General features: G+C 54.5%; 46 protein-coding genes, 1 pseudogene and 1 other annotated feature (2 of these 48 running past the window's edge). Of the genes and pseudogenes, 42 read left to right on the top strand and 5 right to left on the bottom strand.

The window, feature by feature from the left end:
* Together PEH01S_RS02925 and PEH01S_RS02920 are read right to left on the bottom strand one after the other, a co-directional pair.
* Positions 1 to 89: the 5' end (the start) of a MerR family transcriptional regulator gene (locus PEH01S_RS02925; protein WP_025848106.1), read on the bottom strand. 313 nt of this gene lie to the left of the window's left edge; the window shows 89 of its 402 coding nt (coding positions 1-89); its start codon is at positions 87 to 89; the stop codon falls past the left edge of the window.
* Between the two features lie 134 nt (positions 90 to 223).
* Positions 224 to 592, bottom strand: a complete 369-nt coding sequence (locus PEH01S_RS02920) for a DoxX family protein (RefSeq protein WP_025848107.1) — start codon at positions 590 to 592, stop codon at positions 224 to 226.
* Positions 593 to 805: 213 nt separating this feature from the next.
* Between PEH01S_RS02920 and PEH01S_RS02915 the strand changes: the two genes are divergently transcribed.
* The 20 genes from PEH01S_RS02915 (at position 806) to PEH01S_RS02820 (ending at position 28,181) form a co-directional block, all read left to right on the top strand.
* Positions 806 to 1,177, top strand: coding sequence for a winged helix-turn-helix transcriptional regulator (locus PEH01S_RS02915; protein WP_025848108.1), 372 nt, complete (start codon positions 806 to 808; stop codon positions 1,175 to 1,177).
* A 251-nt stretch (positions 1,178 to 1,428) separates the two neighbouring features.
* The gene (locus tag PEH01S_RS02910; RefSeq protein WP_127483885.1) at positions 1,429 to 2,247 is read left to right on the top strand and encodes an electron transfer flavoprotein subunit beta/FixA family protein; all 819 of its coding nucleotides are present in this window, start codon (positions 1,429 to 1,431) and stop codon (positions 2,245 to 2,247) included.
* Positions 2,244 to 3,506, top strand: a complete 1,263-nt coding sequence (locus PEH01S_RS02905) for an electron transfer flavoprotein subunit alpha (protein ID WP_127483884.1) — start codon at positions 2,244 to 2,246, stop codon at positions 3,504 to 3,506. The genes PEH01S_RS02910 and PEH01S_RS02905 overlap by 4 nt, the downstream gene beginning before the upstream one ends.
* A 57-nt stretch (positions 3,507 to 3,563) precedes the next feature.
* Complete coding sequence (locus tag PEH01S_RS02900) at positions 3,564 to 3,797, top strand: phosphopantetheine-binding protein (RefSeq protein WP_025848114.1); 234 nt, start codon at positions 3,564 to 3,566, stop codon at positions 3,795 to 3,797.
* A gap of 14 nt (positions 3,798 to 3,811) precedes the next feature.
* Positions 3,812 to 5,341: a class I adenylate-forming enzyme family protein gene (locus PEH01S_RS02895; protein WP_164827650.1), complete on the top strand. Its 1,530-nt coding sequence runs from the start codon at positions 3,812 to 3,814 to the stop codon at positions 5,339 to 5,341.
* Between the two features lie 21 nt (positions 5,342 to 5,362).
* On the top strand, positions 5,363 to 6,364 hold the full coding sequence (locus tag PEH01S_RS02890; RefSeq protein WP_127483882.1) for an adenine nucleotide alpha hydrolase family protein: 1,002 nt from the start codon (positions 5,363 to 5,365) through the stop codon (positions 6,362 to 6,364).
* A 36-nt stretch (positions 6,365 to 6,400) separates the two neighbouring features.
* Positions 6,401 to 8,227 carry a KamA family radical SAM protein gene (locus PEH01S_RS02885; protein ID WP_127483881.1) on the top strand — a complete coding sequence of 609 codons (1,827 nt, stop codon included), beginning with the start codon at positions 6,401 to 6,403 and terminating at the stop codon, positions 8,225 to 8,227.
* A 40-nt stretch (positions 8,228 to 8,267) separates the two neighbouring features.
* Positions 8,268 to 10,043 carry an asparagine synthase (glutamine-hydrolyzing) gene (gene asnB, locus PEH01S_RS02880; protein ID WP_127483880.1) on the top strand — a complete coding sequence of 592 codons (1,776 nt, stop codon included), beginning with the start codon at positions 8,268 to 8,270 and terminating at the stop codon, positions 10,041 to 10,043.
* Between the two features lie 4 nt (positions 10,044 to 10,047).
* Entirely contained in the window at positions 10,048 to 11,208 is a 1,161-nt protein-coding gene (locus PEH01S_RS02875; protein ID WP_025848122.1) for an acyl-CoA dehydrogenase family protein, read from the top strand.
* 27 nt (positions 11,209 to 11,235) lie between these two features.
* Positions 11,236 to 14,454 (top strand): non-ribosomal peptide synthetase, encoded by a 3,219-nt coding sequence (locus PEH01S_RS02870; RefSeq protein WP_164827648.1) that lies wholly within the window; start codon positions 11,236 to 11,238, stop codon positions 14,452 to 14,454.
* 29 nt (positions 14,455 to 14,483) lie between these two features.
* Positions 14,484 to 19,310, top strand: coding sequence for a non-ribosomal peptide synthetase (locus PEH01S_RS02865; protein WP_127483878.1), 4,827 nt, complete (start codon positions 14,484 to 14,486; stop codon positions 19,308 to 19,310).
* An 88-nt stretch (positions 19,311 to 19,398) separates the two neighbouring features.
* Positions 19,399 to 20,295: a thioesterase domain-containing protein gene (locus tag PEH01S_RS02860; protein WP_164827646.1), complete on the top strand. Its 897-nt coding sequence runs from the start codon at positions 19,399 to 19,401 to the stop codon at positions 20,293 to 20,295.
* A 13-nt stretch (positions 20,296 to 20,308) separates the two neighbouring features.
* Positions 20,309 to 21,421, top strand: coding sequence for a 2-hydroxyacyl-CoA dehydratase subunit D (locus PEH01S_RS02855; RefSeq protein WP_127483876.1), 1,113 nt, complete (start codon positions 20,309 to 20,311; stop codon positions 21,419 to 21,421).
* Positions 21,422 to 21,438: 17 nt separating this feature from the next.
* Positions 21,439 to 22,668 (top strand): 2-hydroxyacyl-CoA dehydratase family protein, encoded by a 1,230-nt coding sequence (locus PEH01S_RS02850; protein WP_127483875.1) that lies wholly within the window; start codon positions 21,439 to 21,441, stop codon positions 22,666 to 22,668.
* Between the two features lie 36 nt (positions 22,669 to 22,704).
* Complete coding sequence (locus tag PEH01S_RS02845; RefSeq protein WP_025848130.1) at positions 22,705 to 23,472, top strand: acyl-CoA dehydratase activase; 768 nt, start codon at positions 22,705 to 22,707, stop codon at positions 23,470 to 23,472.
* Between the two features lie 52 nt (positions 23,473 to 23,524).
* Positions 23,525 to 24,934, top strand: a complete 1,410-nt coding sequence (locus tag PEH01S_RS02840; protein ID WP_246062776.1) for an MATE family efflux transporter — start codon at positions 23,525 to 23,527, stop codon at positions 24,932 to 24,934.
* 56 nt (positions 24,935 to 24,990) lie between these two features.
* The gene (locus PEH01S_RS02835; RefSeq protein ID WP_127483873.1) at positions 24,991 to 25,713 is read left to right on the top strand and encodes a class I SAM-dependent methyltransferase; all 723 of its coding nucleotides are present in this window, start codon (positions 24,991 to 24,993) and stop codon (positions 25,711 to 25,713) included.
* 392 nt (positions 25,714 to 26,105) lie between these two features.
* On the top strand, positions 26,106 to 26,552 hold the full coding sequence (locus tag PEH01S_RS02830) for a nuclear transport factor 2 family protein (protein WP_025848136.1): 447 nt from the start codon (positions 26,106 to 26,108) through the stop codon (positions 26,550 to 26,552).
* A 28-nt stretch (positions 26,553 to 26,580) separates the two neighbouring features.
* Positions 26,581 to 27,441 carry an NmrA family NAD(P)-binding protein gene (locus tag PEH01S_RS02825; protein ID WP_025848137.1) on the top strand — a complete coding sequence of 287 codons (861 nt, stop codon included), beginning with the start codon at positions 26,581 to 26,583 and terminating at the stop codon, positions 27,439 to 27,441.
* Positions 27,442 to 27,626: 185 nt separating this feature from the next.
* Positions 27,627 to 28,181 (top strand): GNAT family N-acetyltransferase, encoded by a 555-nt coding sequence (locus tag PEH01S_RS02820; protein WP_127483872.1) that lies wholly within the window; start codon positions 27,627 to 27,629, stop codon positions 28,179 to 28,181.
* Positions 28,182 to 28,298: 117 nt separating this feature from the next.
* Here the strand turns inward: PEH01S_RS02820 and PEH01S_RS02815 are convergent, their stop codons facing one another.
* Complete coding sequence (locus tag PEH01S_RS02815) at positions 28,299 to 29,243, bottom strand: aminoglycoside phosphotransferase family protein (RefSeq protein WP_127483871.1); 945 nt, start codon at positions 29,241 to 29,243, stop codon at positions 28,299 to 28,301.
* 313 nt (positions 29,244 to 29,556) lie between these two features.
* On the opposite strand from PEH01S_RS02815, the gene PEH01S_RS02810 reads away from it, so the two are divergent.
* From PEH01S_RS02810 to PEH01S_RS02760, 11 genes and pseudogenes are all read left to right on the top strand, one after another.
* Complete coding sequence (locus tag PEH01S_RS02810; protein WP_127483870.1) at positions 29,557 to 29,916, top strand: hypothetical protein; 360 nt, start codon at positions 29,557 to 29,559, stop codon at positions 29,914 to 29,916.
* A gap of 485 nt (positions 29,917 to 30,401) precedes the next feature.
* Positions 30,402 to 31,637, top strand: coding sequence for an MFS transporter (locus PEH01S_RS02805; protein ID WP_407669409.1), 1,236 nt, complete (start codon positions 30,402 to 30,404; stop codon positions 31,635 to 31,637).
* Between the two features lie 246 nt (positions 31,638 to 31,883).
* Positions 31,884 to 32,186, top strand: coding sequence for a DUF2249 domain-containing protein (locus PEH01S_RS02800; RefSeq protein WP_025848145.1), 303 nt, complete (start codon positions 31,884 to 31,886; stop codon positions 32,184 to 32,186).
* Positions 32,183 to 32,407, top strand: coding sequence for a DUF2249 domain-containing protein (locus tag PEH01S_RS02795; protein WP_127483868.1), 225 nt, complete (start codon positions 32,183 to 32,185; stop codon positions 32,405 to 32,407). The genes PEH01S_RS02800 and PEH01S_RS02795 overlap by 4 nt, the downstream gene beginning before the upstream one ends.
* A 36-nt stretch (positions 32,408 to 32,443) precedes the next feature.
* Positions 32,444 to 33,676: a hypothetical protein gene (locus PEH01S_RS02790; RefSeq protein ID WP_127483867.1), complete on the top strand. Its 1,233-nt coding sequence runs from the start codon at positions 32,444 to 32,446 to the stop codon at positions 33,674 to 33,676.
* 43 nt (positions 33,677 to 33,719) lie between these two features.
* Entirely contained in the window at positions 33,720 to 34,028 is a 309-nt protein-coding gene (locus PEH01S_RS02785) for a metal-sulfur cluster assembly factor (RefSeq protein WP_025848150.1), read from the top strand.
* Between the two features lie 59 nt (positions 34,029 to 34,087).
* On the top strand, positions 34,088 to 34,429 hold the full coding sequence (locus tag PEH01S_RS02780) for a cupin domain-containing protein (protein WP_025848152.1): 342 nt from the start codon (positions 34,088 to 34,090) through the stop codon (positions 34,427 to 34,429).
* 680 nt (positions 34,430 to 35,109) lie between these two features.
* Positions 35,110 to 36,490: pseudogene (locus PEH01S_RS02775) on the top strand (amino acid permease).
* 257 nt (positions 36,491 to 36,747) lie between these two features.
* A complete protein-coding gene (locus tag PEH01S_RS02770; protein ID WP_127483866.1) occupies positions 36,748 to 37,809 on the top strand; it encodes a suppressor of fused domain protein in 1,062 nt (353 codons plus the stop codon).
* A 177-nt stretch (positions 37,810 to 37,986) separates the two neighbouring features.
* Positions 37,987 to 40,236, top strand: coding sequence for an ATP-binding cassette domain-containing protein (locus PEH01S_RS02765; RefSeq protein ID WP_127483865.1), 2,250 nt, complete (start codon positions 37,987 to 37,989; stop codon positions 40,234 to 40,236).
* A 19-nt stretch (positions 40,237 to 40,255) separates the two neighbouring features.
* The gene (locus tag PEH01S_RS02760) at positions 40,256 to 41,137 is read left to right on the top strand and encodes a helix-turn-helix transcriptional regulator (protein WP_127483864.1); all 882 of its coding nucleotides are present in this window, start codon (positions 40,256 to 40,258) and stop codon (positions 41,135 to 41,137) included.
* Positions 41,138 to 41,296: 159 nt separating this feature from the next.
* Here the strand turns inward: PEH01S_RS02760 and PEH01S_RS02755 are convergent, their stop codons facing one another.
* Positions 41,297 to 42,238 carry an AraC family transcriptional regulator gene (locus PEH01S_RS02755; protein ID WP_127483917.1) on the bottom strand — a complete coding sequence of 314 codons (942 nt, stop codon included), beginning with the start codon at positions 42,236 to 42,238 and terminating at the stop codon, positions 41,297 to 41,299.
* Between the two features lie 195 nt (positions 42,239 to 42,433).
* Here PEH01S_RS02755 and PEH01S_RS02750 point away from each other — a divergent pair, with 195 nt between their 5' ends.
* From PEH01S_RS02750 to PEH01S_RS02715, 8 genes are all read left to right on the top strand, one after another.
* Positions 42,434 to 43,171 (top strand): SDR family oxidoreductase, encoded by a 738-nt coding sequence (locus tag PEH01S_RS02750; RefSeq protein WP_025848164.1) that lies wholly within the window; start codon positions 42,434 to 42,436, stop codon positions 43,169 to 43,171.
* A 278-nt stretch (positions 43,172 to 43,449) separates the two neighbouring features.
* Entirely contained in the window at positions 43,450 to 44,925 is a 1,476-nt protein-coding gene (locus PEH01S_RS02745; protein WP_127483863.1) for a protein adenylyltransferase SelO, read from the top strand.
* Between the two features lie 101 nt (positions 44,926 to 45,026).
* Positions 45,027 to 45,287: a binding site (T-box leader), on the top strand.
* 54 nt (positions 45,288 to 45,341) lie between these two features.
* Positions 45,342 to 47,237, top strand: a complete 1,896-nt coding sequence (locus PEH01S_RS02740; protein WP_127483862.1) for an arginine--tRNA ligase — start codon at positions 45,342 to 45,344, stop codon at positions 47,235 to 47,237.
* 290 nt (positions 47,238 to 47,527) lie between these two features.
* Entirely contained in the window at positions 47,528 to 48,259 is a 732-nt protein-coding gene (locus PEH01S_RS02735; RefSeq protein ID WP_127483861.1) for a YwiC-like family protein, read from the top strand.
* A 22-nt stretch (positions 48,260 to 48,281) separates the two neighbouring features.
* Positions 48,282 to 49,676, top strand: coding sequence for a radical SAM/SPASM domain-containing protein (locus tag PEH01S_RS02730; RefSeq protein WP_164827660.1), 1,395 nt, complete (start codon positions 48,282 to 48,284; stop codon positions 49,674 to 49,676).
* A 232-nt stretch (positions 49,677 to 49,908) separates the two neighbouring features.
* Positions 49,909 to 50,625, top strand: a complete 717-nt coding sequence (ric, locus tag PEH01S_RS02725; protein WP_127483860.1) for an iron-sulfur cluster repair di-iron protein — start codon at positions 49,909 to 49,911, stop codon at positions 50,623 to 50,625.
* 40 nt (positions 50,626 to 50,665) lie between these two features.
* Entirely contained in the window at positions 50,666 to 50,965 is a 300-nt protein-coding gene (locus PEH01S_RS02720) for a YciI family protein (protein ID WP_127483859.1), read from the top strand.
* 298 nt (positions 50,966 to 51,263) lie between these two features.
* Entirely contained in the window at positions 51,264 to 52,766 is a 1,503-nt protein-coding gene (locus PEH01S_RS02715) for an MFS transporter (RefSeq protein ID WP_127483858.1), read from the top strand.
* 64 nt (positions 52,767 to 52,830) lie between these two features.
* Here the strand turns inward: PEH01S_RS02715 and PEH01S_RS02710 are convergent, their stop codons facing one another.
* Positions 52,831 to 53,196, bottom strand: coding sequence for a group I truncated hemoglobin (locus tag PEH01S_RS02710; RefSeq protein WP_127483857.1), 366 nt, complete (start codon positions 53,194 to 53,196; stop codon positions 52,831 to 52,833).
* 136 nt (positions 53,197 to 53,332) lie between these two features.
* Between PEH01S_RS02710 and PEH01S_RS02705 the strand changes: the two genes are divergently transcribed.
* The 3 genes from PEH01S_RS02705 to PEH01S_RS02695 form a co-directional block, all read left to right on the top strand.
* A complete protein-coding gene (locus tag PEH01S_RS02705) occupies positions 53,333 to 54,418 on the top strand; it encodes a TIGR04053 family radical SAM/SPASM domain-containing protein (protein ID WP_127483915.1) in 1,086 nt (361 codons plus the stop codon).
* Positions 54,419 to 54,546: 128 nt separating this feature from the next.
* The gene (locus PEH01S_RS02700; RefSeq protein WP_127483856.1) at positions 54,547 to 55,587 is read left to right on the top strand and encodes a hypothetical protein; all 1,041 of its coding nucleotides are present in this window, start codon (positions 54,547 to 54,549) and stop codon (positions 55,585 to 55,587) included.
* A protein-coding gene (locus PEH01S_RS02695; protein ID WP_025848181.1) for a molybdopterin oxidoreductase family protein crosses the window boundary here: on the top strand, positions 55,574 to 57,671 show its 5' portion. Its footprint extends 80 nt past the window's final position; only the first 2,098 of its 2,178 coding nucleotides appear in the window; the start codon lies at positions 55,574 to 55,576; its stop codon lies off the right edge, out of view. Before PEH01S_RS02700 ends, PEH01S_RS02695 begins: the two co-directional genes overlap by 14 nt.

The raw sequence follows: 57,671 nt of genomic DNA, 5'->3' as shown, positions 1-57,671 counted from the left end.
TCGCTTTCATAGTATCGAAGTGCGGCGGGTGGACGGAACGAAGTTGAAGCCGAAATTGATTCGGTGTCGTGCGATTTCTCAACGAACAAAGACGAGTCAGCTTAATAAAGCAGCGGCAATCTAGAACGTAATTTTCCAGTCCAAGGCTGCCGCTGCTTTCGATTTTCGAGTCATTCTAGATTTAAGGCCAATATGAACCATAGTCACGTCCGTGTTTATCGAATTACGATAGCATCCACTTTAAACGGCCAATCGCAACAAATAGGGCAAACGCTAAGAAAATGATATTCACGACAATTTCTCCATACTCGCCGCGCATCATATGGAATACGGCACCGAAAAGCACGATGGCAGCAAGTCCGGCCGCGGCAAGCGGCGCCAAAACAGGGACGATTTTTGTAGCTTGAGGCAAAATTAAACCTATTGCTCCAAGCAATTCCACTAATCCAATAAAGAAAACAAGATCTTTGGGAACATCGCTTACCCATGTCCAGGACGTTTTTGCTGCTTCATACTGAAACGCCTTCAACCAACCAGAATAAACAAATCCTAATGCTAATATCCCTTGTGCGATCCATAACACGACATTCATGAATTACGCCAACTCCTTATCAATTTCATCTATTGCTATCCCAACCTAACGAACGATAATCCATACTGCTTTTTCTTTAATCGCCTCCTCTTGTGTCTATTGAGCTCTAGCTGCATAATAATCTATAGCAATCGCTTCAGGAAGTAGTTACTTAAAATAAACGTAGTATACAAAAAGAAACCTAAGGCCAGCAAAGAAGGGGAGGGTATAATCATGTCTACCTTTTGTAAATTCGAGACGGCGTTGGAGATCCTTGTCGGGAAATGGAAGCCAGTTATTCTGCTTCGCCTTTTTTCAAACGGAACCATGAGATTTAGCGAGCTTCAAAAAGCGATACCGGAGATAACCAAAAAAATGCTGACCCAACAATTACGGGAGTTGGAGTATCACGATATTGTTCATCGTGAGATCTATCGCCAAATTCCCCCCAAGGTGGAATACTCCATCACAGAATACGGTAAAGGGATGGAACCCATTTTGCAGGCGTTAAATGATTGGGGAGTAGCTCATATCGAACATTTAAATGAGTTATACGGTCCGAATCATTCCGTAGAACCGCACACAAATGATGCAATGGATGAATAGAATACGCGAACGGGTAACGTTAGTTGAATAAAGGAGCGGTAGTCTGGAACTTTATTTTCGTGTTCCGAGCTGCCGCTTTCCCTTTTCTCGAGGGTCAGTCTAAAACTTGCCGCCTTGAACAGTCAGGCGATTTCGTTTCGTTTGCAGAATGTTAACAAAGTTTGTGAAAACGATCACTACCAAAAATACCCAAAGTATATATAATATGTATCAAGGGCCCAGATATTGAGGTATTCGGAAGGAGGCTTTCGGTGAACATTGTAGTCTGCGTCAAACAAGTGATGCTGCACGATATGGCGGACGAAAGCAAAGAAACGGGCGGTACAAGCCGGGAAGCGAGCCAGCTCGTCAACAACGCGAACGATTATTATGCCGTGGAAGAAGCGCTGAAATTGAAGGACCGGTACGGTGGGACCGTAACGTGCCTGTCGATGGGACCGGAAAAATGCCACGAGCAGCTTCGCGACATCGCCGCTTTGGGCGTCGATCGGATCGTCCTGTTGTCGGGCCGGGAATTTGCCGGGGCGGATACATTGGCCACTTCGTATACGCTGGCGGCAGGGATTCGCAAATTGGGCGGCTTCCAACTCGTGTTGACCGGCGAGCAGTCGCTGGACGGGGAAACCGGCCAAGTCGGCCCGAGTCTGGCAGAGCAGCTCGGCATCGTGCATGTGGCGAACGTAAGCGAAATCTGCTCCGCGCATGACGACCGGGGAATGGTGGTCAAACGGGAGCTGGAGGACCGCGAAATCACGATCAAGCTGCCTTTGCCGGCGCTGCTGTGCATCCGCAAGCATATCAACCAACCGCGGATTCCTTCGGTTGTGGGCCTGATGAAGGCCAAGACAGCGAAGATCCCGGTTTGGGGCCCTGACGATTTGGGGATTGAGCAGGGACGGGTCGGTCTGGGCGGATCGCCTACCCGAGTCGTCGGCGTATACCACCCGGCCGGAAAGGAGAGGACGGCCAACGGGGAAATCATCCGCTATGCGGATGACCAACAATGCGCAGCCCATATTTTGTCCAAAATCGGGGCCTGCGACGACAAAAGAACGGGAGTTTTCACATGAGCCAAATTCGCATTCTTCCATCGAATTGCATCGGATGCGGAACCTGTGTGCAGCTTTGTCCCTTTGAAGCGTTGAGCTTGGTGGATGCCCAGGCGTATGTCGATCACGACCGGTGCGTCGTTTGCGGCTCCTGCGTGCCGGTATGCCCGGCGGATGCCATCGTCGACGATTCCATGCCGGATGGCTTTAGGCCCGGAGATTCCATGGACGACTGGTCTATGCCCGACGAACCGGGCATCAAGAGTAACGAAGCGTCGTTTAGCGGCATTTGCGTCTACGCGGAGCATGCCGACGGAGCGCTTGTTCCTTCGGTGGCGGAGGTGATCGGGGCTGCGAGGCAATTGACCGAAGGAACGGGACTGCCGGTATCGGCTGTTCTTATCGGCAGCGAAGTCGGCCATTTGACCGGCGAGCTGCTCGAGCTTGGCGTCGATGAGGTATGGCTGGTCGACAGCCCGAAGCTGCGGCTCTATGCGGAGGATGCGGAAGCGCGCTGCATGAGCGAGCTGCTTGCCGAGCTGAAGCCGGCCATCGTGCTCGGAAGCGGTACCCGGCGCGGCCGTTCGATCTTCCCGAGAGTCGCCGCACGGCTAAATACCGGGTTGTGCGCCGACTGTATCAGCCTATCGCTCGACATGGAAACGGGCAATCTGGTTGTCACGAGACCGGCTTACGGCGGAAGCATCGTCGCGAAAATTATCATTCCGCACCAAAGACCGCAAATGGCGACGATCAAGGAGCACGTATTCCGGCCGGCGTCGAAAGTAAGCGTGCCCAACGGCATCGTGAGGGATATGAGCTCGCAGATTCGCGTATCCAAGTCCGTGCTGGAAATTTTGGAAGTCGTGAAAGGAAGAGCGGACCCCGCCAATCTGCTGCAGGCCGATACGATCGTTGCGGTGGGGCGGGGGATCAAGAAGGCGGAGAACCTTCCGCTCATCTACGAATTCGCGGAAGCGATCGGGGCCAGTGTGGGCGCTACCCGGGCCGCCGTGGATCTGGGCTGGATTCACCCTTCCCATCAAATTGGCCAAACCGGAAGCATCGTCAAGCCCCGCGTCTATTTTGCCTGCGGGATTTCCGGGGCGCTCCAGCATACGGTGGGGATGGAGGAGGCCGAAACGATCATTGCGATCAATTCCGATCCGAATGCGCCCATATTCGATCTGGCCACCTACGGGATTGTAGGCGATCTGTTCGAAGTGATCCCGGCTTTTATCGAGACGCTGAAAGCGGAGAAGCAGCAGATGATGATGTAACCAAGCAGAGGGATTGTCCCATGATGGAAAATGGAAAAGTGCGGGAGGCGCAAACCGATGACGGTACGAGAACAAATTTCCGATTATATTCGCGAGCTAACCCATGAGCCTGTAACCGACCCTTCGCTGAATCTGTTCGAAGCAGGCTTGCTGACCTCGCTGGACGTGCTGGATTTGATTTCTTTTTTGGAAGAAACGTTTCGGGTGAGCATTTCCGAGGATGACGTGAACATGGAGAGCCTCGGAACGATGAACGGTGTCGTGTCGCTGGTCGAGCGGTTAAGGTCATGAAGGCGGGGAGCCGTATGCTGATTCCCGACATGTTGTTCAAGGCTGCGGCAGACGATCCGCACAAGGAAGCGTTCATCGAGAAGCACAGGCGGATGACCTTTCGCGAGGTTGACGAGGCCTCGACCCGGCTCGCGCAATTTTTGCTCTCCCAAGGCATTCGCAAAGGAGACCGGCTGGGCATTTTTTCGGCCAAATGCCTCGAAGAAATCGTCGTCATCCTGGCGGCAATGAAGATGGGGACGATCTTCGTCCATATCAATCCCCATTTCAAAAGCGAGCAGCTTCGCCATATCGCCATGGATTGCGGGATGCGGGCGCTGTTCGTTCATGACAGCCGGATCGGCGTGTTGAATCAAGCCGGTCTGGAGGAAAGTACCATCGAGTTGATCGTAAGATTATCTCAGGCGAAGGCGCAGCACAGCGACCGGTCGGAATATGAACATGATTATGCGCTGGAAGACATTTTGCAGTGTGCGGATTTCGCGGGCAGCCTTCAGGCGGCCGTGCAGGACGACGATCCGGCGGCGATTCTGTATACCTCCGGTTCCACCGGAAAGCCGAAGGGCATTGTGGTGACGCACCGGATTTTTAGCGAGGCGACGGTTACGTCCGCACAGGTTTTGGAAAACCGGGCGGCCGACCGGCTGATCAGCGTGACCCCGTTTTCGTTCGACGGCGCGCTCAGTCAATTGTTCACCATGCTGTATGCAGGCGGAACCTTGGTTTTGCAGGAATCTCTTTTCCCTCATGATATCGTGGAAACGATGCTTCGCGAGCAGATTACCGGCCTCCACGGCGTACCGTCGCTTTGGAGGATGCTCCTCCAAAAACATTCTCCATTGGCGAAGCACCAATACCCTCACCTCAGATACATCTCGGTTATCGGCGAACCTTTTCCCCATGATGAGCTAATGAAATTAAAGGCTCTGCTGAAGCAGACGAAATTTTACATGATGTACGGCATGACGGAGGCGTTTCGTTCCACCTGCCTGCTTCCCGAGGATTTTGAGCGCAAAATCCCGTCGGTGGGCAAGCCTTTGCCCGGCGTGGACATTACCGTCGAAGACGAGGACGGCCGCTTGTGCGGTCCGGGCGAGACCGGCGAAATCGTGCACCGGGGCGCGTTCGTGTCTCCGGGCTACTGGAACGACCCGGCGAAGACAAGCGAAATGTTCCGGGACGGGGCGCTGTATACCGGCGATCTCGGGAAGCTGGACGAGGAAGGCTACCTGTATTTTGTCGGACGCAAAGACAAGATGCTGAAAGCGCAAGGCTTCCGGTTCAGTCCGGAGGAGGTGGAGGAGCGCTTGTGTCAGATGCCCGGCGTCATTGAGGCTGCGGTGATCGGCAGGCACGATCCGGACAAGGTCAGCAGCTTGAAGGCTCTAGTGGTCATGGAAGAGGGGCTTGCTTTGACGGAAAAGGATGTCATCCGTTACTGTAAATCCGTTCTGCCCTATTACATGATTCCAGACACCGTCGAATTTCGCCAGCCGCTGCCCAAGACCGCCAATCTCAAAATCAACCGGTCCGAATTAAGCTAATTCAGAAAGGGGAACCCAACCGTGAAACGGTGCACCTTATGCGTGATGCCCGAAACCTACCCCGGAATCGCGTTCGATTCCGAAGGTGTCTGCTCCTTCTGCCGCAAGGAGAACGGGAAACATCTCGTTCCGTCGCTCCCCAAGCTTCAGGCGAAGCTGGATGAAATCATCCGCGAATGCAAAGCGCAGAACCGGAAGTACGATGCGCTGGTCGCCTACAGCGGGGGCAAGGACAGCACGTTCCTGATTCATACATTAAAGGAAAAGTACGGGCTTCGCATGCTGGCTGTGACGCTCGACAACGGCTTCATGTCGGAATATTCGTTTGTGAACATGCGCAAGGTGCTGAACCGCTTGAATGTGGATCATACGATTGTCCGGCCCCGGTACGACCTGATGAAGCACATTTTTCTGCAAAGCTCTGCGCCCGAAGTTTACCCCACTCATCTGACGCAATATGGAAGCGGCATCTGCATCTCGTGCATCCGCATCGTCACGAACATGTGTTTGCGGGTCGCCATCGAAAAAGGAATTCCGATGGTCATGCTGGGCAACAGCCCGGGGCAGCTGATCCAATCCGAGAACGAAATCCTGTTTCAGGACAACAAAATTCCGTACGAGCTGCGCAAAAATTTGTTCAAGCCGCTTGCGGAGCGCGTGGGGGACGAGGTATATACGTATCTCATGCTGGATAAGGACGAGTACAAAACGAACCCGTTTCCTTATACGATCAACGCCTTCCCGATCATCGGGTACCGGGAGGACGAAATTTACCGTACGATCCGGGAGCTTGGATGGACCAAGCCGGAGGACGTCGATCCGAATTCGACGAATTGCCGGTTGAATTCGCTGGGGATCGTGAAGCACAAGCAGTACCATCGTTTTCATCCGTACGATTTTGAAATGAGCTTGCTGGTGCGGCAGGGCATCATTACCCGGGAAGAGGCGCTGAAGCGCGTCGAGGACCCGGAGGAAAAAGCGCTGCGGCTCGCCGAGCAGGTGGAGGAGCAATTGCTGAGCTAAGCGTGGCCAATTCACGTTATGGGGCGGAGGCTGCATATGGCTACTCATGAGAAAATTTCCGAGCTGCTGGACGCCAATCCGGATATTTTGCGATTGCTCGTCGCCAGCGAGACGTTATCCGACGCCCGCAGCCGGATGTTCGGCTACTTGAATCAGTGCGAGGACAAGGTGCGGCGAGCGGACTGCCCGCTGCATCCGCTGGAAAAGAAAAACACCCGGGACTGCATCACGGTATTCAAAAGCATTATTTCGGAAAGCAACGAGCACAAAACGAAGCACAGCTGCTTGGATACCCTATGGAAGCTGGCGGCCGAGCATTGGCGGCGGCAGGAGTGGCCCGAGGTGACGGACGCGTTTCTTGTGGAAATGAAGCATTTGTTCAAGGGGGTGATCGGTCTTTCGGGCATTTATTCGAAATCGGGCATTTGCAAGCGCGAGGTTCCCGCCTTCATGCATCTGGAAGGGCGCGAGGCGGCCGTCGTCCGATCGGAGCTGCTTAACATGAAAGCGGACCAGTATGCAGGATTCATCCGCAAGAACGGTTATAAAACCGGGCTGGACGATGAGGTCATCCGGCGCAGGCAGGAGCATCGGCAGCGGATTTTGCAGGCGTTGGGAGCGACGGAGCAGGACTGGGCAGATTACCGCTGGCAGTTCAAGCACCGCTTCCGCGATGCCGGCAAGATCGGCGAAATCATCGAGCTGTCCGCCGAAGAGAAGGCGTGCATCGATGCGGCGATGGCGCAAGGAATTCCTTGCGAGATCACACCGTTTTACCTGTCTTTGATGGAACCCGATTCCAAGGCGGATCGCCATCGGCACGACCGGAGTTTGCGGGCACAGGTCATTCCGAACCGGATCTATCTGGACAAAATGCTGGAAGCCAGGCTGCTGCCGAAGGAAGAGCTGGATTTCATGCACGAGATGGATACCTCGCCTACCGATTTTGTGACGAGAAGATATTCGCAGATTGCGATCGTCAAGCCTTACCTATGGTGTCCGCAAATCTGCATCTACTGCCAAAGAAACTGGGAGCTGGCGGAGGATTCCTGCGGCAAAGCCGATCCGGCGATTCATAATTTGGCGGAAGCGTACGAATGGTTCCGGGCGAACCCGGGCATTAGCGAGGTGCTGATTACAGGCGGGGACCCGCTGGCCGTCAGCAACGACAAAATCGCATCGATTTTGCAGACCTTCACGGAAATGAAGCACATCAAACGCATCCGCATCGGCACGCGGACGCTCGTCACGGCGCCCATGCGCTTCGACGAGGAGCTGCTGGCGATTCTGCGGACGTACCACCGGCCTCCCGAGCAGACGATTACGCTAGTCACCCATGTGCAGCATCCGTATGAAATTTCGCAAGAAATGGCGGAAGCGATGCGGAAAATCAAGTCGCTCGGCATCGACGTGTATAACCAGCAGGTGTTCACCATGCAAAATTGCCGGAAGTTTGAGACCTGCTTTTTGCGGGAATCGCTGAAGGGGATCGGCATATCGCCCTACTATTTGTTCAATCTGAAGGGGAAAGAGGAAACGGCGGACTTCAAGGTGCCCGTGGCCCGGCTGCTTCAGGAGCAGAAGGAGGAGGCGCGGTTAATGCCGGGGCTGGTGCGGACCGACAAACCGGTGTTTAACGTGCCTACGCTCGGGAAGAACGAGCTGAACGCTTGGCAGGACCATGAGATCATTATGATTTTGAACGACGGGAGCCGGATTTACGAATTTTACCCTTGGGAAAAATATATGGCCCCGGTCAATACGTACGTGTACAAGGATACGCCGATTTACGATTTCTTGCGCCGATTGGAAGCCTTGGGGGAAAATCCGGACGATTACAAGACGATCTGGTATTACTTCTGATTTCTGATCCGCCACACGGAACCGAAAGGAGGGAACCCCAATGTGCGGCATTTGCGGAGCGTACCACTATGGGAAGGAATCGCCCGTCTCGGAAGCGGTGCTGAACCGGATGAACGAGGCGCTGGCGCATCGCGGTCCGGACGGCCAGGGCGTGTTCGTCGATACGTTTATCGGGCTTGGGCACCGGCGGCTGTCGGTCATCGATCTTCAAAACGGCAAGCAGCCGATGACGAACGAGGACCATACCGTCTGGGTCACCTACAACGGCGAGATTTACAATTTCCGCGAGCTGAAGCGCGATCTGGAAAACAAAGGCCACCGCTTCGCGACGGATTGCGACACCGAGGTTATCGTGCACAGCTATGAGGAGTACGGACCAGACTGCGTGCGCAGGTTCAACGGCATGTTTGCTTTTGCGATCTGGGACGAGAAGACAGAAACGCTTTTTCTGGCCCGCGACCGGCTGGGGGTCAAGCCGCTCTACTACAGCTTGTCCGATAAAACGCTGCTGTTCGCGTCGGAGGTGAAAGCGATCCTGCAGCATCCGGATATCCGGGCGGAGGCGGAACCGGCGGCCATCCCCGAATATTTATTCTGCACTGCGCTTTTGAACGGACACACGATGTTCAAGCACATTCAATCCGTTCCGCCGGGCCATACGCTGCTGTTCCGCAACAAGACGAAGCGGCTTATTCCGTATTGGGATATTGTTTTGCACCAGACACCGGAAGAGCCCCGGACGTTCGGCGATTTCAAAGAGCACACGCTCGCGCTCCTTCAAGAGTCGGTGCGCATGCGGCTGATGAGCGACGTTCCGTTCGGCTCCCTGCTCAGCGGAGGGCTGGACTCCAGTTTAATTACCGCCCTCGCTGCGGGGCATGCGTCCCACCGGCTGAAAACATTTTCGATGGAATACGGCAAGAACAGCGAGGTGGCGGGGGCCAACTCGGATACGATCTACGCCCGGCTGATGGCGGACGCTTTGCAAACCGACCATAAGGAATTTATTTTCCGGCCGGAGGACTACCACGACATGCTGGAAAAGACGACCTGGCACGTGGAGAAGCCGGTCGACCTGACGACCCCTTCCGTGTACCTGCTTTATCAAAGATTAAAAAGCGACGTCACGGTCGTCCTGTCGGGCGAAGGGTCGGATGAGCTGTTCGGCGGCTATTTCTTTTTCTTGAATCACAAACCGGCAAGCGAGCTGTCGGAATTCCCTTGGGCGCCGTATCTCCAAGAGGTGTCCGGCCTGTTGAATCCCGACGTAGCCAGACAAACCCGGTTCCAGGAAAACGTGTCCACGGCCTTGCGCGACATGACCTCCCGGTTCGAGACCGACGACGAGCTGAACAAAGTGCTGTACTTGTTCATCAAGCTCTATTTGCTGGAAATGCTGGAGAGGCAGGACAAAACGAGCATGGCTTGGGGCATCGAGGCGAGAGTTCCTTTTCTCGACTACCGCATCGTCGACTATGTGGCGAATATTCCTTCGGCCTACAAGCTTAAGGACGGCAAGGAGAAAATCATCCTGAAAGAAATCGCCAGAGAGCTGCTGCCGAGGGAAATCGTCGAGCGGAAGAAACGGCCGTTTCCGTTCCCGGTCGATCCGAAATCGGTCGTCGTCCAGAAAAACATCGCCAACGAGCTGATCCAATCGGGCAATTCCAAAATTTCCGCTTACTTCGACAAACGGGCGGCGAACGATTTTTTCAACAAAAAGAACGGGTATAAGCATATGGACAATCTGGCGATTTTCAGAACGTCGCACGCCTTGATCACGCTTGAATGCTGGCACAAAACGTTTGGAGTGTGAGGATATGGAACTGGAATACGGGGAAGTGCGGAAGGCGGTTTTTGAGACGGCCGAAACGTTCATTAAGCGGAAGGTCCGGCCCATCGCCGGCGAAACGGATGAGCGCGAGCAATTTCCGCTGGACAATATTCGGGAGATGGGGCGCCTCGGCCTGCTGGGCATTCCGTATCCGAAGGAATACGGAGGCTTGGAGCTGGACTATGCAACGTATACCGGCTTCGTGAAGGAGCTGGCCAAGGCCTGTGCCTCCACCGCTATGACCGTCGTCGCGCACACCAGCTTAACCTGCAACCCGGTCAACGCCTTCGGCACGGAGGAGCAGAAAACGAGCTATTTGCAGCCCATGCTCTCCGGGGACAAAATCGGCGCCTTTGCGCTCACGGAGCCCGGCAGCGGCTCGGATATGTCGTCGATGCAGACGAAGGCGGTCGAAGCGGACGATCATTATGTGCTCGACGGCGCGAAAATTTTTGTGACGAACGGCAATTATGCGGATTATTACATCGTGCCCGCCAAGACGGCGCCGGAGAAGAAGCTGCTGGGCATCAGCGTATTTTTGCTGGAAAAAGGGATGAAGGGCCTGTCCACCTCCGGCAAAAAAGAGCGGAAGCTCGGGATGCGGAGCTCGGATACGGGCGAGCTGATCCTGGACGGCGTCAAGGTTCCGAAGACCAGCCTCATCGGGCGCAAAAATTTCGGTCTGGACATTCTGCACCAGACGCTGGTTAGCGCCAGGCTGGGGATGGCGGCGATCGCTATCGGCATCGCGGAGGAAGCCAAGCGGCACTGTATCGGTTACGTCAAGCAAAGAAAGCAGTTCGATCAATATCTGTACCATTTTCAGTCGGTGAAAAATATGCTGGCCGATATGGAGATGCATATCAATGCCGCCGATCTGCTGCTGCAAAAGGCGGCCCGGATGAAAGACAGCGGGGAGAAATACGCGAAGGAGGCGTCGGAGGCCAAGCTGTTCGCCTCGGAGACGGCGACCCGGGTAACGAAGGATGCGATCCAGCTGTTTGGCGGATACGGCTATTCCAGAGACCTGCCGCTCGAGCGCTTTTTCCGGGATGCGAAGCTGACGGAGATCGGAGACGGAACGTCGGAAATTCAGCGGTTGATCATTGCGGACGAACTCATCAAGCGAGGAAGCCGAAGCTCTTAAGGAAACCTAGACGAAAGGATGAATCTCATGACGAAACGGGCAAAACGGAAGTACCCGGCGATCGCGCGTCAAAGCGGGCAGCGGACCTATCCGCTCTCCTTCCAGCAGGAGCGGGTGCTGTATCTCTCCGAGCTGCTGCCGGGCAGCACGCTGTGGAACAAAATTTCCTGCAAGCGGGTAACGGGCGACATCGATCCCGAGGCCTTGCGTCAAGCGGTAGGCGACTTGATCGGCCGGCATACGGCGCTGCGGACGAGAGTGAGCTATGAGAACGGCGTTCCGGTTCAAACGTTTGATCAGACGCTGGAAGCGATTTTCCAACGGATCGACGGTTCGTCGGAGGAGGCGGAACTGCGGGATGAAGCGGCGCTGCGGAAGCTGGCTGAAGTGTGCAGGGACCCCATTGAAGTGAGCCGCGATCCGCTGTTCCAAGTGGTCGTCGTGCCGACGGGCGGCGCGGGTGCAGGCGAATGTCTCGTCATTTTGAAGCTGCATCATATCATTTCCGACGAGACGACGTTCCAGCTCCTCTGGCGCGATTTGAAAGCATTCTACAACGCGCGCATGGGCGTGACCGGCGGAGAAGAGCTCAAGCCGCTCGCGGTCGATTACGCGGATTACGTGCGCTGGCAGCGGGCGGCCTTCGACGAGGCGCATACGCAGGAGCAGGAGGCTTATTGGCTCGGACAGTTTCAAGGCGATCTGCCGGTGCTCGATCTGCCGACGGATTATTCGGAGCCGGCGCAGCTCAGCTTCCGCGGAGCGCTTGAAATCCGGGCGCTGCCGGCCGATCTGGTGAAAAAGCTGCGGTCGCTTTGCGTGCGGCATAAGGTAATTCCTTTCTCGGCGTTGCTGTGCGCTTATTACGTGCTATTGCAGAAGTGCTCCCGCCAGCACGATGTCGTGGTCGGGACGGTATTTTCGGGAAGGCATTACAGCTCCAGTCTGGCCCAGGCCGTCGGCTTCTTCGTCAATACCGTGGCGATCCGGATGGAGGTGGATGGGGAAGCGACCTTTGAGGAGCTGCTGAAGCGCGTGCACGACAAAGTCGACGAAGCGTACTATATGCAGGACTATCCGTTCGAACGGCTGATCCAGAAGCTCAACCCGGAGCGGCGCAGCGTGCGCAATCCGTTGTTTCGCGCCATGTTCAATCTCGTCAGCTCCGCCAAGGAAAAAGCGACGTTCGCCGGAGCGGAGGAGGCTTGGGAGGAGCCGGTGCTGGATGCGACCCAGGTGGACCTGCTGTTAAACATCCATCAGCAGGATGACGCGATGGAAATGCGGCTGGAATACAATACGGACCTGTTCCGACGGGAAACCGTCCGGCACTTGATGGAGCTATACGTGAACCTGCTGAGGAAGCTGGTGGAGCATCCCGAGGTGCAAGTGAAGGAGCTGGATATGCTGGACCCGCAGGAGCGCAAGCGACTGCTGAGCGAGTGGACCCGGACCGAGGCGGATGTCCCCCGCGAAGTCTGCGTTCACGAGCTGTTCGAAGCGCAGGCGGAGAAGACGCCGGAACGCGTCGCCCTGGCCTTCGGAGAGCGGACGATGACCTACGGGGAGCTGAACGGTCAGGCGAACCGGCTGGCTCGTACGCTGCGGGAACGCGGAGTCGCCGCCGAAAGCGTCGTCGGGGTGATGACGGAGCGGTCGTTTGCCATGATGATCGGCATCCTCGCGGTGCTCAAAGCTGGGGGAGCCTATCTTCCCATCGATCCCGGATTCCCGGAGGAGCGCAAGCGGTTCATGCTGGAAGATAGCGGAGCCCGCGTCCTGCTTGTTCCGGCGGGCGTGGGCGAAACGGCGGAAGGCCTGCCTGTTCCGACGCTCGCGATCGACGAAACGGCGGCAGGGGATGGTTCGAACCTTGGCCGTGTGAGCGTTCCGAGCGGTCTGGCGTATATCCTGTATACCTCGGGCTCGACTGGAAAGCCCAAGGGAGTGATGGTGGAGCACGGCTCGCTCGTCAATACGCTGGCCCATTTGCAGAGATCGTTTCCTTTGGAGCAAGAAGACGCGTACCTGCTCAAAACGTCGTTTACCTTCGACGTGTCCATGAGCGAATTGTTCGGCTGCTTTTTTGCGGGCGGCAAGCTCGTCATTCTGGAGGCGGGAGCCGAGAAGGAACCGTCGAGAATGATCGAGACCATCCGGCGTCATCAAGTGACCCATATCAATTTCGCGCCGTCCATGCTGCAATCGTTTATGGATGTGGCCGAGAGCAAGGAAGCCGCTCCGGCGCTGCAAAGCTTGAAATATGTGTTTGCCGCAGGAGAGGCGCTAGGAGCGCATACGGTCGGGAAGTTTTATGCCCTGGGCTTGCAGGCGAAGCTGGTCAATCTGTACGGTCCGACGGAAGCGACTATCTATGCCACAGGGTTTGTATTCAACGGCGGCGAAGAGCTGCAGCGGGTGCCCATCGGGAAGCCGATCGGCAACATGCGGGCGTACATTGTCGACGAGCACATGAACCTGCAGCCGGTCGGGGTGGACGGCGAGCTCTGTCTAGCCGGCAAAGGGCTGGCGAGAGGCTATTTGAACCAGCCGGAGCTGACGGTGCAAGCCTTCGTAGACCATCCGTTCTGCCCGGGCGAGAAGCTGTACCGGACAGGGGATTTGGCCCGCTGGCAGGAGGATGGAAATATCGTCTTCCGGGGGCGGATCGACCAGCAGGTGAAGCTGCGGGGCTTCCGGATCGAGCTGGAGGAAATCGAGAAGACGCTGCTGCTGCATCCGTCGGTAAGGGGGGCCGCCGTTGCGGTGAAAGAAGATTCGGCCGGTCTCGAATGTCTCGTCGCTTATGTGGTGACGGACGGCGAGCTGGCCGAAGAGGAGCTGGCGGGGCATCTTGGGCAATGGCTGCCTTCCTATATGCTTCCGTCCCGCTACATGAGATTGGAAAAGCTGCCTTTAAGCACCAGCGGCAAAGTGGACCGCAAAGCGCTGCTCGCGCCGGAAGCCGCTGTGCAAACCCAACCGGCGGGCGATGCGCCTGTGACGGAGATCGAGCGGAAGCTGATCGAAATTACGGAAAACATCCTGAACATGCAGGGCATCGGCGTGAATGACAATTTCTTCCGTCTGGGCGGGAATTCCTTGTTAACCATTCGGTTCGTTACCGAAATCGAGAGCGCGTTCCAGATTAGCTTGACCTTGATGGATTTTATCGATTTGCCGGTGATTAAGGACATTGCCAAAATCATCGAGCCTATGCTTCCCAAGGCCGTACCGCAAGCTTAACGACAGGGAAGCGAGAAAGGTTGGTTGCCATGGGCAAACGCCTACGAAAATATCCGGACATCCCCCGCCAAAGGGCAAGACCGCATTATCCGCTTTCGTTCCAGCAGGAACGGGTGCTGTACTTGTCCGAGCTGCTGCCGGACAGCGCCGTCTGGAATTTAATTTCCTGCAAACGGCTGACGGGTCCCGTCGATGCGGACGCCTTATTGTGGGCGGCCGGCGATCTGGCCGAACGGCACCCTGCGCTGCGGACGAAAGTGAGCTATGTGAACGGTGCTCCCGTTCAATCCTTTGACGAAACGATCGACCGCATTTACCGCTGCGTGGACTTGTCGGCGGAGCCGGAGGAGGAGCGGGAAGCGAAGGCCCTGCGTCTGCTGTCCGAAGCGAGCCTGAAGCCGATCGACCTGCGCCGGGGGCCGCTGTTTCAGATCATTTGGATCCGCATGGGCGAAGCGGAGAGCATGCTGATTCTGAGGCTGCATCATATCATCTCCGATGCCACGACCTTTCAGCGGATTTGGCACGACTTCAAATGGTTCTATAACGCGCATGCGGGCGTACCGAATGGAGAGGAGCTGCCTTCGCCGGGAATCCGGTATGCGGACTATGTCCTGTGGCAGCGGGAAACGTTCGATGAAGCGCATACCCGGGAGCAGGAACAATACTGGCTGGAGCAGTTCCAGGGAGAACTGCCCGCGCTTGAGCTGCCGACAGATTTCCCTGTCCGACCCGGGCTCAGCTTCGCAGGAGCGCTCGAAATTCAGCCGATTCCCCGCGAGGTGGTACAGGGATTGCGGACGCTGTGCATGCAGAAGCGGGTGATCCCGTTTTCCGCGCTGCTTTGCGCTTACTATGTGCTGCTGCACAAATGCTCGCGCCAGCGCGATGTGGTGGTGGGCACGGTATTTGCGGGAAGGCATTACAGTCCGGAGCTGCAGCAGGCAGTCGGTTTTTTCGTGAACACCGTCGCCATCCGGATGGAGGTGAACGGGGAGGACGCCTTCGACGAGCTGCTCAGCCGGGTGCACAACCAAGTGGACGAAGCCTACGATATGCAGGATTATCCGTTCGAGCGGCTCATTCATAAGCTGAACCCCGACCGCAGCAGCAGCCGGAATCCGTTGTTCCGGGCCATGTTTAACATGGTCGTTGCGGGGAAGGAAGAAGCGGCGTTCGCCGGGGCGAAGGAAGCTTGGATCGAGCCGGCCATGGACGCGACCCAGGTCGATCTGCTATTCGATATCCATCAAGAGGATAACGAGATGGAAATCCGGGTGGAGTACAATACCGACTTGTTTCGCCGGGAAACGGTACGGCGGCTGATCGGCTGTTACGTGAACCTGCTTCGATCTGCGATTGAGCAGCCCGAGGCCCGGGTGAAGGAGCTTCGGATGCTTGATCCGACGGAACGGAACCGGCTGCTTGCGGACTGGAACCGTACGGAGGCGGAGTATCCGCGTAAGGCATGCATCCATGAGCTGTTTGAGGCGCAGGCGTGGAAGACCCCGGAACGGGTCGCACTATGGCATGAAGGCATGGAGCTGACCTACCGGGAACTGAACGAGCGGGCGAACAAGCTCGCCGCCATGATCCGCCTCCGCAAAGGGAGCGGTACGGAGCACATCATCGGCATTGCGGCCGAACGGTCCATTGAGATGGTGGTCGGAATGCTCGCGGTATTGAAAGCGGACGGCGCATATATGCCCATCGATCCCGGCTATCCCGAGGACCGAATCAAGTATATGCTGCACGATAGCGGGGCCAAGATCCTGCTTGTTCAACAGGGGAAGCTGAACACAGACAAGCTGGAAGCGGAGATCATCGCATTCGAAATCGGGGAGGAAGAACAGTCCCTACATAGCCCCGATAATTTGAAAAGCGATACACATGCGCGCAGCCTCGCCTACGTGATGTATACGTCCGGCTCGACCGGCCGGCCGAAAGGCGTCATGGTGGAGCACCGGAACGTCGTGAGGCTTGTCCAAAATACCGATTACGTCCGTTTCGAGGCCAACGACGCGATTTTGCAGACGGGAGCCCCGGCGTTTGACGCGACGACGTTCGAAATATGGGGCGCTCTCCTGAATGGAATCAAGCTGTATATGACAAGCGACAACGTTCTGCTCAACGCAGACAATCTCGGGCGTTTTATACAGGAGCACGGCATAAGCCATCTCTGGCTGACGGCACCGCTGTTCAACCAGCTTACGGACATGAAACCGGAGCTGTTCGCTCCGTTGAAGGCTTTGCTGATCGGGGGCGACGCCTTGTCCGTCCGGCATGTCAATAAGGTACTGGCGGCCGTCCCGGGCCTTCGCATCCAGAACATGTACGGCCCGACGGAAAACACGACGTTTTCCACCTATTTTCCAATCACCGGGCCTCAGGAAACGAACGTTCCTATCGGCAGGCCGATCCGGAATTCCAAGGCGTATATTGTCGACGCCTATGGGGAGCTGCTGCCTGTCGGCGTGCCCGGCGAATTGTGCGTCGGAGGAGACGGCGTCGCCCGAGGGTACTTGAACCAGCCGGAGCTGACGGCGCAGAGGTTCGTGGACAATCCGTTCGAGCCCGGGACGAAGATGTACCGGACGGGGGATCTGGCCCGCTGGCTGCCCGACGGCAATATCGAGTTCATGGGCCGGATGGATAACCAGATCAAGCTGCGGGGCTTCCGCATCGAGCTGGGGGAGATTGAGGCGAAGCTGGCGGAGCATCCGCAGGCGAAAGAAGTCGTCGTGACGGTCAGGGAAGATCGCCCGGGGAACAAAGCCTTATGCGCGTATTTCGTCGCAGACCGGGACATCCCGGCCTCCGAGTGGCGGGCCTGCCTTGCCAAGACGCTGCCGGAGTACATGATCCCGGCCGCCTTTGTCCGAATCGACAGGATGCCGCTCAAGGAAACCGGAAAAATTGACAAGAAGGCGCTTCCCGAGCCGAACGGAGCGGCGGATGCGGCAAGGGCCCGGCGACCTCCCGAAACCGAACTGGAGCGGGAACTGGCCGCCCTGTGGATGCAGACGCTAGGCTTGACTGAAGTGGGGATCGACGATCCGTTCTTCGAATTGGGCGGACATTCCTTGAAGGCGACGATGATCGTGTCCCAGCTCAACAAGCAGTTCCATACGGACCTGTCGCTTACGGAATTTTTCGGCGGACCCACGATCCGGGAGCTGGCTCTGAGGTTGTCCGCAACAGCGGGCGGCTTGTACTCCTCCATCGCCCCGGCAGGGAAGCGGGAAAGCTACCCCGTCTCGACGGCCCAGAAAAGGATGTATATCGTCAGTATGCTGACGCCCGGCGGGACGGGATACAATGTTCCGCTCGTGCTTAGCCTGGAAGGCCGATTGGACCGGGAACGGCTGGGATATGTGTTTCGCGAGCTGATCCGCAGACACGACTCCTTCCGAACCAGCTTTCATATCGTCAACCGGGAATTAGTGCAGCGAATTGACGAGGAAGCGAGGTTCGACCTGGTGTGCCTGAGCGTGGAGACGGAGGAGGAAGCGGACCGGATCATTCGGAACTTCATCCGGCCCTTCGACTTAAGCCGGGCGCCTTTAATCCGGGGATTGTTGCTGAAGCAGCGGGAAGACCGTCACCTGCTAGTGCTGGATATGCACCACATTATTTCGGACGGCGTCTCGCTCGACATTTTGTTCAGGGAGATCATCGCTCTGTACCAAGGCGAGTTTCTAAGTCCGCTCCGCGTTCAATACAAAGATTACGCCGTATGGCAGAACGATTTCTTGACTTCGGAGCGGGTCCGCAAGCAAGGGGACTATTGGGCGGACGTGTTGGCAGGCGAGCTTCCCGTGCTGCAGCTTGCCACCGATTATCCGAGACCGGCCACCCAGACGTTCGCCGGAAGCCATGTCTTCTGCCAGGTGTCCCCCGAGGTGCTGGCGGGCTTGAAGCGGATCGAAGCCGAATCGGGCGCGACCTTGTATATGATTTTGCTGGCGGCCTACAATGTGCTGCTGTTCCGGCGAACCGGGCAGGAGGATCTTGTAGTTGGCACGCCCATCGCCGGAAGAAACCACGCGGATACCCGGAACGTGATCGGCATGTTTGTCAATACGCTGGCGATGCGCAACAGGCCTTCCGGGGATATGACGTTCCGGGAATTTGCGGAGCAAGTGAAGATTCATGCGCTCGAGGCGTACGAAAATCAGGACTATCCGTTCGAAGACCTGCCGGAGCGAATCGGTTACGTCCGCGACGCCGGGCGTAATCCGATATTCGATACGATGTTCGTGCTGCAGCACTTCGACCCGCTGGAAGCGGAGCTCAAGCAGCTTAAGGTTCGCGAGTACCCGATCGACTACCCGGTTGCCAAATTCGATCTCACGCTGTTCGCGGTCAAGCGGGACGGGGGCTTGCGGCTGGAGCTGGAATACAATACGGACTTGTACCGCAAGGCAACGGCGGAACGGCTGGTACAGGATTACTTGGCGATTTTGAGGCAATTGACGGCGGAAGGAACGGACAAGAAGCTTGCGGACTTCGTTCTCGGCTCCGAACCTGAAACGGCGTCTCGACGAGGAGAGCCGTGCGACCGGAAGACCAGCCTCCAGCCTGCTCGCGACTGCTATCCGGCCGTACCAGCGTCCGCCACACGCATAGAAGAACAGCTGATCGGAATTGTGGAAAGCCTATTGCAGACGGAGGGGATCGGGCCGGACGATAATTTCTTCCTATGCGGCGGCAATTCGCTGGCGCTCATCCGCTTGGTGGCAGAAGTGGAGGCGGCTTTCGGCGTCGTTCCCTCCGTCATGGAAATCAGGGAAGCGCCTGTCATTTCCGCGTGGGCCAGGAAGGTGGAAAGCCTGCAGAAGCAGGCAGCGCTCTAACCCGACCGCCGGTTTGGGACCGTGGAAGGGAGGCATCGCCATAAGGGGAGAGCGCAGGAGGAGTCTTTCGGGAAAGGAGAGGAAGACCGTGAATATTCAATACCACTACAAAAAAGCGGCCGTTTTGTTGAAGCGGGGACCATCGCCCGGCGCAGCCCCTTTATTTTTCGTGCATGACGGAACGGGCCGGATCGAAGGGTACTTCAAGGTGGTTGAGCTTGTCGAACGTACGTTCTCCGTCTACGGCATTACGCTCGACGAACGGGTCGGGTACGCTCCGCAAACCATTTCGATTGAAGAGTTGGCCGTTAGTTATATCGAACAAATGAAGCATGTTCAGCCCGAAGGGCCGTATTGCATCGCCGGTTGGTCGATCGGGGGGACGATTGCGGCAGAGATGGCCCGGATTCTGGAAGCCGAAGGGGAGGAGGTGGGCTGCTGCGTCCTGGTGGACGCGCCGCCTCCGGGCTACTACCCGCCGCAAGACGCGGAGCCGTTCTCGACGGAGTCCGAGACAAGCTATATGCGTCCTTTTCTTCGCAACGAGGAGCTGCTCAAGCGTTGGAGCCGAAGCGGGAGCGTTCAAGCGTTCTGGACCGCCGTCGCCGACACGCTTCAGCCCCCGGACTTCGACCGGCCTTCCTTTCTCCGCTATGTCCGGGAGGAATGGGCCGACATCTTCCCGGACGGAAGCCGGCTGTCGCTGCATCAGCTATTTTGCGCGGTGAATATCGTCCGCACGCTGCACCGGGCGCGGTCAGCCTACGTTCCGCGGGGGAGCATCGATTCGCCGGTCCATGTGTTTCAGGCCACCGAGTCGCCGCTGGAGGGAATGGACCGATGGGGACGGTATTGCGCGCATCCGGTCTATATTGCGGCGGAGGGGAACCATTACACGCTGTTTGACGCAGAGCATGCGCCGGCTTTTGCCCGGCAATTCAACCGCATCCTGGAAGGTGTCGCCGCCCCAAAGAAATCTGGTTAAGAGGAGAGCTCTTATGAAAGAAATGGTGGAACGGATTGTCGAACTGAATGTTAGCCGGCTGGACGCCTTGAAAGCCGTAGATAAGCCCAAGATCGGCTGGACGTCGATCTATACGCCGGAAGAGATTTTATATGCGGCGGGCTTCATTCCTTTCCGGATCATGGGGAAGACCGCCAGCAACACGTCGGAGGCGGGCGCGCTGCTGGGCAACAACTATTGCTCTTATTTGCTCAATTGTCTGGGCGAAGGCATGGACGGCGTCTATGAATTTACGGACGGAATCGTGTTCGTCGACGAATGCGATTGGAGAAAACGGCTGCACGAAACGTGGACCCACCGGATTCAACCGAAATACAGCTTCTTCCTGGAGCTTCCCAAAGCTCTCACCCCGATCTCCAGGGACTATTTCCGGAGGCAGGTCCGCGGCATGATCGAATCGCTGGAGCAGCATTTCGGCTGCCGCATTACGGAGGAATCGCTGCGGGAGGCGATCCGCTTATTTAACGAAACGCGCCGGCTGCTGCAGCGGATGCACGAACTGCGGAAGCAGGACGTCATGTCGCTCACGGGGAGCGAATTGCTGAACATTGTGAAATCCAGCACGGCCGGTATGCGGGAGCAATACAATCATGAGCTGTCCCTGCTGCTCGGCGCCATGGAAGCCCAGCGGGAAACCAAAAAAAACAAGCCCCACAAAGTGCTGATCTGCGGCAGTTATTTCGATCACGATAACATCGTCGACGCTATCGAGCAGACCGGAGCGAAGGTCGTATGTATGGACATCACCAACGGCGTCAAATATTTCGAAGGACAGATCGACGAGCACCGCGATCCGGTCGAGGCCATCGCCGATTACTATTTTGACAAAGCGACCTGCGCCCGGATGTTCGAATCGGATATCCGACTGAACCATTTGGTCAAGCTGATCGACGAATACGATATCGATTCGGTCATCTACTTTTCGCTTAAATTTTGCGACATTTATTCGATGGATTACCCTTACATCCAAAGCAAGCTCAGCGAGAAAGGCACGCCCGTACTGTTGGTCGAAGGCGAATGCAGCATGACGAATATCGAAAGCATTCGCACCCGGATTCACACCTTCCTCGAAACGATGATGTATTAATAAAAAGGAGAAGAGCGATGAGCCAATTTAAAGTGGAAGCGAAAAGCCGCGAAGAGCAGTACAAAAAGATGATGTCCGTCCTCGAAACGTACCGGGCCGAGCCGTCCGATCCGTCCACGTCGCTGAAAGCGGCGCGGATGAGGTCTTTGTTCAACGGTTACCGTTTGACGCAAGCCTATAAAGAGGAAACGAAAGTAGCCTATGTTGTCGAGCAGTTTCCGAATGAAATTGTCTTTGGCTTCAATATGGTTTCCTGGAACATGGAGTCGATGGCGATCCTGCTCGCCCAAACCGTCAACGTGGACCCGTTCATTAATTTGACGCAGGAGAAAAGTCTTTCCCGGGACATTTGCTCGTTTCTGCGCGGGTCGCTGGGCGTCATGCTGGCGAACGGTTACCCGAATCCCGACCTGGTGCTGGTGAACGATCAGCCGTGCGATTGCCTGGCCAAAATGGGGAACATGTCGAGCAAGCTGTACGACTGTTCGTTCCTCTCGATCAATACGCCGAACCTCATCAACGAAGACACGCTGGCCTACCTTGTGGAGCAATTGAAAAAGCTTATCGCCGATATCGAAAGTACCTTGCAGATCCCGTTTGACGAAGAGCGGTTCCGGCAAGTCGTTCAATATTCGAACGAAGCGAGAGACTATTACTGCAAGACGATCGAGTTGAACAAAACCTATGAGCTGCCCGGCGTGTCCAGAGAATTGCTCGAAATTTTCGGGATGAACGGCTTCGGCTTGAAGGAAAACGTGCAAATCTGCAAAACCTTGTACGAAGAAGCGCTCGAAATAAGCAAGCAGTCCGACCCGAAGAAAAAGAAGAAGCGGATTCTGTGGGCAGGCCAGGCGCCACACAACGATCACGAATTGATCCGTTACTTCGAGCAGCAGGTCGAGATCGTCTACTGGGCGCCGCTGTGGGAAGCCAATCTGGTATCGCTGGACCCGGCAGACCCGTTAAAAAGCATTGCGGAACGGGCGATTTTGTATCACTGGAACTCCAAACGGTTAAAAGAAAATATTTCTCAGGTTTGTACTTCATTTCACATCGATGGTGTTGTAATATCTAATATATGGGGTTGTAGGAACATGATGGGAATTAGTTCGATGATTCGGGAGATGTCCGGCGAACAAGGACTGAAGTACTTGACGATCAACGTGGATTACGTAGACAAGAACAATTATGCGTTCAATCACGTGAAAAACCGCATCGACGCTTTTCTGGAAATTATGAGCGACTGAATCCTCAACTAATCCGGGATAAAGGAGAATAACCCTATGATAACCTTAGGAATTGATATCGGTTCTTTGTCGACCAAATCTGCGATTCTAAACGACGACAGCGTCGTTGCCTACGATGTCGTGTACACCGGAGGCGATAACCGGCAATCGGCGGAAACGACGTTCAACAATGTACTGGCGAAAGCCGGACTCACGAAAAAGGATATCGACGTCATCGTCACGACCGGCTACGGCCGGGAGAACGTGCCGTTTGCGGATAAGCACGTATCGGAGATTACCTGCCACGCCAAAGGAATGCATTTCTTGAACCCTTCGATCCGGACGGTTCTCGATATCGGCGGGCAGGACAGCAAGGCGATCCAGATTGGGGAAAAGGGCAACGTCGTCAACTTTATGATGAACGACAAGTGCGCGGCGGGCTGCGGCCGGTTCCTCGATATTATCGCCAGAGCGCTCGGGGTCAAGCTCGAAGAGCTGGGCGGGATTCATCAGACGGCCACCTCGACGGCCCGGATCAGCAGCATGTGCACGGTGTTCGCCGAAACGGAGGTCGTCTCTCTGGTCGCGGTCGGCACACCGACGCCCAGCATCATCAAGGGCGTGCACGAATCGATCGCGACCCGGGCGATCGCGCTGCTCAAGGCGGTGGGCATCAAGGAGCCGCTCGGCATGAGCGGCGGCGTCGCCAAAAATATCGGCATCGTCAGCGCGCTGCAGGATCTGTTAAACATGAAAGTGGAAGTGACGGATTACCCGCAAGTCACGGGAGCGATCGGGGCGGCTTATATCGGCCGGAGCGCGTAGCCGGCGGGTGCTGTAAATCGGGATACCATGAAAAGGGGAGTCGCTTGTGTCCATGTCACCGGAGACGGAAAAAGCGCACGATGCAGTTGTCATCGGGCCGGCAAGCCGGGAGCAGTCCATTTCGATCAAAACGATTTTGAAAATTACGCTGCCCGTCATTCTTTCGATGTTTTCGCTCAATTTGATGGTATTTGTCGACCGGGCCTTTGTCTCGATGTACGATCTGGGACAATTTGCGGCCGTCGTGCCGGCTGGTAACGTAGGGACGGCGATTTCGAGCATATTTATCGGCATCGTCGGCTTCGTCTCCACGCTGATCGCCCAATATTACGGGGCCGGCAAATACCCGAAATGCGCCTCATCGATGTGGCAGGGCGTCTATCTCAGCATCTTTTTTTCGGCGGTGCTGCTCCTGGTGTCTCCCCTTGCCGTCAATATTTTCGATTGGATGGGACATACGGGGGAGCTGTTGGCTTACGAACGGCAATTCTTCTACCTGATCATGGTTTCCAGCTGCGTCCAGCTGTTCATTACGGCGTTTTCCGGCTTGTTTCGAGGCGTTGCCAGCACGACGGTCATCATGATGGTCGGGATTCTGTCCAATTTGTTCAATGTGTTGTTCGACTGGCTGCTGATCTTCGGGAAGCTCGGTCTCCCGGAGCTTGGGGGAATCTGGGGCTCGGGCATTGCGACCATCGGCAGCTCCGTGCTCGCCGTGATCGTGTATATGATCTTATTGGGAAGACGGGGCGTTCAAACGAAGTATGAGATTTCGTCGCAGACGAAATGGGACGGCGCCTTGCTCCGCAAGCTGCTTCGCTTCGGGTTTCCCGCGGGCATTCAGGCGTTCCTAGGCACCGGGTATTTCAGCCTGCTGCTGCTGATCATCGGCAAGACCGGGGAGTTTCCGTTGTCCGCTTCCAATATCGCATTCACCATCGAAGGGGTATCGATCTTCCCCGTCTGGGGGCTGGGCGCAGCCATCGCCATTATTGCCGGCCAGGAGAAGGGAGCCGGACGCCTCGATAATGTCCGGAGAGCCGCGAAACTGGGGCTTGGGATCGGGCTTGTGTTCAACGTGCTGATCATCTTTATCTTCAATTTGTTCCCGCAGGCTTTAATCTCGATCTTCGGAGGCGGGAAGGAGCAGGAAACGTTCCTGAAGCTGATGGCGGTCACCGTCCCGCTCGTCCGGCTCACCTCGCTCTGGATCGTGTTCGACACGATGCAGATCATCATCGGCAATGTGCTGCGCGCGGTAGGCGACACGATGTTCATGATGGTCATCTATATCGTCGTTCCCATTCTCTTCTATATCGTCATTCCGTACCTGTTCAGCGTCGTCTGGGGGCTTTCGTTAATCTGGATCTGGGTCGCATTGGTCGTTTATTCCATGGTGATGCTGCTTCTGGTATCCGTCCGTTTTCTGGGCGGAAAATGGAAGCGGATTGAAGTCATCTGAACGGAGGCGGCCCATCGTCCATCACTATATTCCTATCGGGAGAGGTGCATGAGCACATGGAGTTTTCAAATGTATACGAGGACGCTGAACGGGCGGAAGCCTACGCTAAATTGGAGTTTCCAGGGACGTACTACTTGGCCTATCGGGATTTGCCGGAGATGCTGACCAAACATATTTCCGGTACGGGCGCTCTGGATTTCGGATGCGGAGCGGGGCGGTCGACCCGTTTTTTGCGGGATCGCGGCTTTGACGTGATCGGCATCGACATTTCGGCCGATATGCTTGGCAAAGCAAGAGAAATGGACGCGGCCGGCGATTACCGGCTCATTCCGGAAGGGGATTTGCGTCTGCTGGACGGGGCGACCTTCGATCTGGTGCTGTCCATGTTCACCTTCGATAACATCCCGACCTTGGAGAAAAAGCTGCAAAATTTCAGCCAGCTCGCCGCTTCGCTGAAGGATGGCGGGAAAATCGTGATGGTCGTTTCCTCACCTGAGATCTATCTTCACGAATGGGCTTCCTTCACGACTGCGGCTTTTCCGGAAAACCGGCATGCCCGAAGCGGGGATAAAGTGAAAATCATCATGAAGGATACGCACGACCAAAGGCCGGTAGAGGACGTCATGTGGTCGGACGCCGCTTACCGGGATATTTTCGACCGGACCGGGCTTCACGTGCTGGAAATGCATCAGCCGCTTGGCCGGGAGGAGGAACCCTACCCCTGGATTAACGAAACGCGCATTTCGCCATGGGTCATGTACGTACTTGGGAAGAAATAAGCGTTTTTGCAAGGCGGGGAATGTCCCGACGCGGCCGGAGCGATTTACTCTTCACGGGGGAAAAGGCAGCTCGGTTCGGGACATTTTCCCGATTTTTTTCTGCACACTCGATCGGGTGAAGGAGCCATGCTCTCTTCTAAAGTTTACATAATATATATTATGTTCACTTATTTCGCTGTGCTTGATTTGAAATAAATGGGACGAAAATTATTGACCAAACGGTCTGGAAATGATAATATTCCTTCATAGAGGGAAGGAGGTGTAACATTATGCCCATTCAGGACTGAATGGTCTGGAATCATGTTTTTTTACGTTTGTCGGGATGTCGGTCCAAATTTTTTTTCATCAAATCAGACTGTTTGGTCTGAAAAATTCAATTCGAGGTGATTGCGATGTCCATTCGGACGACAGATTACGAAACGAGGCTTGCCACGGCGCAAGCGATGATGGAGACGTTTATGAAATCCATGGTCGAGAAAGATATGGACCGCTGGATCGAGCTGTTCGACGACAATGTCGTGTTTGAATTTCCTTACGCTCCCGACGGGTATACCCGGAAGCTTGAAGGGAAGTCTGCGCTTTATCAATATGTTAAGGAGCTGCCCGGGATCATCGAAATCGATCTCTTTACGGCGCCCGCCATTCATCAGACCTTGGATCCGAATGTGTTCATTGCGGAATTTGGAGTCAAGGCAGGCCGGGCCGTCAAGACCGGCAAGCCTTACCTTCAGACGTACATCTCCGTGATTGAAACGAAAGACGGCAAAATCATGCATTACAAAGATTATTGGAACCCGCTGACGGTCCTTACAGCGCTTGACGAAGAAAGCGGTCAATAAGGATTCTTTACGATAAGGAGTTGGTCGTATGGCAGACGGCAAAAAAATTCTTGTTACAGGCGGAAGCGGCAAAACAGGAGGCCGAATCGCCAAGCGGCTGGCGGAGCTCGGGCATGAGGTACGCACGGCCGGCCGCGGCAAATCGATTTTCGGCAGCGCCATCGAGCATGCGCACTTCGACTGGTTCGATGAGAGCACCTTCGATCCGGCTTTAAAGAACGTGGACAACATTTATTTGGTCGGCCCTGTCGCCGTGATGGAACCGTTCGACATCATGCTTCCTTTTCTGGAGAAAGCCGTAAAAGCGGGGGTGCGCCGCATGGTCTTATTGAGCAGCGCTTCCGTGCCCGAAGCGGGGCCCGTGTTCGGCAAGGTACACCAGGAGCTGCGCCGGATGGTGCCGGAGTGGGCGGTTCTTCGGCCGTCGTACTTCATGCAAAATTTCACGGAGGGGCATCACGGGACAACCATTAAACGTGACGGAATCATCGTCACCGCAACGGGCAACGGCCGTGTCGGCTTCGTGGATGCCGACGATATTGCAGCGGTGGGGGTGCGGGCCTTAATCGACAAGCAGCCGCATAATACCGATCATATCATTACCGGTCCGCAGTCATTAAGCTATGCGGAGGCGGGGGAAATGATCGGCTCGGCCACAGGTCTGACGATCCGGCATGTGCATACGGACACCGAGAAGCTTGCAGCCGGATTCATCCAAGCCGGGATGCCTGAAAATTATGCTTTCTTCCTGGCGGGCTTGGATCAAGCGATTCACGAGGACGGAACGGAGGATCTGGTTACCGACGTGGTGGAGCGCCTGACCGGACGTCCGCCGAGATCGCTCGAAGATTTCGTCCGGCGTCACGCCGCTTTTTGGAAAAATCCCTAAACAGCCCGAAGGACAGAATTTGTTTGCACAGGAACTAAGATGTATAATGAGATAAACAAGTTGACAGGCCAAACCCTGATCAGGAGGTTGACTCAATGACAGAGAATCATGTGTTCCGTTAGGTCCGAGGGCCCCCGCCGCATCCTATTCGCCGCCATATCAAATTTTGGCTTGGGAGGACGAATATGGATATTTTGATTAGAGAACTGACGGCAGGGGACGGAGACCGCTGGATGGATATCGATGGCAGCTTTATCGTGGATTCTACCCTCGTCCTGTCATTGACGGGACAGCGCATCGGATATACGGTGAAAGAGGTACCCGCTTATAAGAAAAGCTACGACGACGAGCCGTTTGCGGAAGAGGTGGAGACGGATGATTCGGACTACATCGGCAACCCGGATCAAATCGTATATTTGGCGTTCGCAGACAATCAAGTCGCGGGGCAAATGATGTTGAAAAGAAACTGGAACAAGTATGCCTATATCGAAGACATCAAGGTAGACCCTCGTTACAGAGGCTGCGGCATTGGCCGCAAGCTAATCGAACGGGCGAAGCGCTGGGCAGTGGAAGGCGGCATGCCGGGAATCATGCTGGAGACGCAAAGCAGCAACGTCCGCGCATGCAAGTTCTATGAAAGCTGCGGCTTTGTCATCGGCGGGTTTGATTCTTACGTATACAAAGGCATAAATAAACAAAGCGATGAAATCGCGATTTATTGGTACCTGATGTTTGAATAAGGCGGTTAGCGCCTGCTTGCGAAGAGGGTATGGAACGCAAGGGAGGAAGGGAAGCTTGCGCAGAGCGGGCACGCCCCCCTTGCAGGGCATGCCCTCTTTCTCGTCGCTATGTAACAATCATCCGCTTAGTTCATTCAGTTCTTTGCTCAAATGGTTGAGTGTCGCCGCCCGTTCCTGCGCCTCCTGCCGGTCAAACAAGAGCTGCTCCATAAATTCCCAGATGTCCTCCAATTTGCGTCTGTACCGGTAAAATTGCAGCACATCAGGATTGATTGCAAAATCGCGGTGAACGTTCCGGTAGACGTCTGCAAAATCATCATAATAAGGTTCGTCAACGAAGGACATCAGATCGGCTTCAACGGGAGCCAGCTTCAACCCTTCCCAATCAATCAGCATCAGCTTCCGGCCGGATTGCATCAGATTCCAGGGGTGAACATCGGTATGGCACAGGGCCATTCTCAAATCCCGGTTCTTCAAATCGGCAGACAGCTTCCCGACAGTATCGATCCGTCCAATAATTTGTTCCAGATGAGGGGACATCAATTCCTTGACGTCAGGAGGAAGGTCGTTGATCTCCCGATTCAATGCCGTCCTTAGCTGCGGCAGGAACGGAACCGTAAAGTCTTCCTTAATCTCCTTCGTTTCCACCGGGATTTCTTCTCCATACAAATGAAGCTCCGCGATCATGCCCGAAAGCTCATGAACCTGCTCCGCGGTTAAAGCTTTCCTGCCGACCGTTTCTCCCTCGATATATTCGTACAGCAAATAAATCCCTTCGTCATCTTCACATTTGTAAGCGCCGGTGTTGGTCAGCACGGGGACGGGGAGCTTGCCTTTCAAGCCGCTATACTGCATAAGCCAAACCGTGATAGGCACATATTGATCAATGAGCGCGGTCCATTTCGGAGTCGATGCCCGGCTTTTCTCGTAGAGCTTCAAGAAGTAGGCATGCTTGCCGCTGTATATTTTAAAGGCCAGTGCCGACCAGCCGCCTCGTTGTGGCAAAATGTTAGCGGCATCCAGATGATAATGTTCTTTCAAAATGGCTTTAATCTTGTCCATAAGCTAGCTCCTCCTGCAAAAATTGGTAGCTTTATTATAAAACATGACACGGGACACGGTCCAAATTCATGCAGGACATTTACAAAATGATGCAATCAGTTTACAAAATTAGGTGACAAAATCCGATCTCAAATATTTGCTGGAGCGAAAATAGGTCTATGCGAAGCGGAGCGTTCGATCCTATTTGCTGCAGACTTGACGGGCAAGCTTATTGCCGTGTATCGTGGTCAAGAAGTGCGCATCGAGCATGTGAACGCACGAGCCGTGTGGCTATATCCTTTTCATTACGTTGAAAAGGAAAGGGGGGCTTACATTGATCACGGCGAGTGAGATTCTTTCGATCATAGGTGACGGCACGTTTCTGGAACGGGTTTTCAACAAAGAGGTGGATTGGGACGCTGAATTGGACGCCAGAGATGAAGCTGAATTCGCCGAAGCGTGGAGTTCCAGTTACGAGAAGCTGGAAGCAATGCATCCGTCTGAAGATACGGTGACCCGTGAAATTAGGGAGACTGTGTTCAAGCAAACATTTCGGATCACGCAAAGTCCGGAGCTGGCCGGGTATGCATCGGACGACTTCGGCCTGATTGCCAAGGCATTCGAAAACAAGCTCGATATCGAATTTGTCCATAACCTATGGGATTCCTACACGAAAGGAAGCTTTCCGAAGTAGGACAAAGCGGAGGATTGCCTACCGCATCCTGAATCATCGACCGGGTGATGTATAGACACGACCTTTAAGGCGCGTGTCTTTTTTGCATTTCAGGATGATTTTAAAAGTAAATGAAAAATCACTCTTCACAACGTAACAATGTTATGTTACATTATTTTGAAGGAGGTGCTGGCACTGATACGGGAGAGGATAAGGAGGGAAGCTTTAGCATACCGTATGGGCCGGGACGGGGATTGGCCGAAGCTGAAAGACACTTTGTTTCTCGATGAAACGGCTGGTGTGCATTTATCCAGCTTTGGCAGAATCGATTCCGAGCAGCTCGCATCGAACACGGCTGCGCCTTGCGATATGTGTTATCCCGCCTGCATAAGGCTAAAACAACGAAACAATGTTTTATTTCAAAAAAAGGTGTTTTATATGGAGTAGACGGGTGGTCCGCTAATTTCGAAAGAGGGCCGCCGGAAATCACAAGGAGGTTGGAACATTTGGTTAAGGAAAATGCTAAAAACCCGAGTCTTTTTCGCAATCGTTTCATGCAGACGATTCTGCTGTCCAACATGCTGCTGCAGATCGGCATATGGGTGCGTAATTTCGCGATTCTTCTTTATGTTGCGGATAGGACGAACAACGATCCGAGTGCCATTTCGCTGATCAGCGTAGCGGAATTTGCGCCTATCTTCATTTTTTCGTTCATCGGGGGTACGTTTGCCGACCGCTGGCGGCCGAAGCGAACGATGATCTGGTGCGATCTGCTGTCCGCGGTTTCGGTTTTCGCCGTGCTTGCGACCGTTCACTACGGATCTTGGCAGTCCGTCTATCTGGTCACCTTCATCTCGGCCATTCTCTCGCAGTTTACCCAGCCTTCGGCCGTTCGGCTGTTCAAGGTTCATGTGCCTGAAGAGCAGCTGCAGCAAGGGATGGCGCTGTTCCAGACGCTGATGGCCATCTTCATGGTGCTCGGTCCCATGCTCGGCACCTTCGCCTACAGCACGTTTGGACTGGAAACGTCGATCGCGGTGATGGGCGTGGCTTTTCTGCTATCGGCGCTCATGCTAACCCGCTTGCCTAAGGATAAGACGGAAGCACAGACGGAAGCCGTAAAAGGCCAATTCCGCGAACAATTCGTCGAAGGCTTCCGTTACGTCTGGCAAAGTCAAGTGCTGCGGATGCTTGGAGCCGCGTTTATTCTGGCCGGTCTCTCCATGGGCATTACGCAAACGCTCGGCCTGTTCGTCGTCACGGAGCGGCTTGGAAGCGATGAGAAATTTCTTCAATATCTTATGATGGTGTACGGTACCGCTATGCTGATCGGCGGCGGGCTCGTATCCGTCTTTGCAAAGCGCGTCGCACCGCAGCTCTTGCTCGCCGTCGGCATGCTAATCGGCGCCATATGTACGGTGATTGTCGGATATTCGACAAGCATACCGATTACGCTCGGAGTGCAGTTTTTGAACGGGCTTGTATTTCCTTGCATTCATATTGGCATCAATACGATGATTCTGAAATGGTCGCCGGCATCCATTGTAGGAAGGGTTAACGGGGTGCTGAGTCCCATGTTCGTCGGGATGATGGTCATTTCGATGTCTTTCGCCGGCGCGCTAAAGGATGCATTTTCGCTGGTATCGATCTACACCGGCGCGGGACTGCTGCTTCTTCTCGGCGCCCTGGCCATGATGCCGATCATGAACAGCAAAGCGCCGAAGCATGCGCAGTCTGCATGACCGGCCGCCGTCGATTTGAACAAGAATGCGCATTGAACGGCATCCAATAATAACGTATAGCTTTCCGGGAATCCTGCCTGTCGGCAGGATTTTTTTCGTTCGGACACCGCCGTTCCGAAAAACAAAATGAATTTGTGATTGCAGTCACAAACTGGCGCTGCCGAATCCGCTACACTGTAGATACAGTGAAAACAATTCTCATTTGGACCGGACGTTCGCTCCGGCCAATGGATTGGGGGAAGAAGCATGAAGCGAGACGTAAACGTAGTGGAGCTGGATGTGCGGCCATTTTTGCGGAAAAAGCTGGAGCCGTTCAAGCAAATTATGGATGCGGTGGATGGGTTGGAGCCGGACGATGTGTTCGTGCTGCATGCGCTGTTTAAACCTACGCCGCTGCTCGGCATCATGAAGGCTAAAGGGTATGCCAACAAGGTCGAAAGCGTCGGAGACGATCATTGGATCACCGCTTTCGCCAGAGGAGCCGGGGCTCGGGCGAAGCTGGAAGCCATGTCGCTGCAATCCTTCAAAGATGAGGAGGCCGGGTCATGAGCAGCCGTGTCACGGAATTGGACAACCGGGGGCTGGAGCCCCCGCAGCCGATGCTGCGTACACTGAAGGCGCTGGAAGACATGGGGAACGGGGACATTCTCGTGATTCACAACGACCGGGTCCCTATGTTTTTGATCGAGGAGCTGCGGCGGCTCCAATATTCGTATGAAGTCGATCCGCAGCCGGACGGCACCGCCAAAGTCGCTATTACGAAAAAATAGCTTTCGGAAAAAGCTATCTGCATGGAGGTGCATGGTATGCTTCGACTGCCGCTGTTATTTATTGCCACCGGGATTGTCAGCTTTGTCCTGTTTCATGCAGGATCTCTGTTCACCGCCGGGGGCTGGGCGCTCGACCATCCCCGCAGCCCCGATGGCTGGTTTCGCGTTCATTTGCTGGTGCTGGACTGGGCGACAATGGTCGCGATGGGAGCGGTTTACCAGCTGATCGATGTCGTGCTTCAACGCCGTATTTTCAGCCGCATACTTGGCTATGTGCATTATGTATTTTTCACGGGAGGGACGGTCATCCTGCTGACCGGATTTTTACAAAGCCGGGTCGAATGGATCGCCGTCGGAGCCGTCGCCGCAGTCACCGGCATTCTGCTTTTTGTCTGGAATGTCGGACGGACGCTGTGGGAGGCGAAGCGCTGGAATCCGATCACTCTAAGCACCGCCTGCGCGCTGTTTTATTTGGCAGGGACCGGACTGCTCGGCTTGGCGATGGGCTTAAACTTTGCGTTTCCATGGTGGGCGGACGTGCACGAACGTTTGCTCGCCGCTCATATCTGGCTTGGGACGCTCGGCTGGTTCGGGCTGCTGATTACCGGATTCAGCTATAAAATGCTGCCGATGTTTTACTTGTCCCACGGCGCCTCCGACAGGCCCCAGTACATTATCCTCGGACTGTGGAATGCGGCGGTCATCGTGGGCGTGTGGGCTTCTCTGGGGCCGGGCGGGTCCTGGCCGTTGCTTGCGGGGATTTTGCTGCTCGCGGCGGCGCTGCTCGTATACGACCGGTTGATTCGTGACATCCGCAAGCACAGTCATAAAGCCTCGCCGGGGCGCGGGATTGTATGGACCGTTTGGAGCACCCGAGCTTTGCTCGTTTTTTGCATCCTGTCGCTTGGCATTGGGCTTGCGGCTCCTTCGCTGCTGACCAGCTTGTCCTGGATCATTATCGCCGGTTGGGTGTACCTGTGGGGATGGGTGGCGGTTACGGTTCTCGGATACATGTCGAAAATCGTGCCGTTCCTATGGTGGACGCACAAATACGGCGATCAAGCCGGGAGGCCCGGGGTGCCCGTCATGTCCGATCTCATCAGCGAACGCAGCATCGATGCAGGGATGTGGGTGATGGCTGCGGGGCTGCTGATTGCCTTGGCGGGCATGGGAGTCATGGAACCGCGAGCTGCCGTCACAGGCATAGCGGCGTTATCCGCCGGCGCTTTGTTTTATATCGGCGTGATCGCCAGAGTGTTTACCAAATAATAATGGTGCTTTTGCCTTTGTACACAAGAGAGGAGAGAATGCCATGACAACGCAAGTAAACGAAGAGACGGTGCGGCGGCAGCTGATGCTGGTGTTCGACCCGGAGCTCGGCGTCAATGTCGTAGACCTCGGTCTGATCTATGGCATTGACATCAAAGACGGGCACATCGCGGTTCGGATGACGTTAACGACGCCCGGCTGCCCGCTGCACGATACGATCATCGGCGGTGTGCGCCGTGCTTTGGAGGGAAAGCCCGGAGTTGCCAGCGTCAGCGTGGAGGTCGTATGGGAGCCGCAATGGACGCCGGACCGGATGTCGGACGAAGCAAAGCGTCAATTGGGCGCTTGGTAAGATCCACGGAGAAGGCGGCCCGGGAGCAACGCTGACAGGATGAAAAGGAGGGACTGCGGATGGACATCAAAAGGCTTGAGGCGCACCAATCGTTTCAGGAGGAGCGGTTTACGAAAAAAGTATTGTTCCAAGCGGACGGAAGCATCGTTTTTACGTTGAATTTTATGCCGGGCCAGCAGCTTCCTGTACACCGGCATCCGGGAACTCAAGTCTACGTATTGGTCGTTCAAGGCGGCGGCACGATGATCATAGACGGCGTGGAGACGGAAGTCCGGCAGGGGGATTGCGTGCGATGCGGAGGCGAGGAGTCGTTCGCTTTTGCCAATACCGGTCAAGAGCCTGCCACATTGTATGTAAACCTGAATAAAATTCCTGACGAACGCTTCGCACGGGAAATCTAAAGCGGTAACCGATTCGTGCATAAATTTGAAACAAAAGCCTGAGAAATCAGGCTTTTTTGCATTTATGCGGACGATATTGTAAGCTTCGGACGGTGGACATAAGGCAAATCAATGGTTGATGTCAGCCCGCTAAAGTAAGATGAGCATATCATTCGGTTTGCACGAAGGCAGGGGATGAAGATCCGGGTTTAAAACACTTCTTGATACCATTAAAATGAACGGGAGAGCTCCAAATGAGACTTTTTGAATGTTTGCCGACGTCCAGTTTCTTACCCCGCTTTTCCGGCAAATCGGAATGACTGGCAAGCTGAACCCGACTAGAGCCGCTCCATCGTGAATGCCTATACGCTGGACTTCTTCGACAAATATTTAAAAAACAGAGGCGGCAGCCTGCTTGGAGGTCCAAGCAGCGAATATCCGAGGTAAAGTTCGAGACTTCGACTGTTTGCCCAAGAGTGAAGCCAAGCGCTTGCGGTGCCGATAAACGGCAACTGTTCATCCAAGGGACAGGGCCGTTTTTTCGTTGGTTTAAGCTAAGCATCCCATTACCCCAACGATTGTCTGCTCACTGGGAGTTGTTTTTCTACGTTTTATATCATACAATTTTGTGGTATTGGAGGCGGCCGGGTCCTTTCGATGATCCGCTTTTAACGGAGCATACATAGAATGGGGGCGTTTTTTTGGAATCAAAGAAATTAGTCAGAGGATTGAAGCCCCGGCATATTGAGCTGATAGCGCTTGGGGGCACGATTGGCGTTGGCTTGTTCATGGGGTCGGCAAGCACGATCAAATGGGCCGGGCCTTCCGTATTGCTGGCCTATCTGTTAGCCGGGATCATTGTGTTTTTTGTCATGCGGATCATGGGGGAGATGTTGATTCTCGAACCGGTGACCGGATCTTTTGCCACGTTCGCTCATAAATATATCAGCCCTTTGGCCGGTTACTTAACGGCTTGGAGCTATTGGTTTTTGTGGGTAACGGTGGGCATGGCGGAAGTGACCGCCATCGGAATTTACGTCGGCTATTGGTTTCCCGACATTCCGCAATGGCTGCCGGCGTTGGCAGGCGTAGCAATCATTGCAGCGGCCAATTTAGCGGCCGTCAAATTTTACGGAGAATTTGAATTTTGGTTCGCCTTGATCAAAGTCGTCGCAATCGTCGCCATGATTGGGATTGGAACGGCCATGATCTTCTTCGGTTGGGGCAACGGAGGACAGCCCATCGGCCTGTCGAATCTTTATGCACACGGCGGTTTTTTCGCCGGCGGATTGAAAGGCTTTTTATTTGCCCTTTGCATCGTAACGGCCGCTTACCAAGGCGTTGAATTGGTTGGGATTACCGCCGGTGAAGCGGAAAATCCGAAATTCACCTTGCGCAAAGCGATCAAAAATATTGTCTGGCGCATTTTGATTTTTTACGCGGGCGCCGTCTTTGTCATCGTCACGCTTTATCCATGGAACCAAGTCGGCGAAAATCGGCAGCCCCTTCGTCATGACCTTTGCCAAAGTAGGAATTGTCGCCGCGGCGGGCATTATCAATTTCGTTGTTCTCACGGCGGCGATGTCCGGCTGCAACAGCGGGATCTACAGTGCGGGAAGAATGCTGTATACGTTGGCCTCTAACGGTCAGGCGCCTAAATTTTTCGGAAAAGTATCCCGGAGCGGCGTCCCGAGGAATAGTATCGCTTCAACGATCTCTTTGCTGCTGGTCGGGGTGCTGTTTAACTACCTGCTTCCCGATTCCAAATTGTTCCTGTACATTTACAGCGCCAGTGTTCTTCCGGGCATGGTGCCTTGGTTTGCGCTTGCCTTCAGCCAATTCAAATTCAGAAAAAAATGGAAGGACGGCTTGAAGGAACATCCGTTTAAGTCTGTTTTCTTTCCAATCAGCAATTATATCACGATCATTTTCTTGTCACTGGTGTTAATCGGAATGTGGTTCAACCCCGATACTCGCGTATCTTTGATTGTCGGAGCGTCATTCATTTCCATCGTCGTTGTGAGCTATTATGTCTTTGGCGTAGGAAAACGGCAAAGAGTCGAAGCAGAGGAAGAAGCATAGAAGGCCGCTATATCTCAAAAGGCCGCCGAGCGAGCTCAGGTCATGTCCCGGGTTCGCTCGGCCTTTTTTATATGAAATGGGGAACATCTCCGTATTGATAAAATTTCCAAGTGAGGTTAACATGGTAGAGGCGTTTCTTTACGGCAATGGCCACCCTCGTGGACTTTTTGCAGGATACAGCGATGAAAGCCTGACGGGTTACGGCTCCGAACGCCTGCTAAGGCAGCATGGACAGAAACTTATGGGAGGGAACGGTAATGAACGAGGAAGCAAACGCAGCGGGCTGGGATGCCATTGATCAGGAAATGACGAGGCTGTACGGGGATCAGGAGCCGAAGCATTACGGAACACTGCTTCCCTATGCCTTGGGGGGCCAAGACCCGCTGGACGGAATCAGTGCGTATAAGGCGGACGAGCCTGCACCGCATTGGCATTTCGTGACCTACGGATTTACGGAGTTATACGATAAGGAATCGGACAATCCCGACGATAGCGGATATGGGTTTGAATTGACGTTTCGGCTGGCGCGCGAGGAAGGGGAGGAAGAGCCTCCGGCGTGGGCGCTGAACCTGCTGCAAAATATGGGACGATACGTATTTAACAGCGGCAATATTTTTAGATCAGGCGATTATTTGGATGCCAACGGGCCGATCTGCCTGGGCGCGGATACGCTGCTGACCGCCTTGGCCTTCGTGGAGGACCCGGAGCTTCCGGCCATCGATACGCCGAACGGGCAGGTGCAATTTGTGCAGATGGTCGGCATCACGCGGGACGAGCTCGAAGCGATGCAAACGTGGAATACGCTTGGCGTGCTCTCCGCTTGCCTGGAACATATGCCTCGTTATATCACGGATCTGTCACGGGCTTCGCATCTTGGGATTCCGGCCATCTCCGAGGCCGTGCAGAAAGGAATGCGGGAGGAAGGCTCGAATACAGGCTTTTTATATGTCGATCAATTGGCTTGGGAGCCGGGTAAAAAAGGGTGGTTTAGCAAAACGCCTTCCACGCTGAAGCTGGGGGCCAAGCAGGCTGGAATCATCGGAAAATTGCTCCAAGGGCGCATCCTGAAAGGGAAAGATCTGACGCTGGTCGGTCCGGAGATCCGGGTCGTGTTTGAAGCGGGCGAGAAGCCGGAATGCGAAGCCGGAGAGGACGAGATCCGATTTACGCTGGATGAGGTGACGGCCGGGGAATTCAGCCGGAAATTGCTGCCCAAAGAAAGCATAATTGAGGTCTCCGCTTTACCGGGAATCGCGATTCAAATTGTACAAACGCAAATTAAGGATAACGAAGGAAACGTCGTAGAGGTTATCGGTTAAGCCTGCCTGCTCCTGGCGGCTGCATGATCGAAATGGCGTAGCGCAAACCGTCAGCGGGACAAATCCTGCCGGCGGTTTCTTTTTGCCGAACAGGAACCATCCTGACATAAGGTTGTCAGGGAGGATCGTTTAAGATAGAAATGCAGCCGATCGAACCAATAGAGGGGGAAGGGGTACATGCAAGAGTATATCGTCATAAAAGGTGCAAGAGAAAACAACTTAAAAAATGTGTCGCTCCGGATTCCGAAGCGGAAAATAACGATTTTTACCGGCGTGTCGGGCTCGGGCAAGTCGTCGATCGTCTTCGATACTGTCAGTGCCGAAGCCCAGCGCCAGCTCAACGAGACCTTTACGGCATTCATCCGTAACCGTCTCCCCCGGTACAGCCGGCCGGACGCGGATGCGATTGAAAACCTGTCGACGGCCATCGTCATCGATCAGAGGCGTCTCGGTGCCAATTCCCGCTCGACGGTCGGTACGATCACGGACATCTATTCGCTGCTCCGGCTGTTGTTCTCGCGGATCGGAAAGCCGTATATCGGGTATTCCCATGCGTTTTCTTTTAATGACCCGGCAGGGATGTGCCCGGAGTGCGACGGCATCGGCCGGAACGTCTCGCTTGACGTGCACCGGCTGTTTGACAAATCCCGGTCGCTGAACGAAGGGGCGATCCTGTTTCCCGTGTTCGCGGTGGGCACCTGGTACTGGAAAACGTACACCTTATCCGGGCTGTTCGATAACGATAAGAAGCTGGAGGATTACACGGAGGAAGAATGGCATACGCTTCTTTACGGCAAAGGCACAAAAATTGCCCTACCCTCCAAAGGCGGTCCCGTTCACTCCGACTTCGAAGGCGTAGTCGACAAGTTTACCCGCCTGTTCATCAAGCGGGACAGCAGCGAGCTGTCGGAGAAGACGCAACATCAAGTGCAGCGCTTCATCCGTCTGTCGACATGCCCGCTGTGTCAGGGTACCCGGCTCAGCCAAGCGGCCTTGAGCTGCAAGATCAACGGCTTCAGCATAGCCGAGCATGCCGCGATGGAGATCGGGGAGCTCATTCCGGTTCTCCGCGAAATCCGCGATCCGGTCGCGGCACCGATCATCTCCAGCCTGACGGAGCGGCTGCAGCATATGGTCGACATGGGGCTCGACTACCTTAGTCTGAATCGTGAAACGGCCACGCTGTCGGGAGGCGAATCGCAGCGGATCAAGATGGTCCGGCATCTGAGCAGCAGCTTGACCGACATGATTTATATTTTCGACGAGCCGAGCATCGGCCTGCACCCGCGCGACGTGTATCGCTTGAACGGATTGCTGCGGAAGCTGCGGGATAAGGGCAATACGGTTCTTGTCGTGGAACACGACCGGGATGTCATTCAAATTGCCGACCACATTATCGATGTCGGGCCGCGCGCCGGTGCCGACGGCGGGGAGATTGTATATGAAGGCGGATTGGAAGGATTGTTGCAATCGGATACGCTGACGGGACAAGCGATGAGGCAGGTCGTCCCGATGAAGGCCGAATACCGGAAGCCGGTCGGATTTATGAGGATTGCAGATGCCGCGCTGCACAATCTGAAAAACGTGACGGTCGACATTCCCGTTGGCGTTCTGACTGTCGTGACCGGTGTAGCAGGCTCGGGCAAAAGCACGCTTATCCATGGCGTATTCCTATCTGAACATCCTGATGCGATCGTCATCGATCAATCGTCCGTTAACACGTCCATCCGTTCCAATCCCGCGACCTATATGGGGATAATGGAGGAGATACGCAAATGCTTTGCACGGGCGAACAAGGTGAGTCCGTCGCTGTTCAGCTTCAATTCCAAAGGGGCATGTCCGGAATGCCAAGGGCTTGGCGTTATTTATACCGACCTCGCCTTTATGGAAGGCGTCGCGACCGTGTGCGAAATATGCGAAGGAAAGCGCTTTAATGACGAGGTGCTGCAATATACGTTTAAGGGCAAGTCCATTTCGGATGTGCTTGCCATGAGCGTCCGGCAGGCGCTTCATTTCTATCAGGATCACGCCATACGGCATACGCTGCAGGCACTCTACGACGTGGGGCTGGATTATTTGACGCTCGGCCAGCCGTTAAGCACGTTATCGGGCGGGGAATGCCAGCGTCTCAAGCTTGCCGGCGAGCTGCACAAGAAGGGGCGCATCTATGTGATGGACGAACCGACGACGGGGCTGCACATGTCGGACGTCAAGCATTTGCTGGCTATTCTAGAGCGTTTGGTAGACGGAGGAAGTACGGTTATCGTGATCGAACACAATCCGGATGTCATCAAGCAAGCCGACTGGATTATCGACATGGGGCCGGAAGGCGGACACAAAGGCGGGCAAGTGGTGTTTGCAGGCCCCCCGCGGCAAATACTTGACGCCGGCCAATCCGTAACCGGTACATATTTGCGCGAATCGTGAGGGAAGGGAGGAGGTTGGCTTGAGGCTGGATCGGCTGTTTTCGATTACGATGATGCTGCTGAACCGCAAAAGAATAAGCGCAGCGGACTTGGCCGCCCGGTTTGAAGTATCGCTGCGAACGATTTACCGAGACATGGAGACGATCAACCGGGCGGGCATTCCCGTTGTCTCCTTTTCCGGTTCGGACGGCGGGTACGAAATTATGCAAAGCTACCGGCTGGAGAGACAATATTTGTCGCTCGAGGATTTATATTCGATCTACAGTGCCTTGCGGGGGATGCAGTCTGCAACGGGCGATACGGGGATGGCGGAGCTTCTGGACCGGGTCGGCGCCCTGATCTCGGATAAGCTGCATGATCTGGATACGAGCGGAATGCTTCTTGATCTTGCCCCGGCAGCCGGCCCGAAGGAGCATCTTCATATGCTTCATCTAGCGATCAAGGAAAACCGGTTAATTGCGTTGGACTATATGGATATTCACGGTGCGGAAACGCAGCGCTTGGTCGAGCCGATGGGATTGTATTTGAAAAGCGACGTCTGGTACCTTTGGGGGTATTGCCGGGTTCGGTCCGCTTTGCGGGTGTTTCGGCTTTCCCGTATGAACCATGTGCGGATCATGTCCGAAACGTTCAGCCGCCGCGGGCTGTCGATAGAGGATATCGATGCCGACCGAGCCCGCAGCGGTAGGCCTCCGTGCATCCGTGTGCGCCTTCGTTTTCAAGCCGCGGTCAAAACGAGGGTAAAGGACGAATTTTTGCCGGACCAGCTTAAGAGCGGCCCGGACGGAACGATCTTGGCCGATGCCTGTTATTATACGAAAGAAAGCGCCATTCGGCATCTGATGAGCTATGGCGTGAACGTTACTTTGCTGGCGCCCCCCGAATTGGTCGATGGAAATTAGGTTTTCTGCTAACGGGCAAGATTCATTCATTCAGCAGCAGCGGGGATTTGGAAAGAAGACGAAATTGCCGCCCGCTTGGACTATCGATGGAGAACAGGGCCTTGACGATCGATCGTCAGGGCCCTGTTCTTGTCTATGTCAAACTTTCTCTTGCTGCTTTCATGGAATTCGGACAAGTACGTTGGAGTCCTTGATCGAACCACGAAGCTCTTGAACATCCAGCATCGGTGGCCGGCCATACAAACGGGCATATTCCCGGCTGAACTGGGACGGGCTCTCGTAACCGACGCGGAACGCCGCATCAGAGGCTTGCACGGATTCCGTCAACATTAACCGCCGGGCTTCTTGCAGACGCAGCGTTTTCTGGTATTGCAATGGGCTCATCGCCGTGACACGCTTAAAGTGCTTATGAAACGCCGACACGCTCATGTTCACGGACTTTGCGAGCTGCTCAACCGCCAGCGGGCGGTCGTATTGCCGATTGATTAACCGGATTGCTTGAGCGATGTTGTAGGCATGGCTGCCGCTGATCGCAAATTGATAAAGGGGCACGCCTTGTTCGCCCTGAAGCATTCGATACAGAACTTCGCGGATGACAAGCGGCGCCAGAACTGGAATGTCCTCAGGCGCGTCGAGCAGTTGCATGAGCCGCACGATGGCTTCAAGCAACGCGGGAGACGTTTGGTTCACGGTTATACCTCGGCCGGCTTCCGCGGGGACGGAAGTGGGAGAGGGGCGATTCGTTTTTTCCACGATCTCCAGGATGACGTCGGCGTCGAAGCTCAGTTTCAAACTTAAATAGGGAATTTCGGGCGAAGCCTCGACAATTCTGCCAATGATCGGCAATTCGACGGAAGTGACTAGGTAAGTTGAAGGATCGTATCGGTAGGTTTCATCAGCCAGCGTGGCGATCTTAGCTCCCTGCGCCACGATGCAAATGGATGGCTTGTAGACGGATTCCAGCGGTTCCGTCAAGTGAGTGGCATGCATCAGCGACAAAGAAGGAACGGCCGTCCGATGTGTTCCGCTAGCCGGGGCATGGCGACGTATTGCAAACGCCAATTGTTGCAAGGCTTGTTCTATGCGCTGCGATTCATCCATTGTGCCCATGTAGGCCGGCTCCTTTCCAGGAAGTATGTTTTTTACTTTTATTATATCGAGACGGAAGAGAATTAGGCAAGGATCGGACAGGATTGGTCTAACGGCGCGATGCTAACATTTACTATAATGAATATGCAAGGTCGAACTCGGCGAATGACCGATAGGCCCACAACAAGATAAAGGAGAGGAAAGGAAATGAGTTTGAATGGAAAAGTCGCGATCGTCACCGGGGCTTCGCGAGGCATCGGACGGCAAATGGCCATCCAATTAGCGCGATCCGGAGCGAAGGTGGCTGTCAATTATTCCTCGAGCCGGGGGAAAGCGGACGAGGTTGTAATGACGATTGAGCAATTCGGCGGCCAAGCGGCAGCAATCCAAGCCGACGTGAGCAAGGTGAGCGAAGTCGAAGCGTTGTTCTCGGAGACGCTCGAGCGATTCGGGCGCGTGGACATTCTGGTCAATAATGCTGGCATCTTGGAAAACAATGCGATCACGGACGTGACGGAGGAGATCTTCGATCGGCATTTCGCGATCAACGTGAAAGGGACTTATTTCGCTTGCCAACAAGCAATGAAGCATATGGCAAAAGGCGGGACAATCGTTAACTTCTCGACCTCCGTATCTGGCGCGATGCTCCCGACGTACAGCGTCTACGCCGCAACGAAAGGTGCGGTCGAGCAGTTGACACGCCAATTGGCAAAGGAATTCGGTCCTAAGGACATCGTCATCAATTGCATCGCGCCCGGGCAAGTGTCAACCGATTTGTTCCTGAACGGCAAATCGCCGGAGTTGGTCGATTCGTTCCGTCGAATGAATGCGTTCGGACGACTTGGCGAACCGGAGGACATCGCGAATGCTCTCGAGTTGCTCGTCAGCGACAAAGCCCGTTGGATCACGGGGCAGACGATTCGCGTAAACGGCGGGTTTATTTGAATATTGTGGAAAAGGTTCTTAGAAAGGGGGGACGAACAGACAGCAGGCTGTAGCATTGGCGGTTATCGCCCGGTGAGAGATCCATCAAAACAACTTTATTTCTAACCCGGCCCGGAAACCAGGCTGGGTTTTCTGCAGTTTTTAAACTGCGGTTTTTAACAACTTTATTATCAGGCAACAATATGCCTGAACGCACTGGAAAGTGTATAATAACCTGGTAGAAGTAAACACTAAAACGGCGGTTTGTATATATTTTTGAACGGTAAAAAGGAGATCCGATGACTGAGAATAAAGCGATCATAGATCCAGGATGGAATTTCGACAACAGCTATGCCCGTCTGCCCGAAACGTTTTTTTCCAGGCTCGACCCAACCCCTGTCCGCTCCCCGAAGCTGATCGTTCTGAATGACCGGCTAGCGGCATCACTAGGGTTGAAGGCCGAGGCGCTGCGAGGCAGCGAGAGCGTAGCAGTGTTTGCCGGCAACCGTATTCCCGAAGGGGCTGCGCCTCTTGCCCAGGCTTACGCAGGACATCAATTCGGGCATTTCACCATGCTGGGGGACGGTCGGGCATTGCTGCTTGGCGAACAGATCACCCCCGACAATACCCGGGTAGATATTCAGCTTAAGGGATCGGGCAGAACCCCGTATTCCCGCGGAGGCGACGGCCGGGCGGCGCTTGGACCGATGCTGCGCGAATACATCATCAGCGAAGCGATGCATGCGCTCGGCATTCCGACCACCCGCAGCTTGGCGGTGGTGACGACCGGCGAGGAAGTCATCCGCGAAACCGAGCTGCCCGGCTCGGTGCTGACCCGCGTGGCCGCCAGTCATATACGCGTTGGCACCTTCCAATACGCTGCCAATTGGGGCACGGTTGAAGACCTCCGGAGTCTGGCGGATTACACCATACAAAGGCATTATCCGGAAGCCGGCGCGGCGGAGAACCGCTATCTGGCTTTGCTTGAGGAAGTGATTCAGCGTCAGGCCGCGCTGATTGCCAAATGGCAGCTCGTCGGCTTTATTCACGGGGTGATGAATACCGACAACATGGCTCTGAGCGGAGAGACCATCGATTACGGTCCTTGCGCTTTCATGGATGCCTACGATCCGGCAACGGTATTCAGCTCCATTGACGTTCATGGCCGTTACGCCTACGGCAATCAACCGTCGATTGCCGCGTGGAATCTCGCGAGATTGGCCGAAGCCTTATTGCCGCTGCTGCATGACGATGAGGATCAGGCTATCCGGCTGGCCGAGGATGCTATTTCCAGTTTTGTCGAGCTGTTTGCCGGTCATTGGCTCGCGGGAATGAGGGCGAAGCTGGGCCTCTTTAACGAAGAGCCGGAGGATGAAGCCCTGTTTAAGGATCTCCTCGTGATGATGCAGAAGCATCGTGCGGACTATACCAATACCTTCCGCGCCCTAACGTTCGATAAGCACGAGGATTTGGCGTTCAACGGAACGGCGGAATTCGCGCGGTGGCATGAGCAGTGGCAGGCGAGAAGAGGCAGGCAGCAAGAGCCGGAAGCTTCCTCGCAGCGGTTGATGCGCAGCAGCAACCCCGCGCTCATTCCCCGCAACCACCGGGTCGAAGAAGCGCTGGACGCCGCGGTGAAGCAAGGAGATTACAGCGTGATGGAGCGGCTGCTCCAGGCTCTTTCGAATCCTTACGCGCACTCCCCCGAGCAGGCGGAATACTGCACACTGCCTGAGCCATCGGACCGTCCCTACCGCACCTTTTGCGGCACGTGACCGGTTCATCCGGAGCAGCTGTAAGGTCATATAAAGTTCTTGACAATACGTTCCAATTTAAGTATAAATACTTTTAAACATGATGCCACAAATTGAATAAGCCAACATAAATGAACGGGACAGTAGCTCAGGACGGACAGTTGCAGCGAGCCGGAGGCAGTGGAAGCCGGTACGTCGGTCTTGGATGAAGCGGACCCGGGATATGATTTGCCGAACCGAACCCGTTAGGCAGGCTCTAGCCTTCGGGACACGCAGTAGGCCGATCCGGTCGTAGACCGTTAAAGGAATAAGCGGCAAACCGACTTTTTGGCGGTTTGCACATAGAGTGGTACCGCGGGAAGCATCAGGCTCTCGTCTCTTTTTGGAGACGGGGCCTTTTTGTTTTATCCACATTTATACATCGGGAGGTTGGGAACATGATTCATAAGCAGCTTAGCCAAACACTTGAAGAGATTGCCGAGCAGCTTCTTCGGGAAGCGGGGCATGCCGTGCCGGAGAAACTGCCGGTCGTCATTGAACATCCGGCAAGCGACCGGTACGGGGAGTACAGCACGAATCTGGCCATGAAGCTGGTTCGGGTGCTCAAGAAGAACCCTTTGACGATCGCTGACGAAATCAAGGCGAGGCTGGTTCATCATCCGCGCTTTGCGGGATGGTTCGAACGGATCGAGGTCGCAGCGCCGGGTTTTGTGAATATGTTTATCCATTGGGAGCGCTGGATCGTGACTACGCATCACCAGGATGCCCTCCAGCCGGTAAATATCCGCCAAAAAGCAGTGATTGAGCATACGTCGATTAATCCGAATAAATCGGCGCATATCGGACATTTGCGAAATTCGTGCATTGGCGATACTTTGGCAAGAATGCTTAAGCGGGCGGGCCATGAAGTTGAAGTTCACAATTACATCGACGATTTGGGAAACCAACTGGCCGATACGGTGGTGGGAGTGATGCGAACGTCAGTTCGTAACTGGTATTCCCGGTTTGGCGATTTCTGTTGGGACGTCTATGCGGAAATCAACCGAAAGTACCGCGAACAACCCGAGCTGGAACAGGAACGGGCGAACGTCTTGCATCATTTGGAGTCAGGTCACAATAATATCGCCTGGCTCGGAATGCTGGTAGCGGAGCAACTGGTCAGGGAGCATCTGGATGATATGCGGCAATTCGGCATTGACTACGATGTATTGGTGTGGGAAAGCAGCATTGTCCGTGAAGGCTTCTGGGAGGAAACGTTTAAGATGCTGCAAAAAACCGGTCTGTTCCGGCAGGAAAGTGAAGGCAAGCTGGCCGGGTGTTGGGTGTTTAAGCAAACGGCGGACGAGACCGATCCGGCGGGAGAGACGGAATTTCAAAGCGACAAGGTGCTGGTACGATCGAACGGGATACTGACGTATACGGCCAAAGATATTGCCTATCACATGTGGAAGTTCGGTCTGCTCGATAAACAATTCCGCTATCAACCGTTCGGCCATGGGGTATGGTCCACGCATTCGCAAGGAGTGGAGCAAGACATTGGGCGAGCGGATATGGTCATCAACGTGATCGATCATCGCCAGGAGTACCCGCAGCAGATGGTGAAGCAGGCTTTGCAGGTATTGGGGTACGATCAACAAGCCGCTCAGCTGCGACATGTCAGCTACGGGGTGGTGTCACTGAGCCGGGCAACCGCCGAAAGTCTTGGCGTCGACACGTCCGACGGCAGGTCATCGTACCCCATGTCCGGGAGACAGGGGATTGGCATCAAAGTGGCGGATCTCGTCTCACACATGGAAGCCGTTATCGAAGCAAAGCGCTCGCAGCACGAAGGGTTGGACAGCCGCTCGATCGCAGCGGCCGCGATCAGGTATTATTTGCTTAAATTCCATCTGCAGACGGAAGTGGTGTTCGATTTAGAGCAAGCTACGGAGGTGTCCGGCAATACCGGGGTATATTTACTTTATTCCTATGCCAGAGCATGCAGCATTTTGGAAAAAGCCCGTTCCCTGGCGCACACAGCGAGGAGCGATATCACTGCAATAGCGGCATATCCGACCTCCGTGGGGCTTACGCCTCAGGAATATGCGGTTCTCAAGAAGCTCGCTTACTGGCCGGAGACATTGGAGGAAGTTGTTGCCGGCTTAACGCCAAATCTGCTTTGTACGTACTTGTATGAGCTGGCGTCCCTTTTCAACCATTTCTATACGTCATGCCGGATTCTTAAGACGGACGAAGGTACGCAGGGGTTCCGTCTGTGGCTGGCCGGACGGTATCGCGACACGATGCACGACGGGCTGTCCATCCTCGGCTTGCCCGCGCCGAACCGGATGTAGACGGCGGATTGACGCTCAAAAAATATTTCTTTCTTATGAGCTGTGCCAATGGGCCGTCCTTAAGACTAATCCAATTGGATTTATTTCGCGGAGTAAGAGGGAATTTGCAGCTTGACTTCCAAGAAAACCGCCAGCTTGGGTATCGCATTCGGTTTAAAGAATGGCTTGTGTAGCCGGAGGGATTTAAACCCTCCTCGCGAACTCCAAGGCATGTGCATAATATCATAGAACTGACGGGGGCGACAATTATATGATGGTTATGCACAAAGGGTTGAGAGGAGCGCTGTCCCATGAAGAAGCGAAAAATGGTGATTCCTCATGAACACGGCGGGTGGGCCATGGTCAGCGTTCCTTTTCTGCTCGGCATGTTCGCGGGGAAGCCGCAGTTGATGCATCTGCCATTATTTATGGGATGGCTGTTTCTCTATATGTCGTCTTATCCTTTTCTTCAATCGATGAAAAATAAGGCGAATCGACGGCACTGGATCACATGGGGGACGATCTACGGTTTACTTGCGGCTTGCTGTTTGGTTCCATCGCTTTTCAGCCATCCGGCATTGCTTTATTTCGGACCGCTTCTTCTTGCGCTGCTTTCGGTGAACATATGGCATACGAGACATAAATCGGAAAGGGCGCTGGTGAACGATCTTTGCGCCGTCCTCCTTTTCAGCATTGGGGGAGCAGCCGCTTACCTCGTGGGCGGGGGAGAATGGGACCGGATGATGGCATCGGTCGTTCTGTTCAGCTTCTTGTATTTTACAAGCAGCGTCTTTTTTGTGAAGGCCATATTTCGCGAAAGAGAGAACAGACGCTGGATCGCTTATACGCGAGCGTATCACAGCTTGCTCCCATTCGTTCTGTGGGCGGCAGGCCATCCGTGGATGATCCTTGCTTATGTGTACTCCGCTGTGCGGGCTTTCGCCTTCGCTGGCAAGCCGATGCGTCCCTGGAAGGCGGGAATTATTGAAATTGTGGGTGCGGTGCAGTTTGTAATTGTTTCCGCTATTTTCATTCAACGATGAAGGGTGATAAGGATTGGCCAAAGTGACAAACCGTTGGGTTTCTTCCCGTTATTCCAGAGTCGTGCGATGGGACGGTACAGGAGGAATGATCTACAACTCCTTTTCCGGCGCCATGGCCGCCTTCGAGCCGGACGAGGAGCCGGAAGTCCGGCGAATAATGGAGAGGGGAGCGCTCCATGAGGGAATGTGCGGAATGGCCTCCGATCTGCGCAATGCCGGATTTTTGGTGCCGGACGGGACGGATGAGCTTGCGCAGGCGCATAAGCTGCACACTGCGCTGATGGAAGCGACATCGATGCATCTTGTGATCATGCCTACGGAAGCTTGCAACTTTCGCTGCACGTACTGCTACCAGAGCTTCCCTCGGGGCGCCATGGCGCGGGGGACGATCGACGGCCTGAAAGCGTACGTCCGGCATGCCGCCGCAGGCCTCGATCATCTTGCCGTCAGCTGGTTCGGCGGCGAGCCGCTGCTTGTTCCCGATACAATCGCCGAATTGTCCGATTCTTTTCTGGAAAGCTGTGCGAAAAACGGCGTCCGCTATTCCGCGGACATGTCCACCAACGGATACTTTTTGACGAAAGAACGGTTGATGGAGCTGGTGGACCGAAATGTGCGCCGATTTATGGTGACGCTGGACGGAACGGGAGCGGTTCACGACAGGAGAAGGGGACTTCGCGGAGGCGGCGGAACGTTCGAAAGCATCATCGGAAATCTAAAGGAGCTTCGTCACGTCGATGAGTCGTTTGCTGTCGATATCCGAATCAATTTCGACGAGAATAACGCGGATGAAGTGCCGGATTTTCTCGTGAATCTTTTCACATGGTTCGGGGGAGATGAGCGGTTTCAGCTTCTGATCCGACCGGTCGGCCGGTGGGGCGGACGAAACGACGACCGGATTCCCGTGTGCGACCGGACCGCATCGGATGCGCGTCTATGGGAATTGACGGGCCTTGGGGTGGAACAAGGACTGGCGCTTAGCGAGACGATCATCGATACTCTGATGCCTTCCGGAGCCGTCTGTTATGCCGCCAAGCCCAATGCATTCGTGATTGGGGCGGACGGACGGCTGTACAAATGCTCGGTTGCGCTGGAAGACCCGGTAAATCATGTCGGACAGCTTCACGCAGACGGAAGCATGACTCTCGACGCGGACAAAATGGCAGGATGGACCGGCTCCGGCGAAGAGCGGGACCCGGTTTGCCGCGCTTGCTACTTCCGCCCCGCCTGCCAGGGCAACCATTGCCCGTTATACCGGATGAGAACGGGGATGCGTCCTTGTCCGCATGAGAAAAGAAAAATCAAGCGGGTGCTGGAATTGATCCGGAAATCCAACGATCTTGTCAAAGGAGGTGAAGAAGCACATGAAGTGGATTCGTCCGGCTATAACAACCGCTCAAGCGGTGAATACCGGTAAAATATTGAAGTCGGTGCCCGGAAATCTTGCATAAGGCAAGTTCAACCTCCTTCTGGAAAAAGTCCAAGTTTTGTTGCTTACCGGCAACGAACCTTGGATTTTTCGTTTTTGGGCTAGGAGAGCAGAAAAAAACGTGATTGCAAACACAGTCGGCTTGCGCTCATTGCATTACAATTTTAGACAAGAACATGATCATGAGGATCAACGGTCATGTCAAAAGGAGGTCAAACCAATGAGCATGGCTTTTAACGGTTCCGAAACGATTGGACAAATTGTGACCGCTTTTCCCGGGTCCAGCAACTTATTTCAGGAGCACGGCATCGACTTTTGCTGCGGCGGGGGCCGTTCCCTGATAACAGCGCTAAGACAGAAAAACATTGAGGCAGCAGCTTTCATCGAAAAACTGAACCGGTTCTACGCGGAAGCGAATAAAAAAACCGATCCCAACACGGACTGGCGCAAGCTCTCGTCGAGCCAGTTGATCGATCATATCGTCACCACGCATCACGCGTATTTGGAACGAGAGCTCCCTGTGTTAAGCGAATTCGTCACTAAAATTTTGCGGGTACACGGTCCGGGACGCCGTGAGCTGGCCAAGCTTCATATGCTTTTTCATCAGATGAAAATGGAGCTGGAGCAGCATTTGATTGCCGAAGAGGCGACTGTCTTTCCGTTAATCAGGGAATTGGAGAGCAATCCGGCCCCATTCCTTGCGGAAAAAACGGCGGATGCGATTAGGGAGCTAGAGGCGGATCACAGCGGAGTCGGCAATCTCCTGCACGAGATGAGAGCCGTAACAAGCGATTACGAGCTGCCCGCCGGCGCGTGCCGGACTTACACGCTAGCGTTCCACAAGCTGCAGGAGCTCGAATCGGATTTGTTCCAGCATATCCACTTGGAAAACAACATTCTTTTCCGGCGCGTGAGCAGTCCCGCCAACGAATCTTAAGGGAGTTAAGCTTGTAGCGCTGGAACAACGGGGGTTGAGCATGACGAAGTTCACAAGGTATGTGATTTTGTTATCGCTGAATTCTGGAAAGAGATTAACGGAAGACCTGATCCGAAAACATATTGCTTTTCTGCGCAAGCTGGAGCAAAACGGTCAATTGGAGCTTTGCGGACCGTTATCCGATTATGAGGGAGGAATGGTGATTATCCGTGCTTCTAGCTGCGAAGAAGCACGGAGCGTCGCCGAATCCGGTCCGTTTGTACCCACCGGCACGGAAAGCTATGAACTGCGCGCGTGGCAGCTTTCCTGCGAAGAAAACAACCACCTGGGCGCAGGATAACAGGATGCCGGTATTCGACTATTTTGTGTATATTGTGTGAAAATGAATCATTTTTCACTACATAAATGCGGTTTTTGATGATTTGTGTCACAGAGAGGAACTGATGAGAAATGCTATTTTCAGGATGATCCTGATTGAAAAGAACTTTCCGTAAAGGAGGCATCGTTACACTTGGGAAGAGGAGGCGGACCGGTAACCGGTTTGCACCGCAGCACGTTTCGTCCCCTAGGCATTAAGCCGAAGCGGACTTTATGAAATGGAAATGATGACGATGTACAAAAGAGTGGAGGGAAAAAGGATGGATGTTCGAAAGCTTCAATTGCCGTTGCAAACGGTAAGTCTAATTCTCGGTTTTGCGGTTTGGGTGATTCTGTCTTCGCTCATGCCTTTCATCAAGTCGGACATCCCGATGACCCCGGGCCAGCTGTCCTGGGTAACGGCCGTACCCGTGATTCTGGGTTCGGTCCTGCGCATTCCGATCGGTTTCTGGACGAATAAATACGGCGCACGAAAGCTGTTCGCCATCAGCTTTGTTCTGCTGCTGTTTCCCGTCTATTATGTAAGCCAGGCGACAACGTTCGTCGATCTGCTGATCGGCGGTTTCTTCCTCGGGATCGGCGGCGCCGTATTTTCGGTCGGCGTTACCTCGCTGCCGAAATATTATCCGAAGGAAAAGCACGGTTCCGTGAACGGACTTTACGGCATTGGTAACCTTGGGACGGCGGTGTCGGCGTTCGGCGCTCCCGTTGTCGCAAGCTCGATCGGATGGTCTGCCACCGTCCAGCTGTATTTGGTTCTGCTTGCCGTGTTTGTCCTCCTTCATGTGTTTCTCGGCGATCGGAAGGAGCCGAAGGTTGTGACCCCGGTACGGGAACAGATGAAGGAAATCTACCGCAACCCGAGGCTGTGGGCGATCAGTTTGTTTTATTTCATCACCTTCGGCTGCTTCGTCGCGTTCACCATCTATTTGCCGAATTTTCTCGTCAGCCACTTCCAATTGGCCAAGGCGGACGCGGGCTTCCGAACGGCTGTATTTATTGCGATCGCGACGGCGGCACGGCCGGTCGGCGGATGGCTGGGCGACAAGTTCAATTCTTTCGTCATTCTGATGTTCGTATTTGGCGGGCTGACCTTATCCGGCATCTTGCTTTCCTTTTCGCCGGACATTCAGCTTTATACCGTCGGTTGTCTGCTGATTGCGGTTTGCGCAGGGACGGGAAACGGTACGATTTTCAAGCTGGTGCCTCTCTATTTCCTGAAGCAGGCCGGGATTGTGAACGGAATCGTTTCTGCCATGGGCGGACTCGGGGGATTTTTCCCGCCATTGATTCTCGCGTCGTTACTCAGCTTGACAGGCCACTATGCCATCGGCTTCATGGCCTTGTCCGAGTTTGCTTTGGTCAGCCTTGTCCTTGTGTTTTGGATGTACTATCAAGACCGGCTCCATTTGGCTGCGGAAATTATTGAAAATACGGCGGAAGCCATTGTTATCACGGATTTGAAGGGGACGATCCGGCAGGTGAATCCGGCGTTCACCAAAGTGACCGGCTATACGCAGGAGGAAATCATCGGGGAGAATCCGCGCATTTTAAAATCAGGCAAGCAGCCGTCGGATTTTTATGCCGCGATGTGGAAAACGATCAAAGAGAAGGGCTTCTGGCAGGGAGAAATATGGAACCGGAGGAAAAACGGGGACGAATACCTTCAATGGCTGACGATCAGCGCCATCAAAAACGACGCCGGCGAAGTGAAGCATTATGCGGGGATGTTCAGCGACATTTCGGAGCTGAGAAATAAATAAAAAGAATTGAGAAAACTCCGGATCCGTTCAAGTCTTCGGTCTTTCTCAGTATTCTTATCCTGTTCTATTTGTACAAAATGTCGTCCTTAACTTCAGCGACATGAGATAAGGCTTGCTCGATTTCCGGTTCGCCAACGCCGAAATGTGCAAGTGCATCATGCAAATGCTTGACGATGGCATTAAAATGAACCGGCTGCAGGTTCATGCCCTCGTGAGCTTTGGCCATGGATTTTCCCGTGTATTGGTTCGGCCCCCCTAACGCAAAGCTGATAAATTTGGTCTGGTGGCGCCGTTGTTGCTCCATATCCGTGTTCTTAAAAAATTCGTTTACGGTATCGTCCGCCAACACAAGCTCGTAAAAATAGTCGACGACTTTGGAAATGGCCTGTTCTCCGCCTAATTTTTCGTAAAGGGTGTTCGTCGTTTCCATAACAGTCCTCCCGAGTCATTATATGACAAGTAGGATGCTTCCGATTAGTAAAAATATACATGCTTTCTTTTCGGAATTGTCGAAGATTCCTGCATCACATTGCCAAGAAGAAGAGGGGGATTTTAGTTTGTTGCCTATGATAAAAGAAAGGAATTACAACGACAATCCATTCATCGTCATCTGGGAAGTCACCCGCTCCTGCGCTTTGAAATGTCTGCACTGCCGTGCGGAGGCACAGTATAGGGCGGATCCCCGACAGCTGTCTTTCGAAGAGGGGAAGCAGCTCATCGACGAGATCGCGAGAATGGATAACCCGCTATTCGTCTTTACCGGCGGAGATCCGTTAATGCGCCCCGATCTGTTCGAGCTTGCCCGCTATGCGATCGAAGAGAGAGGCCTTTCCGTCTCCATGACGCCGAGCGCTACGCCGAAGGTGACGCGCGAAGCGGTCCGCAAGGCTAAGGAAGCCGGGCTGTCGCGATGGGCTTTCAGTCTCGACGGCTCCTGCGCGGAGATTCATGACCATTTTCGCGGAACGAAGGGATCTTACGATCTGACCATGAAAGGGATCGGGCACTTACAGGAGCAGCAAATCCCGATTCAGGTGAATACAACCGTATCCCGGTATAATCTTCATGATCTGGAAGCGGTTGCGGACAAGGTCAGGGAGATGGGGGCTGTGCTGTGGAGCGTATTTTTCCTTGTGCCTACCGGTCGGGGGATGGTGGAGGATGTCATCGACCCGGAGCAGCACGAAGAGGTGATGAAGTGGCTGTTTCGTATCCAGCACAAGATGCCGTATGGCGTCAAAGCAACGGAAGCGCCCCACTACCGGCGTGTTTTTCTGCAGGAAAAGCGGCGTTTGGGCGAGCATGCTGCGGCCGCCGGAACGAAACGCCTGGATCTTCTCGGACGCGCGCCAAAGGGAGTGAATGACGGGGACGGGTTTGTGTTTATCAGCCATATCGGGGAGGTGTACCCAAGCGGATTTTTGCCTGTCGGATGCGGCAATGTCCGGGAGCGGCCGCTAACGGACATTTATCGGAGCTCTCCGGTCCTGACCGCATTACGCGACAAGTCGCTGTTAAAGGGCAAGTGCGGGGCTTGTGAATTCAAGGAATTGTGCGGAGGCTCGAGGGCGAGAGCCTATGCCGTTACGGGAGATTATCTGGAAAGCGATCCCTACTGTGCTTACGTTCCAAAAGCCTATGCAGCGGAGTGATGTATGTTTTTTGAACAAAATCACCGTTTTGGGCCGGCGCACATCATCTTGTGACGATTGTCACAGTCAATGGGGAAAGGGCAGTGCTTTAATGAAAGTGACCAAAAACGAATTATGGAGGTCAAAACATGGACCGGGCGTTTGCATCGAAATTTGCCAAGATGTATTTCTTTACGGTTGTTTTTCTCATCATTCTGATGTATATCGGGTCCCGCTTTTTTACGCATATCGATTTGGCTTTATACGGTTACATGGTCGGTACGGTCGTATTTATCGGAGGCTTTTTCTACCGCTTTATCGCCTGGGGCGAACGTCCGCCGACGAAAATCATCATGAAAAAAGGCCTTCGGCTGCTGTTTCGCAGAAGCACTCCGCAAACGACCGTTGAGCATTTGGCCACCTACCGCTTTGTCTGGAATCGCGGTGTATACCGCTGGACGCAGCACATTTTGCTGGGGTGGGGCTGTATTCTCTCTTGCCTGGTTACGTTTCCGCTTGTGTTCGGTTGGATGTACTTTACGATGGACGATAACGGAATGTACACGGTTGTCGGCTTCGGCATCGATATCATGCGGGTCAAAGCGGACGGCTGGATTGCCTTTCTGTTTTACAACGCCCTGAACATTACGGCCTTCATGGTCATCGCCGGCGTGTGTATGGCGCTGTACCGGCGCATCAAAAACATGCAGGCGAGAGCGGAGCAAACCTTCGTATACGATTTTCTCCCTTTGTATCTGCTCCTGTTTATCAGCATTACGGGCTTGATGCTCACAGGGTCGAATATATTCCTGCATGGCTGGGGCCATCCGGTGATTACGCTGATTCATCAATGGTCCGTCATTATAACGCTCATTTATCTGCCTTTCGGCAAATTGGCCCATATTCCGTTCCGGCCGATGAGCGTGCTCGCCCGAAATTACCGGGAGCACTACGGGGAGAAAGAAATGAAAGCTTGCAAGGTGTGCGGCACCGGGTTTGTGTCGGCCGAGCAATCGAACGATGTCATCCAAGTGTTGAAGCAAAGCGGCGTAGAATTCAAGATGGACGAAGGCTTTCATCTGGCCGAGCTGTGCCTGCCTTGCCGGCGGAAGTATCGCATGTCGCGGTTTGCGGGTGTTCCGACCCACGAAGTGAAGTTCAAGGAGGCGAACCAGAATGCCAAAGGATAAATTTTACCGCGACATTGAGAATAAGCATCACCCGAAGGAAAAGCTGGTTCCGACCCACTGTTCTTACTGCGGCATGCAGTGCGGCATGAATTTAAGGGTGGATACGGATAGCAACAAGATTATCGGGGTAGAGCCAAGGTACGATTTTCCGGTGAATCTGGGTAAAATGTGCCCGAAAGGCGTGACCGCTTACCAGCAGACGAACCATGACGACCGGCTGCTCCGGCCGTTGATCCGGGACGACGCTTCGAAGAAAGGAACGAAGGAAGGCTTCCGGGAAGCGTCGTGGGACGAAGCCTATGACTTGATTGCGCGGAAGTTCAAGGAACTGCAGAACAATTACGGCAAGGATTCTTTGTCCGTGTTCAGCGGCGTGTCCATGACGAATGAAAAGTGCTATCTGACCGGCAAATTTGCCCGGGTCGCCCTGCAGACACGTTATATCGATTACAACGGCAGATTCTGCATGTCCAGCGCCGCAGCCGGATTCATGCGCAGCCTTGGGGTGGATCGCGGCTCTACGCTGCCATGGACGGATATTCACCAGACGGACTGCTTGTTTATTGCCGGAAGCAATACGGCCGAATGCCATCCGACCTCGATGTTCCGGGTGTGGGAGGTACAGAACCGCGGGGGATACCTGATCGTAGCGGACCCAAGGGAAACCCCGATTGCGAGACGCGCCGACGTCCATCTCGATCTCAAGCCCGGCACTGATCTCGCGCTCGCGAACTGCATGGTCAATTTGCTTGTTCAGCAAGGCTTTGCGGATGAAGCGTTTATTCGCGAGCATACGAACGGCTTTGAAGAAACGATGGAAGTCGTGAAGGCGTTTACCCCGGAGTATACGAGCGAAATTACAGGAGTGGCACCGGAGAAGCTGATCCGCGCCGCAGAAATCTACGGTAAAGCGCCGAATGCCGTCGTCATGTTCGCGCGCGGGATCGAGCAGCAGCATAAAGGAACGGACAACGTCTCGGCCTATACGAATATGTGTCTGGTCACCGGCAAAATCGGCCGGCCCAAATCCGGGGTAGCCACGTTTACAGGCCAAGGAAACGGCCAGGGCGGCCGGGAGCACGGACAGAAGGCGGATGCGCTTCCGGGCTACCGCAAAATCACGAATCCGAAGCACGTGCAGGAAGTGTGCAGCGTCTGGGGAATTACGCCGGAAGAGATGCCGCAGCCCGGCGTTTCGGCTTATGAAATGTTCGAATTGATGACCGAAAAAACGATCCGCGGCTTATATTTGTTGTGCTCCAATCCCGCAGTTTCCGCGCCGAATCAAAACTTCGTCCGCTCTGCGCTGAAAAGCTTGGATTTCATGGTTTGCTGCGATATGTTTTTGTCGGAATCGGCGGAATTTGCCGATGTCGTTCTTCCTTCCGTAACGTGGTCGGAGGATGAAGGCACCGTAACCAACCTGGAGGGCCGGATCATCAAGATCAATAAAGCCCAGGAGCCGCTTGGCGAGTCGAAGCCGGATTGGCAGATTCAGGTGGAGCTGTCCGAGCGTCTCGGCCGTGGCCAATATTTCCGGCATCTTACGACGGCCAGCAAGGTCGCGGAGGAATTCAGGCTGGCCTCCAAAGGCGGCTATGCGGATTATTACGGGGCCACATGGGATAAAATCGAGAAGCAAAACGGCGTTTTCTGGCCCTGCCGGGACGAGCAGGATCAAGGAACTCCCTATATGTTTTTGGACAAAAAGTTTTATCATCCGGACGGCAAAGCGAAAATATGCGCGCTTCCTTACCGGCCGCCTGCGGAAGAGCCGTGTGAACAGTATCCGCTCAGGCTGACAACCGGCAGGGTCGTCTATCATTACTTATCCGGAAACCAAACGCGAAGAATTCCGTTTTTGCGGGATATGTGTCCGGAGCCGTTCGTCGAGGTTCACCCGGAAACGGCTAAGCTGTACGGCATCGAACATGAAGAAATTGTTCGTTTGTATACTCGCCGAGGCGAAGCGTACTTTAAGGTGAAGATCATCGAAGCCATACGTCAAGATACCGTTTTCGTCCCTTATCATTTCGGGCATGAGCAGTCGATCAATCTGCTGACCATTGCCGCGCTTGACCCGA

The organism is Paenibacillus ehimensis NBRC 15659 (assembly GCF_004000785.1).
In the GTDB taxonomy this organism is placed as follows: domain Bacteria; phylum Bacillota; class Bacilli; order Paenibacillales; family NBRC-103111; genus Paenibacillus_G; species Paenibacillus_G ehimensis.
Note: the sequence above shows the minus strand (reverse complement) of the source record. Positions and strands in the feature narration are given on the sequence as shown.

Excerpts from the sequence above, each read along its gene's own strand:
- PEH01S_RS02920 (WP_025848107.1), bottom strand. The coding sequence starts at position 592 with ATGAATGTCGTGTTATGGATCGCACAAGGGATATTAGCATTAGGATTT.
- PEH01S_RS02915 (WP_025848108.1), top strand. The coding sequence starts at position 806 with ATGTCTACCTTTTGTAAATTCGAGACGGCGTTGGAGATCCTTGTCGGG.
- PEH01S_RS02905 (WP_127483884.1), top strand. The coding sequence starts at position 2,244 with ATGAGCCAAATTCGCATTCTTCCATCGAATTGCATCGGATGCGGAACC.
- PEH01S_RS02900 (WP_025848114.1), top strand. The coding sequence starts at position 3,564 with ATGACGGTACGAGAACAAATTTCCGATTATATTCGCGAGCTAACCCAT.
- PEH01S_RS02895 (WP_164827650.1), top strand. The coding sequence starts at position 3,812 with ATGCTGATTCCCGACATGTTGTTCAAGGCTGCGGCAGACGATCCGCAC.
- PEH01S_RS02885 (WP_127483881.1), top strand. The coding sequence starts at position 6,401 with ATGGCTACTCATGAGAAAATTTCCGAGCTGCTGGACGCCAATCCGGAT.
- asnB (WP_127483880.1), top strand. The coding sequence starts at position 8,268 with ATGTGCGGCATTTGCGGAGCGTACCACTATGGGAAGGAATCGCCCGTC.
- PEH01S_RS02875 (WP_025848122.1), top strand. The coding sequence starts at position 10,048 with ATGGAACTGGAATACGGGGAAGTGCGGAAGGCGGTTTTTGAGACGGCC.
- PEH01S_RS02870 (WP_164827648.1), top strand. The coding sequence starts at position 11,236 with ATGACGAAACGGGCAAAACGGAAGTACCCGGCGATCGCGCGTCAAAGC.
- PEH01S_RS02865 (WP_127483878.1), top strand. The coding sequence starts at position 14,484 with ATGGGCAAACGCCTACGAAAATATCCGGACATCCCCCGCCAAAGGGCA.
- PEH01S_RS02855 (WP_127483876.1), top strand. The coding sequence starts at position 20,309 with ATGAAAGAAATGGTGGAACGGATTGTCGAACTGAATGTTAGCCGGCTG.
- PEH01S_RS02850 (WP_127483875.1), top strand. The coding sequence starts at position 21,439 with ATGAGCCAATTTAAAGTGGAAGCGAAAAGCCGCGAAGAGCAGTACAAA.
- PEH01S_RS02845 (WP_025848130.1), top strand. The coding sequence starts at position 22,705 with ATGATAACCTTAGGAATTGATATCGGTTCTTTGTCGACCAAATCTGCG.
- PEH01S_RS02840 (WP_246062776.1), top strand. The coding sequence starts at position 23,525 with ATGTCACCGGAGACGGAAAAAGCGCACGATGCAGTTGTCATCGGGCCG.
- PEH01S_RS02835 (WP_127483873.1), top strand. The coding sequence starts at position 24,991 with ATGGAGTTTTCAAATGTATACGAGGACGCTGAACGGGCGGAAGCCTAC.
- PEH01S_RS02830 (WP_025848136.1), top strand. The coding sequence starts at position 26,106 with ATGTCCATTCGGACGACAGATTACGAAACGAGGCTTGCCACGGCGCAA.
- PEH01S_RS02825 (WP_025848137.1), top strand. The coding sequence starts at position 26,581 with ATGGCAGACGGCAAAAAAATTCTTGTTACAGGCGGAAGCGGCAAAACA.
- PEH01S_RS02820 (WP_127483872.1), top strand. The coding sequence starts at position 27,627 with ATGGATATTTTGATTAGAGAACTGACGGCAGGGGACGGAGACCGCTGG.
- PEH01S_RS02815 (WP_127483871.1), bottom strand. The coding sequence starts at position 29,243 with ATGGACAAGATTAAAGCCATTTTGAAAGAACATTATCATCTGGATGCC.
- PEH01S_RS02800 (WP_025848145.1), top strand. The coding sequence starts at position 31,884 with ATGAAGCGAGACGTAAACGTAGTGGAGCTGGATGTGCGGCCATTTTTG.
- PEH01S_RS02795 (WP_127483868.1), top strand. The coding sequence starts at position 32,183 with ATGAGCAGCCGTGTCACGGAATTGGACAACCGGGGGCTGGAGCCCCCG.
- PEH01S_RS02790 (WP_127483867.1), top strand. The coding sequence starts at position 32,444 with ATGCTTCGACTGCCGCTGTTATTTATTGCCACCGGGATTGTCAGCTTT.
- PEH01S_RS02785 (WP_025848150.1), top strand. The coding sequence starts at position 33,720 with ATGACAACGCAAGTAAACGAAGAGACGGTGCGGCGGCAGCTGATGCTG.
- PEH01S_RS02780 (WP_025848152.1), top strand. The coding sequence starts at position 34,088 with ATGGACATCAAAAGGCTTGAGGCGCACCAATCGTTTCAGGAGGAGCGG.
- PEH01S_RS02770 (WP_127483866.1), top strand. The coding sequence starts at position 36,748 with ATGAACGAGGAAGCAAACGCAGCGGGCTGGGATGCCATTGATCAGGAA.
- PEH01S_RS02765 (WP_127483865.1), top strand. The coding sequence starts at position 37,987 with ATGCAAGAGTATATCGTCATAAAAGGTGCAAGAGAAAACAACTTAAAA.
- PEH01S_RS02755 (WP_127483917.1), bottom strand. The coding sequence starts at position 42,238 with ATGGATGAATCGCAGCGCATAGAACAAGCCTTGCAACAATTGGCGTTT.
- PEH01S_RS02750 (WP_025848164.1), top strand. The coding sequence starts at position 42,434 with ATGAGTTTGAATGGAAAAGTCGCGATCGTCACCGGGGCTTCGCGAGGC.
- PEH01S_RS02745 (WP_127483863.1), top strand. The coding sequence starts at position 43,450 with ATGACTGAGAATAAAGCGATCATAGATCCAGGATGGAATTTCGACAAC.
- PEH01S_RS02740 (WP_127483862.1), top strand. The coding sequence starts at position 45,342 with ATGATTCATAAGCAGCTTAGCCAAACACTTGAAGAGATTGCCGAGCAG.
- PEH01S_RS02735 (WP_127483861.1), top strand. The coding sequence starts at position 47,528 with ATGAAGAAGCGAAAAATGGTGATTCCTCATGAACACGGCGGGTGGGCC.
- ric (WP_127483860.1), top strand. The coding sequence starts at position 49,909 with ATGAGCATGGCTTTTAACGGTTCCGAAACGATTGGACAAATTGTGACC.
- PEH01S_RS02720 (WP_127483859.1), top strand. The coding sequence starts at position 50,666 with ATGACGAAGTTCACAAGGTATGTGATTTTGTTATCGCTGAATTCTGGA.
- PEH01S_RS02715 (WP_127483858.1), top strand. The coding sequence starts at position 51,264 with ATGGATGTTCGAAAGCTTCAATTGCCGTTGCAAACGGTAAGTCTAATT.
- PEH01S_RS02710 (WP_127483857.1), bottom strand. The coding sequence starts at position 53,196 with ATGGAAACGACGAACACCCTTTACGAAAAATTAGGCGGAGAACAGGCC.
- PEH01S_RS02705 (WP_127483915.1), top strand. The coding sequence starts at position 53,333 with ATGATAAAAGAAAGGAATTACAACGACAATCCATTCATCGTCATCTGG.
- PEH01S_RS02700 (WP_127483856.1), top strand. The coding sequence starts at position 54,547 with ATGGACCGGGCGTTTGCATCGAAATTTGCCAAGATGTATTTCTTTACG.